The sequence below is a fragment of the Trichocoleus sp. ST-U1 genome, from assembly GCF_039961835.1.
In the GTDB taxonomy this organism is placed as follows: Bacteria; Cyanobacteriota; Cyanobacteriia; order Cyanobacteriales; family FACHB-T130; genus FACHB-T130.
In genome coordinates this window covers 1-57,566 of the sequence record NZ_JAMPJZ010000034.1, presented here as the reverse complement: position 1 = coordinate 57,566, position 57,566 = coordinate 1, and the positions used below count along the sequence as shown (strand labels likewise).

The following is a 57,566-nucleotide window of genomic DNA, read 5'->3' as shown; positions in this document are numbered from 1 at the left end:
CTCGCGCACAGTGCGGGTGTAATCTCTATCTTCAATGATAGAAACCGCTAGCATCTCGGTAATTTCATCGGCTGACTTCAAGGACATTCGCTGTCGTCCCGGTTCTCCGTGAATGCCGATGCCGGATTCTATTTCATCATCCCCCAAACTAAAAGTCGGGCTACCTTTCGCGGGGACGGTGCAAGAAGTCAGCGCCATTCCCATGCTATGCCCGTTGAGGTTAACTTGGCGACAGAGGTTGGCAACCTGCTTGAGATCGTAACCTTGTTGGGCAGCAGCACCGCAGATTTTTTCAGCAAGTACCGTCGCGCCGACACCCCGACGCCCTTGAGTATAAAGGCTATCTTTGACGGCGATATCATCATCGATCAAGATATTGCGTACGGGAATGCCCTCTGAGTGCGCCAGTTCTGCTGCCATCTCGAAGTTCATCACATCGCCGCTGTAATTCTTGACGATATTGAGGACACCCGCATCCCCTGTAACCATCTTGGCAGCTTCTAGCATCTGGTCAGGAGTGGGAGAAGTGAAGACTTCACCCGGACAAGCCGCATCCAGCATCCCCAAACCGACAAAACTGCCATGCATTGGTTCGTGTCCGCTACCCCCCCCGGAAATGAGGGCGACTTTACCAGGAATGGGTGCCTCGACACGATAGATAAAGTGGGGGTCAAAGTGGACTTTAATCAAATCGGGATGCGCTGCTGCCATTCCTGCCAGGCTTTCACGCACTACATTATCGGAGTTGTTGATGAGTTTTTTCATATCGTCTTAATCTGGCTGGGAATCACGTTTTAAGCTTATAAAATTAGCTTTTGTTCAAGATTAGTCAGTCGGAGGATGCCAACCACTGACTACCCAACGCCTCCTAGCGGCAATGATAACTGGGTTATTCATTCGCAGACGAACAATTGTAGCCCGACCAATCACAGTAAGTCCTTCAACCCTTGCGCTGTCGGAACTCCAGGCAAAATGGTCAGACCATATTTGCGTGCGGGGGTTGAAAAGAGTTACAGTTTCGCCCGTCAAAGGATCTATCGCCTCGGTTGCATCACCCTTAAATTCATTGCATGAACGACAAGCTAAACAAATATTCTCAAAGCTTGTCTCTCCACCTTTAGAGACAGGCTGAATATGATCGTGCGTCATGGGAATTCCACTATTAGCTTCACTGGTTAAGCAATAGCAGCAACGCCCGCGATCGCTATCGGCGATTTGATTTCGTAAACTTTCCGGTATGTATGCAGACACGATATCTTAAGGGGTTAGCACGCGATGTCCCCGCCATCGGAGTAATACTGCTGCGTGAGCTTTTTTTAACATGAAAAGGTCAGCCTCGTGCCGCAGCGCCATTAGTTCTAAGCGTTCTCCCTCTATCAGCGTACCGCTAGAATTGCCCTCAAGCAGGGTATTATATCGTTCCATCTCTACTGCTGTTTTGCGGCTATTAACAATCTGCCATAGCGTCTTGTCATCAAGTTTATCCAAGGCAGCAATGTCAGCCTGAAACTCCTCTGGCACATCGTCCCATTCCGGGGGGCTACCTATTTGTAAGGCATGAAGCATGACTTCTTCAACAGGGCGCTGCGTTGCATTAGCAGTATTAACCAAGCGCCGATAGAGTATTTCTGGGATTTGAAGTGTAACAGTTTCAACTGCCATATCCAGTCCTTGATAGTATTACCTGTCTGTTTACCTACTATGTGCCTTCCACTGTAAGATTCGGTCACGCCATGAATCCACGTCTTCAGCAGTATCAAGTTTGCATTCCCCACGGTTATACTTTCTGAGTTTCCCGGCAGCATCAACCATTGATAATTCTTCGGAAAGCTCACGAGAACCTACGGGCGGAAATCTGAATGAACGACATTTTCCTATCCCAAGGACGATACCACTATCTGCTAATTTCACTACTGCAACGCTGACATCGCGATTTTTAGGGTCTATTGCACGGAGAACTTCTATTCCTTTACTGTACTTGTGGAGTAATGCACGAGAAGGTAGAAAAGGGTCATATGGTCTTGTTGTAACTATCTTGTCTTCTCCAAACTTTCCGTATTTTTTTAAAACTTCAATTGTAGCCTCAGAATTATTAAAATCCAACTCGACAAACTTATCTCCCTCTCGATAGCCGCATCCCATAACAAGGCTGTAGTGAAAGTCATAATTGTCGGGAATTCCTCCTCGCTCCTGAGCTTTAACGAACTCCTGATCTAAAAACCATACTTCCATCAGCCAGCCAACAATTGAAAACTGTCCAACTTTTCGCAAGTATTCAGCATCAATCCTTAGCAAAGGCATTCCCAGCTTTTCACAGATAGAATTTTTCTTAGCATCTCGCGAAATTGCTTCTGGATCGCTATCATGTTGTGAACCATCAAATTCAACTGCGAAGGCTACACTTTTATCTTTTTGTTCTACTACAAAATCAAAATGAGCTTTCAGAGCATAACTATACTCATCATTGGAAAGCCCACTTTTTTCAATATCAAGAACATCGGCTATACGCATTTTGGTATGAATGCGTACCCCACACCTTTCAGCGGACTCTTGCAAGGCTTTAAATGTGGCTTCCTCTTTAGGATTTAATAGTGCTCGCTTTCGACGATCCATGTAATCTCCAGATGGTTATTATACTTTCTGACTACCTCAGATGAACTAGCTGCAACACTGCCTTTGCTACCCCGTTTCAACTAAAACTGTAACAGCAGCAACAGCGATGAGTATTTCGTCATTACTTATCATTAAGTTCCGGAACTTGCCTATTTCCGGAAATAGGCTCGATAACGGCGCACCGTCGCTTAGAACATTTAAGTTCCATGTCGTAGCACTAACTACGCACTACACGATCGGAGTTGTTTATTAGCTCTTTGATGAGCGATCGCATGGTATCTTCAGCATCGGTCAGCTATCTTTTTTTCTCAACTCGCCTCAGTTCTAGGCAAGTGGATCTTGCGATTCGGTGATGTCTCAATGTTATGCCAGACTGCAACTTTGACTCACCAGGCAACTGCGGGGTTTGCCGTTGTTGAAATCTGGAATCCTTGTATGACTAGCAATTCAAGGATAATTTTCGCAAAGATATTGATAAATAATTGCAATAAGTCTAAAGTAATTTCTAGTTTCCTGGTTGAGCGCACCAAAGCGGCGGTTTCCCATCGTTCCAAGGCGCTTGACGTTACGACAGCATATTTAGGGTTGCTATAGCAATAAACACAAGGCAAAAGGCATCGATAGATTTGGCACCAATCCAGAAAATAGTAAAAAATCGGTTAATCGGGGAAGTCTTAGGATTTATACAGCCACGACCCTCTCTGCTTGTCGGCTTAATTCTGAGCCTCCTGATTCTCCTAATTTGCCTGGTGGTCAGTATTGGTTATGGTGCAGCCGACATTTCCGCAAGCACCATTTATGCAGCGTTGACAGCGTTTGATGGGTCTGCGGATCACCTGATTATTCGGACGATTAGGCTACCGCGATCGCTCATCGCCATCTTGGTTGGTGCCGCAATGGCGATCGCGGGTGCGATTATGCAAGGCATCACCCGCAACCCCTTGGCTGACCCCGGAATACTGGGAATCAACGCAGGTGCGGCAATGGCAGTGGTCATCGCGGTATTTGCTTTTCAACCACCCGATTCAAGTCTCTATGCTGGGTACGCCTTTCTGGGTGCCGGTGCTGCTGCGATCGCTGTCTATTTCCTCGGTTCCTTGGGTCGCGGTGGACTCACCCCACTCAACCTCACCATCGCCGGTGCAGCGATTAGTACCTTCCTGTCTTCAGTGACAACCGGCATCCTGATTTTCAGCCAACGCACCCTTGATGAAATCCGCTTTTGGATGGCTGGATCGATTGCGGGGCGGGATTTCACGATTGTCTGGCAAGTGCTGCCCTATATCACCCTCGGACTGATATTAGCCTTCGCTTTAGGTAAACAAATCACCACCTTGAATCTCGGTGAAGATATTGCCAAAGGCTTAGGTCAACGAACCGCATGGGTAAAAGTTGCCGCTGCTTTCAGTGTCATATTACTGGCAGGCAGTGCCGTTGCCGCCGCTGGTCCGATTGGATTTATTGGTTTAGTTGTCCCCCACGTTGTCCGCTTGTTGGTTGGCGTCGATTACCGCTGGATTATGCCGTATTCTGCGGTTTTTGGAGCCATTTTACTGTTAACAGCGGATATCGGAGCCAGATTGCTGATTAAACCCCAAGAACTTCCAGTCGGAGTCATGACTGCTTTCGTGGGTGCGCCCTTGTTCGTTTATCTTGCCCGCTTCAAGGTGAAAAAATGAACAACTGGTTGGTCGTTCGTTCTAAGGCGCTTCCGGTATCCTTCCGTATCGATCGGCGTATTCCTAGTATCCTGAGTATTCTGGTCTTCGTTACCCTGGCGGCGATGGTTGTCAGTGTTTCTTACGGGGAATATCCGATTCCCATCATCTCCGTCATCAAAACCTTACTCGGACTGGAAACCGGAAACCCTGACTATCCCTTCATTATCAATACACTGCGACTGCCTAGAACCTTAGTCGCGGCTCTTGTCGGAGTGGCATTGGCGGTTTCCGGTACGATCTTGCAAGGCATTACCCGCAATCCCCTAGCAGACCCAGGCATCATCGGGATTAACGCGGGTGCAAGTCTGGCGGCGGTTAGTCTGATTGTTTTGTTTCCCAGTGTCCCGATTGCAATCTTGCCGGTGTCTGCCTTTGGGGGAGCATTAACTGTCGCTTTTCTGATTTACTTTTTGGCATGGGATAAAGGGAGTTCTCCGGTTCGCCTGATTTTGATTGGGGTCGGGATTGCCGCAGTCATCGGCGCTTTGACTAGCTTGATGGTGACATTCGGTGAGATTAATAGTGTGAGTCAGGCGTTGGTGTGGTTGGCGGGGAGTGTCTACGGTCGCAGTTGGGAGGAGGTATGGTCTGTTGCACCTTGGTTCGCGGTGTTGGTGCCCTTGGCTTTGGGGAAAGCGCGACAGCTGAATGCTTTAAATTTGGGCGATGATGTTGCCAAAGGGCTGGGTAGTTCGGTGGAATGGGAACGCGGCTGGTTACTCGCGATCGCTACCGCGTTGACGGGTGCGGCGGTGGCTACGGCTGGTACGATTAGCTTTGTTGGGTTAATGGCACCGCACATCGCACGTCAATTAGTGGGTTCAACTCATGAGGGGTTAATTCCTGTCTCGGCAACAATTGGGGCAATGATTGTAGTGGTTGCGGATTTGCTAGGGCGATCGCTATTTGCTCCGACTGAACTTCCCTGTGGTGTCATTACAGCCGTGATTGGCGCTCCTTATTTTATCTATCTGTTGGTGCAAAACCGCAAACGATGAACCCAAAGATGAACCGACTCTCCACCCGCAGGCTCACCTTGGCTTATGAAGGTGTGCCAATTATCAAAAATCTTGATTTGGCAATTCCCGAAGGGAAAATCACCGCTTTAGTGGGTGCCAACGGTTGCGGTAAGTCTACACTGCTGAGGGGTTTGGCGAGATTGCTCAAGCCACGGAACGGGACGGTTTATCTGGATGCGGCTGATTTGTTCAAGTTATCCACGAAAGAGGTCGCCAAGCAACTGGGAATTCTTCCCCAAGGGCCAGTGGCACCGGAAGGGTTAACTGTGCGAGATTTAGTAGCGCTGGGGCGTTATCCTTATCAGAACTGGTTGCAGCAGTGGTCAAAAGAAGATGAGCGGTTGGTCGCGTTAGCCTTGGCAACGACTGGGATGACCGAATTGGCAGAGCGATCGCTCGATACGCTTTCCGGTGGACAGCGACAACGTGCTTGGATTGCAATGGCGCTGGCTCAGGATACAGAGATTTTACTTTTAGATGAACCCACAACTTTCTTAGACTTGGCGCACCAAATTGAGGTGTTGGATTTGCTTTTGGAGTTGAACCAGACGCAAGGACGAACGCTGGTAATGGTGTTGCACGATTTAAACCAAGCTTGTCGCTATGCAGATTACCTAGTAGCGGTAAAAGAAGGTTGCGTTTATGCCCACGGAACCCCGATGCAGGTGATGACCGAAGAAATGGTGCGCGAAGTATTTGGGCTGGGTTGTCGCATCGTGGAAGATCCCGTAGCCGGAACACCGATGTGTATTCCGCTGGGGCGGAAGCTGAAGATAAGCCAAGAGGCTGCCTTAAAGGGCGATCGCTTCACTGGAAACTGAGGGCGTAGAAACAAGTCGCGATCGCCCTTGGCGCAAGCGAAGCTATCGCCCTTGGCGCAAGCGAAGCTATCAGGCTTTCACTTCCGCGTGCAACTGCGCCACAACACATTAAACTTTTGCAGTTAACGAGAATAATTTTCAACTATTCGTTAGGAAAATGATGATAAAATTTTTCATCAAGTATTTGCAAATCGCCCGCAGCAAATCGCCAACAGGCTGGAAGTCTGGGGCTGCACAAACAAAGCCTGCTGACCCAGGCTGAATTGAGTCCGCGTAGGCGGACTTGGTTGAATAGAAGTGAAGCAACTTCTGCTCCCTTCTAATCACACTTGTTAATACAAAAATAAAATTTGAAGCCGTATTTTTTTGTTTTTTAAATTATCAATTTGTCAAGAACGTAATGTTAAATTTTCTTTCAAGGTGGTGTTTTATTAAAGAGCGTTTGCGTTCTCTTGATAAGTTCCAAAAAAATAGTAGGCGCTACGCAATCGGAGGTTTTAGAGGAAAATCTTTGCGAATTTTCCCATTAATATTAGGTTTCATCTTTACTCTATTTTTGGGGAGCCAGAGTCTAAGCTTACCAGCAGCCTCGACTGAAATTCTCTGGGACACCTACGGCATCCCGCATATCTACGGCAAGGATGCAGGAAGTGCATTTCGCGCCTTTGGTTGGGCGCAGATGCAAAGTCATGGCAACCTGCTGTTGCGCCTCTACGGTCAGGCACGGGGACGAAGTGCCGAATACTGGGGAGAAGAGTACCTAGAGTCAGATAAATGGGTACAAACAATGGGAATTCCCGAACGTGCCAGCAAGTGGTATGAGTCGCAGAGTCCCGCTTTCCGCAGTTATCTAGATGCCTTTGCCGCAGGAATCAATGCCTATGCTAAGGAACATCCCGACCTGATTGATGATGAAGTGAAGGCGGTGCTGCCAGTCCAGCCAGTAGATATCCTGGCTCACGAACAGCGGGTGATGAATTTCACATTTATTGTGAATCCGCAGATTGTTCAAAGCCTTGCCGATAACAAATCAATGGGTTCTAATGCGTGGGCGATCGCGCCTAAGCATTCTGCAAGCGGGAACGCGATGCTACTAGCGAACCCGCACCTGCCTTGGTCAGATTTATTTGTCTGGTATGAAGCCCAGATTACCGCACCAGGAATTGACGCTTATGGGGCGACACTCGTTGGACTTCCCGTACTCGCGATCGCATTCAACAATAATCTCGGCTGGACTCACACAGTCAATACCCATGACGGGTGGGACGCTTATGAACTGGAACTAAAAGACGGCGGCTATCGCTTCGACGGTAAGGTTCAAGCCTTTGAGACAGAAAAGAAAATCTTGAAGGTGAAGCAGCATGATGGCACACTGCGCTCAGAATCACTGGTCGTACAACGTTCCCTTCACGGCCCTGTTGTCGCAGGCAAGGAGGGAAAAGCCGTGGCATTGCGGGTTGTGGGGCTTGAGCAACCCGGAGCGTTGGAGCAGTGGTACTCGATGGCGCGTGCCACTAAACTGCCTGAATTTGAGGCTGCCCTAAAGCAGTTGCAGATTCCGATGTTCACGGTGATGTATGCAGACCGCGAGGGACATATCATGCACCTATTTAACGGTCAGGTGCCAATTCGCACATCTGGAGACTTTGAATACTGGGAAGGCATGATTCCTGGCGACACCTCTAAAACCTTATGGACGAAAACGCATCCCTACCGCGATTTGCCCCGCGTCATTGACCCACCTAGCGGCTGGTTGCAAAATACCAACGATCCACCGTGGACAACGACTTTCCCAGTAGCGTTAAATCCAGCAGATTTCCCGCCCTACATGGCACCGCAGTTCATGCATTTTCGAGCGCAACGCTCTGCAAGGATGCTGGATGAGGATAAACAAATTTCTTTTGAGGAAATGATTCAGTACAAGCACTCGACACGCATGGAACTGGCAGATCGTTTCCTGGATGACCTAATTCCCGCCGCACGGCAGTATGGAGATAAATTAGCGCGTCGAGCCGCTGATGTGCTGCAAGCTTGGGATCGAAATGCGGATGCAGATAGTCGGGGTGGCGTACTCTTTTACCTTTGGGCGGAAGAGATGGAATTCGATAATGCATTTACTACCCCCTGGAACGAGAATTCCCCGCGCATCACACCCGACGGCTTGGCAGATCCTCAAAGCGCAGTTAAGGTGCTTTCTACCGCAGCAGCAAAGGTAGAGGCAGCTTATAAAGCCATAGATGTACCTTGGGGCGAAGTTTTCCGGCTGCGGTCTAATGGTGTGGATCTGCCTGCCAATGGTGGTTCGGGAGACCTTGGTATCTTCCGCGTTGTCAATTATGCCCCGACGAAAGATGGGCGCTTTCAAGCGGTCGGGGGCGATTCTTACATCGCTGCGGTCGAGTTTTCTAACCCAGTTAAGGCGATGGCACTGATCGGCTACGGTAATGCAACTCAACCGCGATCGCCCCATATTAGCGATCAGTTACCGCTATCCGCCCGCAAACAGTTGCGTCCGGTATGGCGATCGCGTCAGGATATCCTGGCTCATTTGGATGAGCGCAAGGTATTCTGAGGCGCATTCATGAAAATAAAGCCCCTGGCATCAGTGCTAGGGGCTTTGTGCTTCCAGAAGCGATCGCTCCCGATCAAAAGCAAAGTCGTGAGTGTTACTTTCCAAGCGTGCTGATTGAGTCCAGTTCTCTAGAAAGGAATTGAAGCAGCAGGGGTTGAGCGGATTGCACAAAGAAATGGTCGCCGGGAAGCATTTGCAGTGAGAAGTCAGCGCTTGTCTGCTGTTGCCAAGCCTCAAGACGCTCAACGCTGACTTTGATATCTTGCAAACCGCCAAAAACAGTGATGGGACACTGAAGCGGCGCTTCGGTAGCATAAACATAAGTTTCGAGAACGGCAAAATCTGCCCGCAGGATGGGGAGAAGCAGTTCCATCAGTTCCACATTCTCTAGCACTGCTTCGGGAGTCCCGTTAAGACGGCGCAGTTCCTCGATAAAAGCAGGTTCTGGCAGGGCGTGGATGGGCGGTTCTTTTGCCGGAATTTGAGGGGCGCTGCGACCAGATACAAACAGATGGACTGGACTGATCCCATACTTTCTGCGGAGTAGACGAGCCACCTCGAAGCTGACGAGTGCCCCCATGCTGTGACCGAAGAAGGCAAATGGCTTGTCTAAGTATGGCAAAAGGGCGTGCGCGATCGCCTGCACCAGAGGTAAAGTCTGAGTAAATGGCGCTTCCAAAATCCGCTTTCCTCGTCCGGGAAGTTCGACAGCACAAACTTCGACACCCACAGGTAGACCCTGAGACCAGGTGCGAAAATTGAGCGCCCCACCACCAGCATAGGGAAAGCAGAACAGGCGCAGGCTGGAGAGAGGATTTGGCTTAGGACAATACATGATTGTTAAGGGTTGTTGCAGCGAATTCACCCACTGGGGGAGCATCCAGCAAACCGTTATCAATTAGGTAGGAAAAATAGGGTGCAAACAACTCAGTCTCTAAGGGCGGACAAACAATAGAAGAACCGGCAAGCCCGTCTAGGGTATTCTGACAGTCAAACTGTAAAATTGCTGTAGTGGAGGCTGGTTCTTGTGATGTTGGTTGATTCATAAAATCCAATAGGGGAGACAAGGCATTTCCTGAAGATGTTTTAGCCGCCTCCAATAGTTCGCTGTGCCATTGATCGTATGAAACTTCCTGAAGGGGATAGCCAAACGAGCGAACCCAATTGATAACCTGGTTCCAATGGGCGGGATAGGGATTGACGATGTGAAAATCCTTGTTTAAGGATTCTTGCTGCTTGGATAGATAAGCGATCGCTCTACTCGCATAATCTATCGGAACTAAATTCACCATTGCATCACGCTTGGGAACGCTACCGAGTTGGATGCAACCTTTTACCCATCTGAAGGTATTATCGCTTTTGTTGCAAAGCCCGGTTTGGCTATGCCAGGATATCCGTCCGGGTCTGTAAATACAGACCGGAATTCCGCGATCGCGTGCAATCGTTGCTAACTTTTCGGCAACCCATTTACTCTGAGCGTAACCAGTATCTATCACTTCCTCAGAATTGATAGAATCCTGTTCTCGAATGACCCTGACTCCAGAACCGCCCGCCGGAGAAACAGCATTAGTGCTAGAAATAAAATGCACTGGCTTAAGTTTAATTAAACTTGCCAATCTCAAAACTTCCTGAGTTCCCAGTACATTGGCGGCTTTAAGGGCAGAGTATGGGTAAGTAAAATTAACTAAGGCACCATTGTGATAGATGACATCGATTTGACTAGCCATGTCTCGAAATTGTTCATCCGAAAGCCCTAAAAACGGTTTAGACAGCTCTCCCATAATCGGGATAATTCTGGAGCTGAAATTTTCATCCCAAAGTGAGTAGGATTCCAGGCTATTTTGTAGCCGTTCTTTCCCAGACTCTGCATTAGTAGCACGTACCAGACAATAGATATCTGCTTGTGTTTGTTGCAAAAGTTCGGAGAGTAAAAAAGCTCCTAAAAACCCAGTTGCTCCAGTTAAAAAGATGCAACTTGGTTCAGTGACTAACTCAACAGGTATAGAGTCAGGGCGAATTGTCGGATCTAGGACAGCTTCAGCGTCTAGATTTAAATTCGAGGCGGGAGAAACAAAAGGAATGACTCCCTGTTTCATTTCGATGTTTTTCCCTAAATCGGCGATGGTAGGAGCATCAAAAAAATCGCGCAAGGTCAGTTCTATCTGGAAAGTTTCTCGCACCTTGGCAAGTAACTGAGGGATGAGTAAAGAGTGTCCCCCTAGGTCGAAGAAATTGTCATAAATCCCGACCTTTTGAAGTTTGAGAAGGTGAACCCAAATTCCGGCAAGTACCTCCTCAACGCTGTTGCGAGGAGCTACAAACGTATCTGCTACGGGTTTTATTGTCTCCGGTGCTGGCAATGCCGAACGGTCTATTTTGCCATTTGGGGTAAGCGGTAAAGCTTTCAAAACTACGAAAGCAGAAGGCACCATGTATTCGGGTAGCTTCTCTTTGAGGAAGGAACGCAGATCGTTAATGAGTGCTGAATTTGAAACGATATAAGCCACTAAACGTTGTCCCACATCCTCTCGCAGCAAAACAATACTCTGGCGTACCCCAGGAAATTGAGACAGTACCGCCTCAATTTCCCCTAACTCAACCCGGAAACCCCGAATCTTCACCTGGTCGTCAATTCGTCCGAGAAACTCGATGTTTCCGTCGGGTAAATAACGAGCCAAGTCTCCGGTTTTGTAAAGTTTTGAGTTTTGAGTTTTGAGTTTTGAGTTAGGTGGGACGTCTTGTAACTCATTCCTCAAAATAGAGAACTCATCTCTCTCGATGAAGGAGTCGATAATAAATTTTTTGGCTGTCAGTTCCGGCTGATTTAAATAACCTCGCGCCAAACCAGCACCGCCGATGTATAACTCACCCGGTACGCCAATTGGAACTGGCTGAAGATGAGAATCTAAGATATAAATCTGCGTGTTCGGGATTGGACGACCTAGAGGAACTGTTTCAGAAATACGATCCGCTTTCCCATCTGCTACCCGATCTGCTACCTGATAGGTAAGTACGCCTACTGTTGCTTCTGTTGGCCCGTAATGGTTGAAGATTTGGCAGTTGGAAGCTAGTTTTTGAATTGTCTCAATCAAATTCCAAGTTAAAGCTTCACCACCAAGGATTAATCGCTTTCTAGGTAAGATGTGCGCGGGGTTAGAAGCTGTCAGTAAAGCCGATAGGTGAGAAGGAACAATTTTGAGGCAATCAATGGGATGTTTTTGAAAGTAATTTGTCAGTGCTTCTGGGTCAGTTGCGCGTTCTTGGGAGACTATATGGAGACACCCACCCGTACACAAAGCCGGGAAAACAACTGTATGACCTAAATCGGCAGCAAAAGTGGAAATAATTGCATAACTGGCACCTGCTGGCAAATCTAGTCTGTTAATAATACCGTTGACGTAATTCAGCAGTTGTTGATGCTCGACGGCAACTCCTTTAGGTGTGCCAGTGGAACCGGAGGTGTAGATTACATAAGCGAGGTTTGAGGGCTTTTGGATGGAATTTTGGCTTTGGACTGGGATGGTTTCCCAATTTGTATCTAGACAAAGGACTTTGGCACTGTGTTGGGGAATTTCTAAAAACCGTTTCTGAGTTAACAACACTGGCACTTGAGCATCTTGCAACATCAAGGCGAGGCGTTCTTTTGGCATTGCCGGATCTAGCGGTAGATATGCACCGCCTGCCTTGAGAATGCCTAGCATTCCCATCACCATTTCTAGAGAACGTTCAACGCAAATACCAACGACGACCTCTGGTTTAACTCCCAAGTTTTGCAGGTGATGCGCTATTTTGTTGGCACGATCGTTGAGTTCGCGGTAGGTTAATTGTTGATTTTCAAATACAACGGCAATGTTGTCTGGCGTGCGTTCTACTTGTTCTTCAAACAGTTGGTGGATGCACTTGGATTGGTGGTAATCAGTTTGAGTGTTGTTGAATTCAACTAATAATTCGTGTCGAGAGCGATCGCTCAGTATATTTAACTGACCAATTGCGGTTTCTGGGCTGTTAGCAGCACTTTCCACTAAGCTATGAAATTGTTCTGCCAAGGCTTGAATCGCCTCTATACCGATGATGCCAGCATCATAGTCAAACTTGGCACTCAGCGACTCATCCCGACGCACGCAAGAGAGTTTGGCTTTGAAGCGATCGCAGCAGACGTACTGCTGGTAAATCGCAAATGATAAATCGCTAGCAGAATACTTGTTTAGCTGTTCTTCAAACTCGAAACCGAAGGGAAAGCCGGATAAGGTTGCAGTGCTAATATTTTCCTGGCAGAAATACTCTTGCCAGTTATTGGCATCGTTTACAGACTGCTGAACTTGCTGTACAATTTCACTAAATTTCAAGCTGTCTTCTAGATGAGTGCGAAGCGGTAAGAATTTGGCAAACAGTCCTAGTGCTGGCTCCAATTCTTCATATTTTCGACCATTAAAAGCAGTGCTAACGATAATATCTGGTTGTCTAGTTAGTCGCCAAAGTAGAGTCTTCAAGCAAGCGAGTAAGACGGCTGAAATAGAAGCATTGTATTTTTGCCCGATCGCTGTAATTTTGGCAACCAAATCTGGCTCAATCTGACACTCAATAGAGTTGAGTTCAAAGTTAGCAGGTAAGCCAAGCAGTTTCTTCTCTAAAGGCAGCTTCAAATTAGCCAAGTTAGAGAAATCTTGCTGGTTCCAGTATTCTTTGCCAGCTAAATCATCCTCATCCTCAAGCAATTGATTCTGCCATTCGGAAAATTGTACATATTGCACAATTTCTTCCTCGGCTATTTCCTCACCTCGAAGACTGGCAGCATATCCTTGGCTAATTTCTTGTACCAGATTCTTCAATGTCCAACTGTCGGCGCAAAGAGAAGGCAAAGTGACAATTAAAATATGTTTGTCATCCGACAGAGTAATTAAAGATGCACGCAGTAGCGAACCAGTAGGTTCGGAAGTAGAAATTGAGCGTCTTTCTTCTTGAAGAATTGCCTCTATTTTGGTTTTTTGTTCCTGGGAATTACAGCCGCTTAAATTGATAGAACACCAGGAGGCTACATCGATGCGATCGCTAACTACTTGGATCGGAATTTTTATCCCTGGTTCTCGATGGAAAATTGTCCGGAGAATTTCATGACGATTGATGATTTGCTGCACAGCTTCTTTTAAGGCTCTTGTCTTAAGATTGCCTTTTATCAAAATGGCGCATTGGGCGCAATAAGTAGCGCTATCTTGTTGCAATAACCAAAGATATTTTTGCTGAAGAGACAACCGAAATCCATTTATAGTTTGCATTTTTTAATGTTCTCACTACGTATGCTGCTTGCTTAATTTGTAAAAGAAGTTAGACTTGTTACCAAACAATATTTAGTTATAAAACCGCAAAAAATATTTGAGTTTTTTGCTAGATCCTACTTAGGCGTTAAGATAAAAACGCAAAAGTTGCTAACTTTTCTTTGCGGTTTTTTTGCGTTAAAAAGCCTCTCTTTTAATTTCTTGGTCAGTTGTCATTTCCCCCATTGCTACTACAATCTTCCGCGAACCTATAAATGGGTTACGGCTGTGTGAAGCTAACATATTATCTAGCATTAATATGTCTCCCTCCTGCCAAGGGAAACTAACAGATGCCTGTCGATAAATTTCTTGAATTTCTGCTATTACTGAATCTTCAATGGTCGTGCCATCTCCGTAATAGACATTCCGGGGCAAGTTTTCCTCTCCAAATACAGATAATAGAGAGGCGCGGACTGCTGGATCTAAGCAGGAGACATGGTGCAAGAAAAGTTGATTAAAAAATACCGTTTCTCCCGTTTTTGGATGCTTGGATATCGCCGGACGAATTTGGCGAGTTCTCAACCCATTGTCTTCTCTCCACTCAAATTCGATTGCAGCTTTCCGGCAATAATCTTCTACTACACTTTTATCGGTCGTTCTAAAAAACTCTTGCCAGCTAACATCTAATCCATCTGTATAGTTACGGACGTACATAATTTGCTTTTGGGCAAATCTTTCTTTAAGTTGGGAGTCGAGTAGCTGGTAAACTTTGCGACAGTCAATAATCGGAGTTTCTCCGCCTTGCTGTGCCGCTTTGACACAGAAAAACCAAATTTTTAAAGGCCAACGGTGTAAATGCGAACTCTCGTTATGAAACAAGATGGCTTTATCCGCCGGATAAGGAGTCGAACCGTAAACTTGACCGCTCACTCCTTCGCGGGGTAAGTCTCCGTATTCCCCGAATAATTGGGGACAAATGGCTTGGGCAAATTGCTCAAAAATAGAAACTAAAGGTTCGTTAAAGCCTCGGAATAGAATTGCTCCATGTTGTAATAACTTCGTTTGGATTAATTCTTGGTTATTTTTTGCCCAGTCAACGATATCAACCTCATTTACCGCAGGTTTGAGAATTAAGGGGAATGTTGCATCGGTTTGTAAATATTCGGTTTTGACTAATTCGCCTTTGGGCAGAGTAACTGCTTTAGGTTTGATATTCTTGAACTTACTGAAGTTACTCTTTTCGCGTTTGACTTCTTGCATGGCTTGTTGTTTCTTTTCAGCTTCGGTGAGTATTTCTAAACGATTGAGGCGCGTATCCGGCTGGGTGACGATGCTGTTGAGGAGGGTTTCAAAATGAGCTGATAGGCGAGCGATCGCATCCGCATCAAATAAATCGGCGTTGTACTTCCAACTGCCAACAATGCCATTCTTTGTTTCCGACACGAACAGCACTAAATCAAATTTCGCTGTCCCGCCCTCTACCTCAATTGGGGTTAAAGTTAAACCCGAAAGTTCTAAAGTAGGTACGGGTGTATTTTGCATCACGAACAACACTTGAAACAGGGGAGTGCGGCTCAAATTCCTTTCAGGACGCAGTTCCTCAACCAACTTCTCAAAAGGCAAGTCTTGATGGACATAAGCTTTTAAAGTAATGTCGCGCACTCGCTTGAGCAATTCGCGGAAACTGGGGTTGCCACGCAGATCGGTGCGTAAGACCAAAATGTTGACAAAGAAACCAATCAACGATTCAGTTTCAACTTGAGTGCGATTGGCGACATCGGTGCCAACAATGATGTCATCCTGACTGGTGTAGCGGTGCAGCAGTGTCTGAAAGGCTGCCAGCAGCGTCATGAAGAGAGTTACACCTTCTTGGCGGCTGAGTACATTTAGCGCCCCAGACAGCTTTGGAGATAGCTCAAAGGATTGAATGCCAGCTTGAAAAGTAGAAGCAGTGGGTTGTTTGGTAGGTAGTTTCATCTGGGGCGGATTGTGACCTAACTGCTGCTTCCAGTAATCAAGCTTGGCTTCCAAAACTTCCCCTTGCAGCCAATGTCGTTGCCAAACTGCATAGTCTGCGTACTGTATGGGCAATTCGGGCAGTGGCGAGGGTTTCCCGGCACAAAAGGCTTCGTAGAGTGCCGCCACTTCCCGGATCAGTACCCCCATCGACCAGCCATCAGCGATGATGTGGTGCAGGGTCAGCAGTACCGCATTTTCTGCCTCATCCAGTTGTAATAAAGTGACGCGCAGCAACGGCAATTGAGTGAGGTCGAAAGGTCGTTGCGCTTCCTCCGTGGCAAGTCGCAGCACCTCAGCGTCTCGTTCGGATGGTGGCAATCGCAGGTCTATTACTGGCAGTTTGAAAGTCGCAGAGGGGATAATTACCTGAATGGGTTGTCCTGCTTCTGTCGCAAAGATTGTCCGCAAAGCTTCGTGACGCTGGATAATCGCCTGAAAGCTTTGCTCTAGCGCTACGATATTGAGCGCACCGACCAGGCGCACTGCTGCTGGAATGTTATAGGCAGAATCGCCTGGATTTAATTGGTCGAGGAACCACAATCGCTGTTGAGCAAAGGAGAGGGGCAGTTTTCCCTCCCGCGCAACGGGCACCAGAGGCGGAATTTGAAGATTTTCTTGGGCGCGACAAGCTGTTTCGATACGTTCTGCCAAACCCGCTACTGTCGGCGACTCAAACAGAAAACGCAGGGGAATTTCAACTTGAAAGGCTTCCCGGAGGCGAGACATTACCTGAGTTGCCAGCAGCGAGTGTCCGCCTAAGTCAAAGAAGCGATCGCGCATACCGACTTGCTCTAAACCGAGAACTTGAGTCCAAATCCCTGCGACAACTTCCTCAATGGCGGTGCGGGGAGCAATATAGGCGCTTTCTAACTCTGGTCTAGCGGTGTCGGGTTCTGGCAATGCGCGACGGTCAATTTTTCCGTTGGGTGTTAGAGGAATTGCCTCTAGCAGTACAAAGCTAGAAGGCACCATGTAATTAGGTAGCTTCTCCTTGAGAAATGAGCGCAGTTGTACGGGTGTCGTTGCAGCTTCTTGCTTCAGTACGACATAAGCAACCAAACACTTGTCGCTAGAATTGTCTTCTCTAGCAATCACGACAGCTTGCTGCACGCCTGGATGTTGGCTCAGTACCGCTTCAATTTCGCCCAGTTCGATACGGAAGCCGCGTACTTTAACTTGGTGGTCGATGCGTCCCAGATATTCCAATTCACCATTCGGCAGATATCTCGCTAAATCTCCAGTTTTGTACAGTAATTCAGACTTTTCTGACTTCTCTAAAAATGGATTGGGAATGAACTTCTCGGCTGTCAGTTCAGGTCGATTTAGGTAGCCTCTGGATAAACCTTTGCCGCCGATATACAGTTCACCCGTAACACGCACTGGGACAGGCTGTAGATGGGTATCGAGTATGTAAACTTGCGTGTTGGCAATGGGACGCCCGATGGAAACGCTAGCGTCGCTACTTTCAACTGGATGAATAGTAGACCAAATAGTGGTTTCGGTGGGACCGTACAAGTTCCACAAGCGATCGCTTCGCACGAGCAATTCATCGGCGAGTTGTCTCGGTAAGGCTTCGCCACCACAGAGGATTTTCAAATTCTTGTTTCCCTGCCATCCTGCTGCCAAAAGCAGTCGCCAAGTAGCAGGCGTTGCTTGCATGATGGTCGCCCCAGAATTGGTTAATGTTGTTAACAACTGTGCGCCGTCAGAGGCAATTTCACGGGGTACTACGACAACGCGAGATCCTACAGTTATGGGGAGGAATATTTCCAGCGCCGCAATATCAAAAGATAAGGAGGTGACAGCTAGGAAAATATCTGGCTGGCTTATTCCTAGCTGCTGGCGCATAGAAATTAGAAAATTCACTACACAGGCGTGAGAAATTTGTACACCTTTGGGTCGTCCGGTTGAGCCGGAAGTGTAGATAACATAAGCTAAGTTGGAAGGATTTTTAACTGAATTTGGAGTGCCGATTTGTAGACTTTCCCAATCGTCCAAGCATACAACCTCGGCATTATGTGACGGTAGGGTATTTAACAGCCGCTTTTGGGTTAATAACACCGAAACTTGAGCATCATCTAACATGAAAGCAAGACGCTCTGGGGGATAGGCTGGGTCTAGGGGTAGGTAGGCTCCCCCTGCTTTGAGAATGCCCAGCAATCCCACTACCATTTCTAGGGAACGTTCTACACAAATCCCTACCAAAACTTCTGGCTTCACGCCGAGCTTTTGTAGATGATGCGCTAGTTGATTCGCCTTAATATTGAGTTCGGCATAGGTAAGTTGTTGGTTTTCAAAAACAACTGCAACAGCGTCTGGTGTTCGTTCTGCTTGTTCTTCAAACAACTGGTGCAGACACCGATCCGTCGAGTCGTTCGTGTGGGTATTGTTCCACTCCACTAATAACTGATGCCGTTCGGGTTGGGTTAAAAATGGCAATTTGGAGATGGAGCGATCGCTATTTGCAACAATACTTTCTAACAAGGTTTGAAAATGTCCTACCATCCGCTGGATGGTGCTGGCATCAAATAAGTCTTTGTTATACTCAAAGACGCCGATAAGACCTTCTGATTCCTGGGATAAATTGAGTACCAAATCGAACCTTGCCGTCTGGCTCTCCATCTCTTCAAGACTGAGCGTAACTCCCGGCAATTCTAAAGTTTGTGTCGGCACGTTACGCAGAGCAAACAACACTTGAAACAGCGGATTACGGCTCAAATCCCGATCCGGCTGCAACACTTCTACCAGCTTCTCGAAGGGCAAATCCTGGTGACTGTATGCTCCCAGTGCCACCTCGCGCACCCGTCCTAACAACTCCTTAAAAGTAGGATTATTCGATAAATCAGTACGCAAAACTAAAGTATTCGCAAAAAAACCAATAATTCCTTCCAGTTCGGCGCGGTTGCGGTTGGCAATTGGCGAACCAACTAAAATATCCTCCTGTCCGGTGTAGCGGTACAGCAAGGTTTTGAACGCCGCCAACAAAACAATGAATAAAGTCGCTCCTTGCTGCTGACCGGCTTTAGTTAGTCCCTCAGTCAGCGCCTTGGACAAAATAAATTTTTCCTCTGCACCTTGGAAGGTTTGCACCGCAGGTCGCGGTCTATCTGTCGGCAAGTCCAGTACAGGAAGATTGCCTCCTAATTGCTTTTTCCAATAAGCAATCTGGGCTTCTAAAACTTCTCCTTGTAGCCACTGTCGCTGCCAAACTGCAAAGTCTGCATATTGGATACTTAATTCAGGAATTGGCGAGGAATTGCGACTAGAGAAAGCTTTATAAAAGGTGGCTAACTCTTGAATAAATATCCCCATTGACCACCCATCTGAAACAATGTGGTGCATCGTAAATAACACCACATACTCAAATTCGCTCAGATGCAGCAGGCTAACTCGCAGCAAAGGTGCTTGTGTGAGGTCAAAGGGTTTTTGCGCTTCTGCGGTGACGAATTGCCGTACTGCTTGCTCTCGTTCGGTGTTGGGAAGTTTCCGCAAATCGATAACTGGAAGCGTTAATTTCAAATCTGGGGTAATGACTTGGACAGGTTGCCCATTTACTGTTGTGAAGGCAGTCCGTAGGACTTCGTGACGCTCGATAATTGCGTTGAGACTTTGTTCGAGAGCGATCGCATCCAGCGTTCCCTCAACCCGCACAGCCGCAGGGATGTTATAGCTGGTATTTCCTGGCTCTAATTGGTCAAAAAACCACAACCGCTGTTGAGCAAATGACAAGGGAAACAAGTTAGATTCCCGGTTTTGGCGGGGGATTTGGGTTGGTGCTATCGGCTCTTTTTTCTGATTAAGCCGTTTTAGCAGCAAATCGCGTTTTTCTGGAGAAAGTCCGGCGATGCGAACGAGGAAGTCGTCGCGCTTCCCTTCGCTTAAATTACTCATTTGCCTACTCCTTCCTTAGCCAAAACTTCTCGAACTTCTTCCTCCGATATTTCATCTAGCTCTGCTAACATCTGAGCCATCATTTCCTCATCGGTTTGTTCAGCTAGTTTTTGAGCGATCGCGACTGCTAAATCCGCGACAGTGGGAGAGTCGAAAAACTGCCGCAAGGGAAACTCCACATTAAAGGCGTCACGTAATCGGGAAATCACCTGAGTTGCTAGCAGCGAATGTCCTCCTAGCTCGAAAAAATTGTCGTAAATACCCACTTGTTCAATCCCAATCGCTTCAGCCCAAATTCCAGCTATTACCTCCTCAACATTGGTGCGGGGAGCAACAAACGTTCCTGCTAACTCTGGGCGAATTTGCTCAGGTGCTGGCAGTTTTTTTCGATCCACTTTCCCGTTAGCCGTTAAAGGCAGAGTCTTTAAAATCACAAAAGCAGAAGGTATCATGTATTCCGGCAACTTCGCCTTTACAAAAGAACGTAAGTCACCCATTAGATTTGATTGAGTAGATTCTTCTCTACTTCCCCGCTGCTGACTGAAAACCGAATAAGCAACTAAACGCTTGTCCCCAGACACATCCTCCCGAACTACAACTACAGCCTGTTCTACGCCTGGATGCTGCTTTAGCACCGCCTCAATTTCTCCCAGTTCGATACGGAATCCCCGGATTTTTACCTGATGGTCAATTCGGCCTAGAAACTCAATGTTTCCATCCGGTAAATAGCGAGCCAAGTCTCCAGTTTTATAAAGTTTTGAGTTTTGAGTTTTGAGTTTTGAGTTTTCTTCTGACTCCTGACTTTTGATATCAAATCCGTTTACCGCATCAGGAAAGCACCCCACCCCCAACCCCTCCCCGCAGGCAGAGAGGGGAGCCGGAGCCGCAGGCTCTGACGGGGTGGGGTTCAGAGGGAATGCTGGTTCATTCAGCGGGCTGGATCTGACTTTTGAATTCTTTAAAAATGGGTTGGGAATGAATTTTTCAGCTGTTAGTTCCGGCTGATTTAAATAACCTCGGGCTAAACTATCTCCGCCAATGTAAATTTCGCCAGACACACCAATCGGCACGAGTTGAAGATGGCTATCTAGTATATAAATCTGGGTATTTGCTAGGGGACGACCGAGCGGAACTGTCTTTGAAACATTAGCTATATTCCCACTGTCCATCTGATAGGTAAGTACCCCGACAGTTGTTTCTGTTGGTCCGTAGTGATTGAGAATGCGGCATGATGGAGCTAAGTTCTGGATTTTTTCAATCAAACCCCAATTAGATGCTTCTCCACCCAAAATTAATCGCTGACGAGGCAAAATAATTTCTGGTTGAGAAGATGATAGTAAAGCCGATAAATGAGAAGGAACTATTTTGAGGCAATCAACTGGATGCTGTTGAAAATATTGCGATAGCGCTTCAGCATCAGCAGCGCGATCTTGAGAGATGATATGGAGACATCCTCCCGTACACAAAGAGGAAAATAAGACTGTATTTCCCAAATCCGCAGCAAAGGTAGAAACCATTGCAAAACTGGCACCATCGGGAAGATCCAATCTTTCCAAAATGCCATTGAGATAGTTGAGAATTTGTCGATGTTCAATCGCAACACCTTTGGGTGTTCCCGTAGAGCCAGAGGTGTAAATTACATAGGCAAGATTTTCGACTGTTGCAACTGATTCTAAGTTGCGATCCGAAGGCTGCGCGGTAGCGCAATCGCTCTCTTGTTGCATTTCAGACTCGGAATCTAAGCAGAAAACGGTAGCTGTCGAGTCGGGAAGGTTAGTGACTAACTGTTGTTGCGTTAACAGCACCTTTGCCTGAGTATCTTGCAGGATGAACGCTAGACGCTCCGGTGGCAAGGTGGGTTCAAGGGGTACATAAGCTCCCCCAGCTTTCAGCACTCCCAACAGTCCAACAACCATCTCTAGGGAGCGTTCTAGATAAAGACCAACTAAAACTTCTGGTGCGACACCCAGCTTTCGCAAGGAATGAGCGAGTTGGTTAGCGCGTTGATTTAACTGCTGATAAGTGAGATGTTCGTCTTCATAGACAAGCGCGATCGCGTCCGGCGTTTTTTCAACCTGTTGCTCAAATCGTTGATGTATTCCCTGAAGCTGAGGAAAATCAATCTTGGTATTGTTGAACTCAATCAAAAGTTGCTGGCGTTCTACCTTGCTGAGAATTTCCAACTCACTAATCGCAACATTTGGAGTTTCGAGGATACTATCAACCAAAGTGAGAAAATGTCCGGCTAAACGCTGAATATCCGTTTCAGTAAATAAGTTTGCGTCGTAGTGGAACTCGATACTCAAAGAGTCATCCCGCTCAACGCCAGCCAGTTTGATTTTGAAGCGATCAATACAAATATACTGCCGTTCAATTGAAAAGGTAACGCTATTAGCAGAATATTTATCAGCCGCTTGATTAAATTCAAAACAAACTGGGAAAAAGGATGAATCAGCCGAGGCGTTAAAATCCCAGCTAAAGTATTCTTGCCATTGGTAAACTTCTTGTTGCGCTTGATGAACGTTTTGCAATAACTCCCCAAAGGAAAGCTTTGCTTCTAAATTGCTCTGAATCGGTAAATATTTGGCAAACAATCCCAGCGCTGATTCCAATTCCTCGTATTTCCGTCCATCGAAAGCTGTCCCTATTACCAAATCTGGCTGTTTGGTGAGCCGCCAAAGCAAAATTGTCCAGCAAGTTAGAAGGAATGACGACACAGTTCCATTCTTACTCACGAATGCTGTTATTTCGGCTACTCGATCGGGATTAATTGCCTGGGTAATAAATTGCGGTTGAAAATTTGCTGGTTCTGAAACTAATTTTTCCAGCGGAAGGGCGATATTTAACAGTGCAGAAAAATCTTGCTTTTGCCAATAGTTTCGTCCGGCTTCCGTATCTTCTCCTTCTAGCAATTCATTCTGCCATTCGGAGATATCGGCATACTGCATTATCTCATCGTCGAGTTCCGTACCGAGACAGCAAGCAGCGTAGGTACGACTAATTTCTCTTGCTAAATGCTGTAAAGTTGCAGCATCGGCACAAAGAGCCGGTAAATTAATCAGCAAGATATGCTTCTGCTCTGACAGAGTAATTAAGGATAGGTGTAATAGCGAATCTCGCTCAAAATTGCAGTCTTCATCACTTATTTTGTTAAAAAGCGCTTCCAGTTGATTCTTTTGCTCTTGGATATTGCTAGAACTCAAATCAATAGATTGCCAGTTAATACTGTTGCTATCTGAAATAACTTGTAGGGGAATCGTCATTCCCGGTAGACAGCGAAAATGGGTGCGAAGGATTTCATGTTGAGTGACAATTTGTTGCAGGGATGATTCCAACATCTCTACATTAAGAACGCCTTCAAGTAAAAGATAGTACTTCGCTTGATAAGCTTGAAGTGAATTAAGTTTTTGCAAACCCCACAGGCGCTTTTGTTGAGGAGATATTTGAAAGCCTTGAATGATTCCATTTTGCATTTCTAGAACTTTATTATCCATTTTTAAAACTCATCTATTCTGGATTAAATATGTTTACTGCTAAAAGGTTCAGCCATACCTACAACAACTTTGCGCGAACCGACGAAGGGTGTTCTTCCGTGAGCCGTTAACATATTGTCGAGTATCAGAATATCTCCTGTTTGCCAAGGAAACATCACAGTTTCTTGGCGATAAGCAGAACGAATTTCCTCTAAAACTTCGGGTTCAATGGGGGAACCATCTCCGTAATAAGTGTTGTAGGGAAGCTCAATTTCCGAAAACGCTAACAATGCTTGACGAACTTTTGGTTCTAGAGTTGATACGTGAAAGAAAGCTGCATGATTAAACCAAACTGTTTCACCAGTTTTCGGGTGGTTAACTACCGCCGGACGAATTTGGCGAGTTCTCAGCTTGTCGCCTTCTTTCCACTCCATCTCAATACCGTTCTCATGACAGTATGCTTCGACAACGGTTTTATCTGAAGTTTGAAACGCTTTTTGCCAGGGAAGTCCGAGTCCAGCGCCAAAGTTGCGAACGTACATCACTTGTTTTTGGAGAAAGCGATCGCGTATTTGGACAGGAATGCGATCGCATACTTTCCGAATATCCGCTATTGGCGTTTCTCCACCTTGTTCCGCAGGCTTTACGCAGTGGAAATAAACTTTTAAAGGCCATGTATTGGCGTAGGAAAGTTCGCTGTGAAGAAAGATAGTTTGGTCGGCTGGATAGTCGGTGGAAGTATAAACATTGTCCTTCACCAGAGTCCGCGGCGACGAACCATCTTGATACGGTAAAAGTTTACCATCAGAAGTGGCTTTGACGAACTGCTCGAATACTTCAATCCCCTTAATTTTGAAGTTGCGGAAGAGTATTCCCCTGTACTTGAGAAGTTGAGTTTCTAGGAACGAACGATTATTCTGCGCCCAAGTAATTAAATCCAATCCGTCTACCATTGGTTCGATAACGAGCGGTAAAGGTTGGTTAGATTGTAGAGGTGCTGCTTTAATCAATTCATCCTCAGAGACAGTAATTGATTTTCTTTGGGCAGTTCCTACTTTTTTAAGGCTGAGTTTGGGCGATTCTGAGGGTTTCATTAGACTTCTTACAAAAGTGTGCTTTTTCCGTAGTACTGCCAGGAATTTAAATTCCTGGCTCATAGCCAAAGTCGGTTTAAAGCGACTAAATCTTGAATGTATTAGTCCGTTTTAATGGACTTCTGCTATTAGCTCGGAAATTGATTTCCGCGCGTTTCTATCCGTGCATTGCCTTGCGTTTGACTCGCTTTAACTTTTGCAGACTTGTCTGTGCTAGTTCTTTTTCTTGGGCGATTTGCTGTTGTTGTTCAGCTTGCGCGATCGCACTTGCAAGTTGTTCTAATCGAATGTTTGGTTGGGCCACGGCTTGTCGCAGAATAGCTTCTAAATTTCCGACGATTCGAGCAATCGTTGCAGCATCAAATAACTCGGCTTTGTACTCGAATGAGCCTTTCAATCCTGTGGGTGTCTCCGTTAAACCCAGCCTTAAGTCGTATCGCGCGATACCGCTGTAAAAGTCAACTGGACTAAGCGTTAATTTCGGCAGTTTCACATTTGGGATGGGGGCATTTTCCAGCGCAAACCAGACTTTAAATAAGGGAAATTCACTTTGTTTGCGATTGGGCTGTAACGCTTCTACTAGCTTTTCAAACGGCAAATCTTGGTGAACATAAGCGCCTAAAGTGACTTCGCGCACCCGCGCTAATAATTCTCGAAAGCTGGGATTTCCAGATAAATCAGTGCGGAGAACTAAAGTATTGACAAAGAAGCCAATTAGTGATTCTAGTTCAACGCGATCGCGATTAGCAATCGGCGAGCCGATGAGGATATCTTGCTGTCCCGTGTAGGCATAGAGCAAGGTTTTAAACGCCGCCGAAAGCGTCATAAATAAGGTAGCTCCTTCCCTCTGACTGAAAGCTTGAATTGCATCGCTCAAATCTTTGGGGAAAGCCAAATAATGGATAGCACCTCGATTTGACTGAACGGCGGATCTAGAGCGATCGCTCGGTAATTCTAATGGTAAATTACCGCTTAATTGCTGTTTCCAATAACTTAAATGTTTTTCCAGCACCTCTCCTTGGAGATATTGCCGCTGCCAAACCGCAAAATCGGCGTATTGAATCGGTAATTCAGGCAGCAAAGAAATTTCCCCAGTCGTAAAAGCTTTGTAGAGTTCAGTCACTTCTTGCAACATCACTCCAATTGACCACAAATCGAAGATGATATGGTGCAGAACTAAAACTAAAATATGTTCTTCCTCACCGAGTTGCAGCAGTTGAATCCGAAACAGCGGTGCTTGAGTTAAATCGAAGGGTTGTAATGCTTCTTGGGCAATTAATCGTTGAATTTTTACTTCTCGATCCGCCTCTGGAAAAGCTTGCAAGTCGATAATAGGAAATGTCACTTTCATAGCAGGAGCAATTTCTTGAATCGGTTGCCCTTCCATCACAAAACGGGTGCGTAATATTTCGTGTCGCCGCACAATTTCGTTAAAGCTTTGCTCTAGCGCCGCAACATCTAATTGTCCTACCAGGCGAACTGGTGCAGGAATATTATAGTCAGGCGAACCGGGTTCCAGGTTATCGAGAAACCACAGCCGTTGTTGAGCAAAAGATAGCGGTAGTGGCTGATTGCGGGAAATAGGCGCAATAGAACTAGAATCTATTTGTTTTGCTTGCTGAGCTGAGGAAATTACTTCAGCTAATTCCGCAACAGTTGGTGACTCAAATAAAGTCCGTAGCGGTAATTCGACTTGGAATGTTTCTCGCAACCGGGAAGTTACTTGCGTAGCGAGTAGCGAGTGACCGCCTAATTCAAAGAAGTTATCAGAGGAACCTACCGGCTGCAGATTTAGAATTTGGGCATAAATATTGGCAACTGCTTGTTCAATTGGTGTACGTGGCGCAACAAAGGTTTTTTCTAGTTCTGGGCGGAATTGGCTGAGAGTAATAAGCGATCGCCTATCGATTTTACCATTCGGAGTTAGAGGAAATTCTTCCAGCAGGATAAAGTTAGAAGGCACCATATATTCCGGCAGCTTCTCCTGCAAATAATCGCGCAATTGAGGAACCAATTCACGAGTTACTTTTCCTTGCAGCGGATTATTCGCATAGTTTCTCCAAGGTTTTACTTTGACACTTGTTTCCAAGAATGCTGGTAATTTCGCTGGAGATGCCAAGGTTTTATGCACAACTACTGCATCGTAATGATCGCCAGAATAATTAAGCTGAATGCAGTAAGATAAGTCTTGACCTAGAGCTAGAATCTCTTCAGATTCAATCCCATCTTCTGTATTGCTTTCTTGCAGTGATTTTCGCAAATCGGCAACAGTTTCTCCTCCATCATTTTCAGCTAGCAATTCTAAAGTTTTCATCTCAGATAGCAGACGCGCATTAGGAATTCCCGTGATTCCCAAAATCTCTGGGTTGGTTTCTTCCAGTAACTGACGAATACCAAGAGTCGGATTTTGCTTCTGCCAATTTAGCCAAGGGAAATCTTGCAAACAATCGACTTCAGCACTGACTCGAAGAATCACATCGTAGCGAAACTTGGTCAATTCATTCTGGTATTTACCTGGTTTGGGTTGAATTTGGACGTGACTAATTTTGGAAAATTCATGCTTCAGTGCCCTGAAAAATTCCGGATCGATAATTAGTTCCTGCTCTTGTTGTAAGCGTTTTTGGATGCGCTGCCGTAATTCAGTTATAGAAAGGTTAGAGGGAGCTTGATGCAGTTGTACAGAAGTATGGAAAGCTTCTAATAGCGGCAAACTACGCACATCCCCAATGAAGATAGAACCACCTGGTTTCACAGCATTTACAGCGCCTTCCAAGACGCGCAACAGATAGTCAGTGCTGGGGAAATACTGAATCACGGAGTTAATAATCACCACGTCGAAGGCACCCGCTTCTATTCCCTCAAAGTTATCTGCCAGTCGTCTATCTAGCGTTACTTGGGGCAGGTTTTGCGTTGTTAATTGCTGCTGAATATAGTCAAGTGCAGATTGAGAGAAGTCGGTGCCCAAGTAATGGGAACAATGAGGCGCAATGGGGAACAAAAGTAGACCAGAACCACAACCAATTTCAAGAATGCGAGAGGGTTTTAAGGCGAGAATTTGCTCAACAGTGCTGTCAACCAAAATCCGCATTTCTTCGGCGGGAATTGGTAAGCCTGTATAGCTACTATTCCAACCACTAATATTCAAAGTATCTTCCTGAATATTGGAATTTTGGTGATAAGTCTTTTCAAAGACTGTTTTCCATTCCGATACCTGCTCAGAATGCCATTGTGTTTCTGGCAATTTATCTGAATCTTGAGGAAGTTGTTTTGTTGTCAAATAAGCAACGAGGCGGTGAGTATTCAGGTCGTCCTCTTGAGCTAAGACAACGGTTTGCTCAATGGCTGGATGTTTAGCCAATACAGCCTCAATTTCCCCTAATTCGATGCGGAAGCCGCGAATTTTCACTTGATGGTCAATTCGACCTAAAAACTCTAGGTTGCCGTCAGGAAGATAACGAACTAAATCTCCTGTTTTATAGAGGCGGAACCTCTCCCCCAACTCCTCCCCTAGTAGGAGAGGGGCGTCAGGCTCCCCCTTCCCTCGTAGGGAAGGGGGCAGGGGGGTTAGGTTTTGATTAAACGGGTTGACAATAAACTTTTCGGCTGTCAGTTCTGGACGATTGAGATAACCTCGCGCCAGTCCTGCACCGCCAAGATAGAGTTCGCCAGCAACGCCAATGGGGACAGGTTGTAGAGAGTTATCTAATACATAGGTTTGTGTATTGGCAATCGGGCGACCAATCGGCGGATTTGACTGGCTACCGCGTTCGATTAAGGCGTATGTTGAATAGGTGGTATCTTCCGAAGGCCCGTAGAGATTAAATACCTGCTGGATGTGGTTTAGCTGATAGAGTTGCTGCACCAGATTATTTGGCAGGGGTTCGCCTGCGAGATTAATGGTGCGGACTGAAGCGGGGATGGCGTTATCTCGGAGTAAGGAAGCGATCGCACTGGGCACAGTATTGATTAACGTCACCCGATCCGCCACTGGTAAAGTCGGCAAATACAAGGCGTTTTCAGCCAGAATGACCGTACCACCACAGCTTAAGGGCACAAACAATTCAAAAACTGACAAGTCGAAGCAGATAGAAGTAGAAGCCAAAACCCCTGCCATATCCGCTGGTGTAAACACTGTTTTCGCCCAATCAATTAGCGCCACAGTGTTGTAATGTGCGATCGCAACCCCTTTCGGTTTGCCAGTAGAACCAGAAGTATAAATGATGTAGGCGAGGTTATCTGCGCTTACTTGAGTGGCAGGATTTTCCGGGTTTGACTGAGCAATCATGTCCCAGTCAGAGTCTAGAGAAACAACCTTCGCATTGTGTTTAGGAAGACTCTCAATCAGTTGCTGTTGCGTCAACAATACCGATGCTTGCGTATCCTCTAACATGAACGCTAAGCGTTCTTGGGGATACTTGGGATCTAGCGGTACATAAGCACCACCTGCTTTGAGAATCCCCAAAAGTCCAATCACCATTTCCAAAGAGCGTTCCATGCAGACGCCAACCAAAACTTCTGGTTTCACGCCGAGTTTTTGCAGGTAATGCGCTAATTGATTCGCTCGACTATTGAGTTCGGTATAAGTTAGCTGTTGATTATCAAAAATTACCGCAACCGCATCAGGTGTCTTTTGTACCTGTTGTTCAAATAACTGATGAATCGATTGTAGAGATGCGATTAATCGTGTCTCTACATTATCCTGCGCCTGAATATTGTTCCAGTCCAACAACAACTGATACCGTTCTGCGGCGGTCAAAATTGGTAAGTCGCCAAGACGCTGATTAGGATTAGCTGCAATACTTTCCAACAATGTTTGGAAATGCCCCAGCATCCGAGTAATTGTGGCGGCATCAAAACGGCGATCGTCGCATAAAATCCTGATCGACAATTTCGCTCCCGTTCCTGCCATGATGGTTAGGGGATAGTTTGTCTTCTCAAAAATCCGCAAATTGTCTATCTTCAGGTTCCGATTCTCTTCCCATTGCTCAGGCTCGACGGGATAGTTTTCTAAGGTGACAATGCTCTCAAAGAAAGATACGTTGGCAGGAATTTCACTCCATCCCTGAATTTTGACGAGAGGGCTATACTCGTACTGACGCATTTCTGCTTGTTGAGCCTGAAAACGATTTAACCAGGGCAAAAGTTCGGCTTCGGGATTGACATATACCCGCATTGGCAAGGTGTTGACAAACATCCCGACAATCGATTCCACCCCCACTAAATCGGTTGGACGCCCAGAAGAAATCGCCCCAAAAATTACATCCTGTTCGCCACTGTAGCGACTCAGCAGAATCGCCCAGGCTCCTTGCACTAAGGTGTTAATCGTTAAGCGATGCTGACGTGCTAAGGCTTCCAGAGCAGCGCTGACAGCCTGCGATAGCTTCATTTGCTGCTCGTTCTCGTTGTTTTCTAGACTCGCCTGATTGTGCATCCGGTCTAGTCCTAGAAGAGTCGGTGCGGTAAAGCCTTGCAGTGTCTTTCTCCAGAATGCTTCCGCTTTCGACAAATCTTGCTGCTGTAGCCAGGTAATGTATTCCCGGAAGGGACGGGGGCGTTCTAGGTGTAATTCTTGACCTTGGCAGAAGGCTTGATAAAAGGCGTAAACTTCCTGAAATACCAGGGGACCCGACCAACCATCTAAAAGGATGTGGTGATGGCTCCAAACCACTTGATAGGTATCATTTGCCAACCGAATCAAGGCGAGACGCATCAAGGGGGCTTGGGAAAGGTCGAAATCGCGATCGCGATCTGCCTGCAAAAACATTTCTAAGCGTTCTGCTTGCAACTCCTGCGAATGCCGCCAATCTTGTTCCTGCCAAATTAGTTCAGCTTGGCGGTACACCACTTGATAGGGCTTTTCCAAATCTTGCCAAAAGAAGGCAGTCCGCAAAATCGGATGTCTGTCGATTACGCTTTGCCAAGCTTGCTTAAACGCCAAGGCATTAAAATCTCCTTGCACCGTCCAGCTATACTGCTCGAAATACATTCCCGATTCCGGGGCGTACAGCGTATGAAACAGCAACCCCTGCTGCATCGGTGAAAGTTCGTAAATGTCTTCTAGATTTTCAACTTTCATGGCGGCTGCCTTTGGTAGATTGACTAATTTGGGCAAGCAACTTATCGAAGTCGCTGGTACTAGCTTTGGCGGCGATAAAGTCTGAGGGAGTGTAGCCACCTGCTTCTGGAGATTGACAGTGGGTAATAAGCGATCGCAACGCCTCTATATATCCCTCTGCCAGTCGCTGCACTGTTTCCCGGCGATGTACCGATTCGCTAAAACTCCATTCCAGGCGCAGTTGACCGACTGCAACTAATCCATTAATTTCTAATAGATAGGCTCGGCTTCCCCGTGGGCTGTAAAGGTTTCCAGTAGATTCAGAGGCGATTTTAAATAGCGAGGATGGCGGTAAACTTTGGTCGAATTGACCAAGATAGTTGAAAGTTACCTCCGCTTGAGGCAATGCTTTTAGTGCCAAGGCGACTTCTTCGCTGCTGAGGTAGCGCAACACACCATAGCCAAAGCCACGATTGGGAATCCGGCGGAGTTGTTCTTTAACTGCTTTTAAAGCTTCTCCGGGTTTGCAATTTTTACCTACATTCAGCAGCACAGGAAAGACTGAAGTAAACCAGCCTACAGTGCGGGATAAATCGATTGATTCTGAGAACGTCTCTCGTCCGTGTCCTTCCAGATCCACGAGAACCGAATCCATCCCCGTCCATTGTGAAAAAGCTTGTCCCAAAGCGGTTAGTAACACATCGTTTATTTGGGTGTTATAAACCTTGGGAACCTCTTGTAATAGAGCTTGAGTTTCTTCTTGACTCAAGCTAACGGATACAGTTTGAGCCGTATCCATTGTATTGATTCCGTTAGCATCTATTCCGTTAGCATCTATTCCGTTAGCATCTATGGGTAAGCAAGAAATCGGTTTTTGCAATTCTGTTAGCCAATAATTTAGTTCTTGCTTTAATGCGGCTGAATTTGCATATTCTCGTAGTTGTTCAGACCACTGTTTAAACGAAGTTGTTTTAGGCGGAAACTGAATTGATTTGCCTTGACTGATTTGTTCGTAACTTGTCTGTAAATCTTCAAGTAAAACTCGCCAGGAAACACCATCAACCGCTAAGTGATGAATGACAATTAGTAAACGGTTCGGCTGATTGTCGCCAAGCTCAAATAAAGCTACTCGAATCAGCGACCCTTCAGATAAATTTAAGCTAGCTTGAAGTTCATTAGCCGTATCTTCAATCGCTTGTTTTTGCTGAGTTGCTGACAGGTTAGAAAAATCAAGTTTGATGAGTGGTATTACTTCATCAACATCAGCGTGAAACTGTTGCCAACCGGATGCATCCTTAACAAAGCGCAATCGAAGTGCATCGTGATGTCTCAGTAATGCCTGTACTGACTTCTCTAACCAAGTAACATTCAATTTTTGCCTGGTTTCTAGCAAAACTGCCTGGTTCCAGTGGTGAGCATCGAGTAGATTTAGCTCAAAAAACCATTGTTGAATGGGTGTTAAAAATACCGTTCCAGTTACGATGCCTTGTTCCGCTTCAATTGTCGTCTGCGTCGTCCCTGCTACCGCCGCTAACTCTGCGATTGTTTGATATTGAAAAATCTGTTTTGGTGTTAGTTGTAGCCCAACATCACGCGCTTTAGAGATTATCTGAAGACTCAAGATCGAATCTCCACCTAACTCGAAAAAGTTATCGTGAATGCCAATTTTATCAACTCCCAGAACCTGCGACCAAACTCTTGCGAGAACTTCCTCGGTGATGGTTTGAGGTACCGTATAAGCTGCTTCGACTTGGGAACGAGTGGGATCGGGAACTGGAAGCGATCGCCTATCTAATTTGCCATTAGGTGTTAGTGGTAAAGTCTCCAACACCACAAAAGCCGATGGCACCATATAATGCGGTAGCTTTTCCTTCAAAAAACTACGCAATTCTTTAATTAATTCTGAATCTTGTAGGGACGCACAGCCGTGCGTTTGTCCTAATTCAACATTATTAATATTGCTCACTATATAAGCAATCAAGCGTTGGTTTCCTGGTTCATTCTCGCCAGCTAAAACCACAGCCTCACGCACCGCAGGATGTTGACTTAACACCCCCTCAATTTCTCCTAGCTCAATCCGGTAGCCGCGAATTTTTACTTGATAGTCAATTCTGCCAATAAACTCAATATTCCCATCCGGCAGAAACCGCGCTAAATCTCCAGTTTTATAGAGACGGGACTCTGGCTCATTACAAATTTCTTTTCCCCCCACTCTGCTTGCGGAGAGGGGGCTAGGGGATGAGTTTCTTACTCTAAAAGGATTAAAAATAAACTTCTCTTGTGTCAACTCAGGACGGTTGAGATAACCCCGCGCCAAGCCAGCACCCCCAACATACAATTCTCCAGGAACGCCGACAGGTAGTGGCTGTAAATGGGAGTCTAAGATGTAAAGTTGAGTGTTGGTAAAGGGACGCCCAATTGGTACTAACTGCTCACCCGATAAATTAGACGTCCCTTCAAAATAAGAACTATCAATCGTGGCTTCTGTCAAGCCAAAAGAGTTAATCAGTCGCGTCTGACTTCCACAAAATTGGCGGATTATTTCATACTCTCGTACATACCAACTATCAGAACCACAAACTAGCAGCCGCATAAAATCGAGACGTTTGTTGTTCTCCTCTACATATTGAACTAAGCTCCTCAAAACAGCCGGAACAAATTCCGCACAGTTAATTTTTTCCTGGAGCATCAACTCATAAAGCTTTGGCGGCTCTAGTAGGAATTCACGGGGACACAAAACTAACTTTCCACCAGAACATAAGGCGCGAACGAAGTCTCCTGTAAATACATCGAAGGAGAAATTCGCCATCTGAAGGTGACAACTTTGTGCAGCGCGAAGTTGATAAGTTTCTTCCCAAGCTAGATAGATACTAACCAGGCTGCTATGCTGAATCATCACTCCTTTCGCTTTGCCAGTAGAACCGGAGGTATAGATGATATATGCCAGGTTCTCGGCAGTCACTTTGGTAAGTGGATTCTTGGTACTATTTTGTGAAATTACCTCCCAGTCTGCATCGAGACACACAACTTTTGCTTTGTGTTGAGGCAGACTCTTTAACAGCAGATGTTGAGTCAAAAGCACAGGCACTTGGGTATCTGACAACATGAAAGCCAAGCGCTCTGGTGGATAGGCAGGGTCTAGCGGTACATAAGCTCCACCCGCTTTGAGAATGCCTAAAATTCCGACAATCATCTCTAGAGAGCGTTCTACACAGATGCCTACTAAAACTTCTGGTTTTACCCCTAGTTTTTGCAAGTGATGCGCTAGTTGATTCGCCTTGGCATTGAGTTCTGCATAAATTAGTTGTTGGTTCTCAAATACAACAGCAACAGCATCTGGTGTCTTCTCTACCTGCGCTTCAAATAGCTGATGAATACAGTGATTTTGAGGGTAATTCGCTTGGGTGTCATTCCAGTCAACTAGCAACTGATGCTGTTCGGTTTCTGTCAGTAATGGCAAATGTGATAGGGGGCGATCGCAATCAGCAACAATACCTTCCAGCAAGGTTTGGAAATGCCCCACCATGCGAGTAATCGTGGTCGCGTCAAACAGGTCAGTATTGTACTCAAACGAGCCAATCAATTCTTCTCCCCGTTCGACCATATCCAGGCTCAAATCGAACTGTGCCGTCCCGCTATCCACTTCCAAGGGACTCAAAGTTAGTCCCGACGCCAGTTGCATCGCTGGCATGGGAGCGTTGTTCAAGGCAAACCACACCTGAAATAGAGGATTTTGGCTCAAATCCCGTTCTGGTTGGAGTTCTTCTACTAGCTTTTCAAAGGGCAAATCCTGGTGAGCATAAGCACCTAACGTTACTTCCCGAACGCGATTCAGCAACTCTCGGAAAGTGGGATTGCCACTGAGATCGGTTCGCAGCACCAAGGTATTGACAAACAACCCAATTAGTCCCTCAACTTCCTCTCGATTGCGATTAGCGATCGCGCTCCCCACAATCAGGTCATCTTGGTTTGTGTAACGGTGTGCTAGCGTCTTGAACGCCGCCAGCATTGTCATAAATAAAGTCACACCCGTTTGCTGACTTAGAGATTTGAGCGCTGCTGTCAAGGTTTTGGATAGGACAAAAAATTGCTTTTTCCCCGTGTAAGACTGAATAGCAGGTCGAGGGCGATCGCTTGGCAGTTGCAGCACTGGCAAAGAACCGCTCAATTGTTGTTTCCAGTAATTAAGCTGAGTTTCCAAAACTTTCCCCTGAAGCCAGTCGCGCTGCCAAACAGCAAAGTCTGCATACTGAATCGGAAGTTCCGGAAGTGGGAAGGGGTTGCTATTAGAAAAGGCTTCGTAAAGTGCTGCCATTTCTCGTAAAAACACGCCCAAAGACCAACCATCAGAGATGATATGGTGCATGGTCAGGAGCAACACATGATCTGCTTCATCTATTCGTAGCAGCGTGACTCGCCACAGAGGAACTTGCGTTAAGTCAAAAGGTTGTTGGATTTCCGCATTTGCTCTTGCAAAAATCTCAGCTTCTCGCTCAGTTATGGGTAGCGCTGTTAAATCTACAATCGGCAAGTTTAGAGTTAAGCTGGCTCGGATAACTTGCACTGGCTGACCATCTTCAACCGCAAACGTCGTCCGCAAAGCTTCATGGCGTTGCACCATTTCCTTGAGACTTTGCTCTAAAGCAGCAATGTTCAGCTTCCCTGTAAGGCGGACAGCGGCAGGAATGTTGTAGAAAGGACTGCCTGGTTCAAATTGATCCAGAAACCACAATCTCGATTGTGCAAAAGAAGTTGGAAGAACGAAAATATCGTCTTCTTGAATGTCTGTTGTAGCGTCCCAGGAAGAATGCAATGTCATCGTTTACTCTCCCTTTTTTGATTGATTATGGGAACCGCGTCGAGCCGTTCTGAAAATTGGCTGAATCGCCGCTTCCTGAGCATCAGCGTTACTCTCTTTAGTTTGGGCAATGCTTTCAGCAAGTCCAGCAATTGTTGGCAACTCAAATAGATTTCGCAAAGGAATTTCTACTTGAAATGTGCGGCGCACCTTAGAAATCAGTTGGGTTGCTACTAAAGAGTTACCACCTAACTCAAAGAAGTTGTCGTGAATACCTACCCGCTCAAGGTCGAGAACTTCAGTCCAAAGTTGCGCTAGTTTTTCTTCAACTGGATTCCGGGGAGCTATATAAGCAACTTTTGATAAAGATAGATTTTCCGGTGCAGGTAATGCTCGACGCTCGATTTTGCCATTTGCAGTTAAAGGTAACGCCTCTAAAAACATAAATGCAGATGGCACCATATAACTCGGCAGTTTCTGCTTCAAAAAGTCCTGTAGATCGTGAATACTGGGTGCTTGTTCTTTCGGCACAATGTAAGCGACTAAACGCTTGTCACCAGGGTTATCCTCCCGCAACAAAACTACTGTTTCTCGAATAGTTGGGTGCTGCATTAGCGCTGCTTCAATGTCTCCCAGTTCGATGCGGAAACCCCGCAGTTTTACCTGATTGTCAATCCTTCCGAGAAACTCAATGTTGCCATCAGGTAGATAACGCGCCAAATCTCCAGTTTTGTATAAGCGACTCTCCCCCAAAGAGTCCCCTGCTAAGGAAGGGGGCTGAATCGTTAGGTTTTTAAACGGATTAGGAATAAACTTCTGTTGTGTCAAATCAGGACGATTGAGATAGCCTCGCGCTAAGCCAACGCCGCCAATGTGGAGTTCCCCAGCCACACCGACTGGGACAGGTTGCAGGTGCCTATCGAGGATATAAAGTTGAGTATTGGCGATCGCGCGACCAATCGGAACGACAGGGAGTTCGCTTTGCCGTTGACAAGCCCAATAAGTAACATCAATGGCTGCTTCCGTTGGGCCATAAAGATTGTGTAATTCGGCATCCAACCGGGCAAAAAAGCGTTGCTGAAGTTCGGAAGATAAAGTCTCACCACTGCAAATCACTCGTTTGAGACATTGACATTTTTGCACTTCCAATTCTTCTAAAAAAACCTGAAGCATTGGTGGCACAAAATGAATGGTAGTGATTTGCTCAACAGCAATCAGCTCCACTAAATAAGCGCTATCTTGATGCCCTCTTGGTTTAGCGACAACCAGACGAGAACCCGTTATCAAAGGCCAAAAGAATTCCCATACAGAAACATCAAAGCTGAAGGGAGTTTTCTGTAAAACTCGGTCAGTTTGTGTTAGTTGATAAGTATCTTGCATCCACAGTAAGCGATTGCAGATACCGCGATGGGTATTCATTGCTCCTTTGGGAGTTCCTGTGGAACCAGAGGTGTAAATAACGTAAGCTAAATTTCCCGCATTTACACTGCTAGAAGGATTTTCTAAGCTCTCTTGGGCAATGCTTTCCCAATCTGCATCGAGGCATAAAACTTGAGCATTGTGTTTGGGAATATTTTCAACTAAATGCTGTTGAGTTAATAGTACGGTTACTTGAGAATCTGACAGCATGAAAGCTAGGCGCTCTGGAGGATAAGAAGGGTCGAGAGGAACATAAGCTCCACCCGCTTTGAGAATGCCAAGTAGTCCCACCACCATTTCTAGGGAGCGTTCCATACAAATACCAACCAAAACTTCTGGTTCTACGCCTAGCTTTTGCAAGCAATGCGCTACTTGGTTGGCTTGTTGATTTAATTCTTGATAAGTTAATTGTTTGCTTTCAAAAACAACAGCAATATTATCTGGTGTTTTCTCTACTTGAGCGGCAAATAGTTGATGAAAACAGGCATCTTTAGGGTAGTCAACCTGAGTGTCGTTCCATGCTACGAGTAACTGATGTTGTTCTTGCTCAGAAAGCAGAGTGGAGAACTCATAACGTGCCGAAGGTTGGCTTGCCATGACTTCAAGAGTCTTAGCGTAATATCCCCTAATCGCCTCTCTTTCTTGTAGAGGAAATGATGCTTGATATTCCAGCTTGACTTGAACGCGATCGCTTACTGGATTCAAAACAAAATTAGCAATTAAAGCAAAGTTTGTCTCTTCAAAGAAGGCCGCGTCTAATATCTCAATATTTTCCAACCCTAAAACACTTTCATAAACGTGAAAATGCGTAAAGTTAAAAGCTGTTTCAAAAAGCGATTCTCTACTTAGCTCTTTCTGCAACTCTGGCAGGGGATAGCGTCGGAAAGGTAGCAATTCCCGCTCAGAGGCAAAAGTTTCTTTTACCAAGTCTATCCAGGTTCCTCCTGGCAATTCTTGGCAAAATGGTAGTGTGTTCAAGAAAAGTCCTAAAACCTTTTCCCCATCCTTTTTTTCTAGTCTTCCATTGGAGACTAAGCCAGTTAAAATTGCTGATTGACCGCTCAACAAACTTAATACTCTTAGATGTGCTGCAAGTAGAACACTTTTTAGGGGAACGCCTGCGGATTCAGCGAGTTGCTTTAAATTTGCTGAAGTCTCATAAGAAAGGAAAATTTCCGGCACGCAAGGTTTCTTTTGATGCGTTTCTTCACCGCTAGGAAACCAGCGAGGCAGTTTTGTAATGGTACTGTCTTTTAACTTTTCGCTCCAAAAGTTGCGACATTCCTCGGAAGCGATCGCTTCCCGTTCTAAAGATACAAAGTCTCGGAAATGACTAACGGGTGATGGCAAAACTTCCAGCGTTTCTTCCCCTTCCAGCAACGCAGAATACTGTTGAAACAACTCGGAGAATAAAGAAGCTACACTCCAGCCGTCGAGAATAGCATGGTGGAAGCTGAGGGTAAGTTGAAATGTTGCGTCAGTACGGCGATTTACCTGAAATTTCAGCAGAGGAGGACGAGTCCAATCAAAATTTCGGCTTTTTTCAATTTCAAACCAATTCGTGAGTGCGTCTGCTTGTTCCGTGTCAGAAAGATGACGCCAATCTTCTACTTGCAGAGGAATTTTAACTGTGTGATGAACAAGTTGCAGGGGTTCCTTGAAGCTAGTTAAGTCGAAGCAGGTGCGTAACACTGCATGACGACTGATTAAAGGGTGAATCGCTGTTTGCAGTGCTTCCACGTCAAAAGTTGCTTGCACTTGGAAGCTGATAATGTCGTGATAAACTGCTGTTTCTGGGCTGTATTCGCTATGGAACAGCATTCCCGCTTGCAACTTGGTGAAGGGATAGGCGTCCTCTATTTCATTGGGTAATTTTTGACGATCTGCTTCCGAAATGAGGCTAAAAGGTGCAACGGAAGCAGTCTTTTCAATTTCATTCGCTTCTAGATGTGGTGCGAGTTCAGAAATTGTCTGATATTGAAAGAGTTGTTGGAGAGAGAAGTTTAAGCCGCGATTTTGCACAAGCGATCGCACTTGTATACTCCGAATCGAATCACCACCCAAAGCAAAGAAGTTGTCGTGGATGCCAACTTGCTCCAGCTTGAGAACTTCGCGCCAAACTTCCGCCAGCACCTGCTCTGCGGGCGTTCTAGGTGCCACAAACGCATCGTCTAAGTTGGGTCTAGCTACCCCCGGAGATGGCAATCCTTGACGATCTACCTTGCCGTTGGGAGTTAGCGGTAAAGACTCCAAAGTCACAAAGGCAGATGGGATCGAATACTCTGGCAGTTTCTGTTGTAAGTAAGAGCGCAATTCGCTAACTGTGGGAACTGCTGCTGACTTAGGAACAACATAAGCCACCAATTTAGAATTTCCCTCATCTTCCCGAATTAGCACCACCATGTCTCGAATTTGTGGGTGCTGTGCTAACACCGATTCAATTTCTTCTAGTTCAATCCGAAAGCCTCTGAGCTTGATTTGGCGATCGCATCTTCCCAGATACTCAATCGTGCCATCAGCTCGGTAACGCGCCAAATCCCCGGTTTTATACATCCGTGCATTTGGTTCATCGCGAAACGGATTCGGAATAAACTTTGCGGCTGTCAATTCGGGACGATTTAAATACCCTCGCGCCACTCCCGCACCGCCGATATGTAGCTCACCAATTACGCCAATCGGGACAGGTTGCAGATGCCGATCCAAAATATAAAGTTGCGTATTGGCAATTGGACGACCAATGGGAATCGAGCCAGATTGATGCTTGCCTAAAGGAACTTGATAAATACAGCAACCAACAACCGTTTCTGTCGGGCCATATTCATTTACCAACACAGTATCCGGAGCAAATTTTTGCCAAAATGCAGTGCTTTGAGCTAAAAGATTTTCGCCGCCAATAATAAAGGCTTTGGTTCGACCCGCCACTTCTTCTGGTGCTAACTGATGACGCAGCAAATCCAACTGAGCCGGGGTGATTTTAATTAAACTAAAGTCACCACCTTGACGCAGCGCAATACTCAGAGCTTCGATACCCTGCGCTTCAGAAAGCAAGATTACCCGATTCCCCACTAATAAAGGTGAAAATAATCCGGTAATCGTCATATCGAAGCTCAGGGAAGAGTGAACTGGAGCGCCTTTCCCAGCTTCGATGGCGTAAGCTTGCGAACACCAACTTAAGTAGTTCACCAATCCCCGATGGGGAATCAAGGTTCCTTTTGGCTTACCCGTGGAACCGGAAGTATAGATGACGTAAGCGAGGTTATCGGCGTTAACTTCTCTGGCTGGACTGGCTATACTTTCTTGAGCAATGCAATCCCACTCTGCATCTAAACAAATAACTTTAGCGGTGTGGTGAGGTAGCTTTTCGATTAAATGCTGTTGAGTTAACAACACGGGCATCTGAGCGTCAGACAGCATGAAAGATAGGCGCTCTTGGGGATAGGAGGGGTCTAACGGCACATAAGCTCCCCCTGCCTTGAGAATGCCGATGAGTCCGACCATGATCTCCAAAGAGCGTTCTACACAGATGCCAACCAGAGATTCGGTTGTTATCCCCTGTTTTTGCAGATAATTCGCCAGTTGGTTCGCACGTTCATTTAATTGTTTGTAGGTGAGATGTTGCTCTTCAAATGTGAGCGCGTTCGCGGAGCGTGCGGTTAGCGCGATCGCATCTGGTGTTTTCTCGACCTGCTGTTCAAACAACTGATGAAAGCAGCTATCAGCGGGGTAATCAGTCTGAGTCTGATTCCACTCCACCAGCAACTGATATCTTTCTGCCTCGGTCAATAACGGCAAGTCCGACAAACGGCAATCGGGATTCGCCACAATGCTTTCCAGCAGCGTTTGAAAATGCCCCAGCATCCGAGTAATTGTGGCTTCATCAAACAAGTCAGTGTTGTACTCCAACGATCCTGTTAGTCCTTGCTCGGTATCCGTTATCTCTAGCGTCAAATCAAACTTGGCGGTGCCAGTTTCCACCTCCAAAAGGCTCAAACTCAGACCTGGTAACTGCAACGCTGTTTTAGGGGCAGTGTGGAGGGCAAACATCACCTGGAACAGGGGTGTATAACTGCGATCGCGGCTTGGCTGTAGTTCCTCCACCAGCTTTTCAAAGGGCAGATCCTGGTGAGCATAGGCTTGTAGCGCCACTTCGCGCACCCTCGCCAGCAATTCTCGAAAACTGATGTTTTCAGACAGCAGCGTGCGTAAAACCAGCGTGTTGACAAAGAACCCAATCAGAGGCTCGGTTTCCTTTTGAGTACGATTGGTCATGGGAGTGCCAATCAAGATGTCTTCCTGCCCCGTATAGCGGTAAAGCAGCGTGTTAAAAGCCGCTAATAGCGTCATAAACAGCGTGCTTTCTGACTGCTGACTCAACGCCCTCAGCGATAAGGCAAGCGGTTGAGAAATGGTGAAAAATTGCCTCGCACCCCTAAAACTATTAGCAGTTGGTCGCGGTCTATCTGTAGGCAGTTCCAAAATTGGGGAAGCACCCGCTAATTGCTGCTTCCAGTAGTTAAGCTGAGTTTCTAGAACTTCTCCCATAAGTTGCTGTTGTTGCCATGCAGCAAAGTCGGCATACTGAATCGGAAGCTCAGGCAAAGGTGAGGGCTTGCCTTGACAAAAAGCTTCATACAATGCTGCCAATTCTTGAATAATCACACCACGAGACCAACCATCAGAAACGATGTGGTGCATCGTGAACAGCATCAGGTGTTCTGTCTCACTTAGCTGCAACAGCTTCACTCGCAGCAGTGGTTCCTGGGATAGGTCAAAAGGACGTTGCGCTTCCTCTTTTTTCGCATCTTCTAATAACTGCTGCCGTTCGTTTTCAGGCAAATCCCGCAAATCAATTACGGTCAGATTTAACACCAAATCTGAAAATTTTTCCTGCACGGGTTGTCCCCCCACCGCCATAAAACGGGTTTGCAGAACTTCGTGCCGTTGTCGAATTTTATTTAGACTTTTTTTTAGTGCTTTTACATTCAAAAATCCTGTCAATCGTATAGCGATGGGGACGTTGTAAATAGGGCTATCTGGCTCTAGCTGATGAAGAACCCACAGCCGTCGTTGATGAAAAGATAAAGGCAACGAGTTGGAATCTTTACGTTGAGAAATTCCTTGAGTTTTAACAGGACTCAAACCCTTTTGTTTAAGTCGTAGTTCTAGTAGCGCCCGTTGTTCCGGAGATAAAGCAGCAATTCTTTGAGAAATATTATTCATAATTAATCACCTATAAAAGCTTAGTGCTTGAAAAAGAAGTGAGAGTATATAGCATTTCCATTTGATTCGTGAGATTTTTTTAACGAACCGCAGAGGACGCCGAGGGCGCAGAGGAAAGAGAAGAAGAGAGAAGATGAGTTCGCGAATCAAATAGGATTGCTATATAGCACCATAAACAATTTGTAAGATTTTCCATTTCTCTTCCTCTCTTCCTTGGCGCTTTTTGCGTCTTGGCGGTTCGTTCACAAAGATAATGTTCGCAAATCAGATATAACCGATCTAATTTTTATGCTTGCTAACGAAAGCTTGCTTGGGATTCTTTAGCAACCAGCGCTTGTATTTCATCCAAAGAGAGATTTTCCACCTCCGCTAACATCTGCTCTATCTCAGCTATTTGTTCTGGATTAGGCTGTTTTTCAGCAATGACAGTAGCAAGTTCAGCGACTGTAGAAGCTTCAAAAAGAAGAGTACGCAACGGTAATTCCACTTGGAAAGTTTCACGCAGTCGGGAAATCGTTTGTACAGCCAGTAAAGAATGTCCGCCCAACTCAAAGAAGTTGTCGTAAATTCCCACCTTTTCAATTCCTATCAGTTCTTGCCAGATATTAGCGATACCTTGCTCAATGTCATTGCGAGGAGCAACATAGGCATTTGCTTGGAGAGGTCGAGGATGTCTAGTTGCTGATAATTGACTAGAATCATCTGATGTTTGAGCGTCATAACTTGATAAAAAAAAGTTAGAAGCTTGCTCAATGACATCGGATAAATCTTGCGTTGAAATGATAACTTGAGAAAGTGAGTTTTCCAAAATTCGGCTCAAGATATCCACAGCTTCTGCGGATAAAATTCCATTTTTCAGACTTTCTTCGCGCCACTGTTTGAGCTTTTCAGGAACAGCAGTATTCACCGCCATGCCAACTTCTTGCCACGCCTCCCAGTTAATTGAGATTGTATGAGCGGATTTAAAAGGATTGCAGTGAGCAAAGGCATCCAAAAAGGCATTGGCAGCACTATAGTCTACCTGTCCAAATCCGCCTTGGATTGAGCTAAGAGATGAGCAGAGAACCACGAAGTCTAAATTGACATCCTTGAGGACATTATTTAGTACCAAAGTTCCCATCACTTTCGGAGCAAAAACGCTTTCTACAATTTCTGGTGTTTTGAGTTGAATCATGCCACCACCCGCAACTCCAGCGGCGTGGATAACTCCGTGAATCTCACCAAAACGTTCTAGGGATTGCGCGATCGCATTCTGCATTTGTTCATCATTCGCAACATCGGCAGCGACTACCAGAACATCAGCGCCTAATGCTTCCAATTCCTGCAATTTCTGAATCTTGCGGCTGGTAGGATCGAGCGCATCATGGGTTGCTAGCCATTCCTGCCATTGCTCTTTTGCAGGCAGTGCAGAACGTCCGGTTAGAATCAGCTTGGCTTGTACTGTCTTGGCAAGGTATTCGGCGAAGACAAAGCCCATCCCTCCCATGCCACCTGTAATCAGGTATACTCCCCCTTGTCGTAACCGGGTTTGGCTGGCTTTTTCTAGCGGGACTGGCTCAAATGTCTGAACCCAGCGATGATTGCCACGGTAGGCAATCATGGAGTCTTTTGAATCTGCTCCTAATTCTGCTATCAGTTGCTCTACTAAGTTGTTGGTTCCTGATTCCGAGATTGCCACATCCACTTGACGACAACTGATGTGAGGATACTCTTGAGGAATGACTTTGCATGAACCGATGATGGTTGCTTTTTCAGGACACAATAGCTCGTCGCCAATAATGTCATAAAGATTGTTACTTGCAACTAGAAGTTGAATGGAATTGCTAACGGGTTGTTGCCCTAAGGCTGGCGCTAAATAAATCAGACTGTAGAAACCAAGATTTTGGCTGGTTTCCAAGGACTGAGGCGGTGATTGGGTGATACTCCAGAGATGCGCGATCGCATTCGGGGCTTTCCCTTGTTCCCGCACGGCTTGAATCAAGGCGTAATAATCATCCTGGCAAGCGGGATTAATCGTGTAAGCGTTGCTATCAAGTTGCTTAAATTGCTCTCCAACCCGGACAGAAATCGCATCTTGTCCAGCTTGTTGCAATCGTTGGACGATTTGAGAACCGATCCCACACTCATCAACAAAAACCAGGTAGCAAGCAGATGAAATCTCTCCCGTTTTGACCAGGGGGATTTTCTTCCAAGAAGGAACATAAAACCAGTCAGTAATATCCGATTTCCCTAGCTTGCTTTCACCTGGACTAATTGCTGGGACTTCGGTTTGGGGTTCAATCCAGTAACGCTGACGCTCAAACGGATAAGTCGGTAAAGGTACGCGGTGACGTTGTTCACCAGCATAAAAAGCAGACCAATTCACCGAAACTCCTGCTAGCCAAAGCCGCCCTAAGATATTGAGTAAAAAGGCAATATCTGAGTTTTGCTCCTGGGGATGGCGTAGCGAAGGTAACACCACTTGCCCAATTGCTTCATGGGAATGCTGTTTGGTAAAGGTACATAAACTACGCCCCGCACCAACTTCTAAGAGGATGCGATTTGGCTGTTGCAGTAATGTAGAAATTCCCTCAGAAAAACGTACTGTCTGCCGTAGATGCGTCGCCCAGTAATTAGGATCTGTGGCTTCTGCTGCTGTAATCCAAGTTCCCGTAACGTTGGAGATAAAGGGAATTTGAGGAGGATTCAGTTTAATTTTTTTCACTTCCGCAATGAATGGCTCCAATATAGAATCCATCATCTGGGAATGAAAGGCATGAGAAGTATGCAAACGCCGACACTCGACCCCTTTAGCCGTGAGTTGCGCTTCAATTGCGTCTACAGCGTCAAGGGTTCCCGAAACGACGCACAAAGAAGGTGCGTTAGTGGCGGCTAAAGATAACTTCTCATTCAGTAGGCTGTTAATTTCCGCTTCTGGCAAGGAAACGGCAAGCATCGCCCCGGCTGGCATTTGCTGCATCAGTCGCCCACGAATCGCCACCAAAGCTAAAGCGTCTTCAACAGACATGACACCTGCAAGGCAAGCCGCTACATATTCGCCAATACTGTGACCCAGCATCGCTTGGGGAGAAATGCCCCAAGACATCCACAACTGAGCTAAGGCATACTCAATCACAAATAACGCAGGTTGGGCAAAGCAAGTTTGTTTGAGTTTTTCTGCGGCTGCTTCCGGATTCGGCTGGTTGGGATAAAGTAGCGATCGCAAATCCATCCCGATATGAGGTTGAAGAAGGACAGCGCAACGGTCTACTTGCTCTCGAAATATCGGCTCACTCTGGTACAGTTCCCTCCCCATATCCACATACTGCGCTCCCTGTCCGGGAAACATGAAGGCGATGGAGCGTTCAGTAGGCTCTTGGAAGTGAGTTAAAACACTTTGAGGATGAGGGGTTTCCAATTGGTTTACTAACTCCTCAACCGTCTGGCAAACCAAGATCCGGCGATGTTCAAAAGCCCGACGACCTACTTGCAGGGTGTAAGCAACATCCGCCAAATTGAGATCGGGGTGCTGCTTGAGGTGAGCCACCAAATTTGCCGTAGCCGTCTCCAGTGCCGATTCCGTTTTGGCGGAAAGTACCAATAATTGCCACGGACGAGAAGAACCCGATGCTTTTACCGTTGGCGCTTCTTCGAGAACCACATGGGCGTTGGTGCCACCAATCCCCAAAGAACTGACTCCGGCGCGGCGCGGGGTCGAATTTGCCTTCCATTCTGTCAGCTGGGTATTGACGTAAAAGGGACTATTGGCAAAATCAATCTCAGGATTTGGCTGTTTAAAATTTAAGCTGGGTGGAATCAACTTGTGTTTTAGTGCCAAAACCGTCTTCATGAGTCCCGTGACACCCGCTGCTGCATCCAGATGACCGATATTGGTTTTGACGGAACCGATGGCGCAGAAATTCTTTTTCTCGGTATTGGCACCAAAAACATTAGAAAGCGCAGTAATTTCAATCGGATCGCCTAAGACGGTTCCAGTCCCGTGAGTTTCGATATAGGTGACAGTTTCCGGATCGACTCCCGCGAGGGCAAGTGCTTCTGCGATCGCGTCTGCTTGTCCGTTGACGCTGGGTGCTGTATACCCGACTTTCTCAGAACCATCGTTATTGATGGCAGAACCTTTGATTACCGCCTGAATGCGATCGCCATCTGCGATCGCATCCTCTAATCTTTTTAAAACGACCACTCCCACACCATTCCCAATAATGGTTCCCTGTGCATCAGCATCAAAGGCGCGGCAATGACCATCCGGAGATAAAATTCCCCCTTCTTGATATAAATACCCTGTCTTTTGCGGCACCCGAATCGAAACTCCACCTGCCAATGCCATATCGCATTGGTAATTTAATAAACTTTGGTAAGCCAGAGTTGTCGCCACTAATGAAGTGGAACAAGCTGTTTGAACAGTCAGGCTTGGCCCTTTAAGATTTAATTTGTAAGAAACGCGAGTCGTGAGAAAACCTTTATCGTTGCCTATTAACTTTTGGAAACTATTGGCTGACCCGATTTGGTCGCCATTTAAATCAAAGGATAAATAGTTATTTAAGCTAGCCCCCGCATAAACGCCAATGCGACTTTCACATCTTTGGGTGTCGTAACCAGCATTTTCCAGCGCTTCCCAAGCACACTCTAAAAATATCCGGTGTTGCGGGTCGGTCATTTCCGCTTCTTTGGGGTTAAAACCAAAGAAAGAAGCATCAAAAAACTCAACATCTTCTAATACGGCACCAGCTTTTACATGATTGGGATTATCGAATAAACCTGGAGCGATTCCAGCATCTATTAATTCTTCATTGGTGAAGACCGAAATTGATTCGACTCCATCGCGTAAATTTTGCCAAAATTCTTCGACATTCTTCGCACCGGGAAAGCGTCCGCTCATGCCGATAATGGCGATGCCTTCCAGAGAATCGTAATTTGTAGCGCTATCCATGAATCTTTCTACCTTGCTTGCTCAATAGTTCTTTTTGGCGATTGATAGCCTCTATTTGCTTTCGAGCGCGCAGGACACTATCGCGTCCAACTTCGCGATCGCGCATCTCTTCAAAAGAAGGCTTTTGTTGGCTTAAATATTGCGCCAGCGAATAAATGGTTGGGTTTTGAAATAAAGTAACGACTGATATCTCTTGGTTAAAAACTGTCCGCAGTTTGTGATTCACCTGAAGCATCAGTAATGAATGTCCCCCGATATCAAAGAAATTATCGTGAATCCCGACTTTCTCTAAGTTCAGTACCATTTGCCAAACAGTCGCAATTGTTTTTTCAATCTCCGATTGAGGAGGTTGATAAACGGCTAACTCTAAACGCTGATTTTCTGGAACAGGTAAGGCGCGACGATTGACTTTTCCATTGGGTGTCAGCGGTAGAGTATCTAGAAATACAAAAGCCGAAGGCACCATGTATTCAGGAAGCGTTTGTTTTAAGCGATCGCGCAATTCATTAATCGAAAGTTCAGCATCGTGATTCGGAACTACATAAGCGACTAAGCGGCGGTCGTTGGGCATATCTTCTCTGGCAAGCACCACCGTTTCTCGCACCTGGGGATGTTGTAACAACACCGCCTCAATTTCTCCCAATTCGATACGGAAACCCCGAATTTTTACTTGGTGGTCAATTCTCCCCAGAAACTCAATATTTCCATCTGGCAAATAGCGGGCTAAATCTCCGGTTTTGTAAAGGCGGCTCTCCCCCAACCCCTCCCCTAGCAGGGGAGGGGAGCAATTCTCCCCCTGCCCTTGTAGGGAAGGGGGCTGGGGGGTTAGGTCTTTAAAAGGATTCTGAATAAACTTCTCTTGGGTTAACTCTGGTCGATTCAGATAACCTCTAGCCAAACCAAAACCGCCAATGTGTAACTCGCCCGGAACGCCAATCGGGACAGGTTGTAAATGCGAATCTAAGAGATATATCTGTGTATTGGCAATCGGACGACCGATGGGAACAATTCGCCGTTGGCTGTTACGCTGGCAATCCCAAAAAGTAACATCAATTGCCGCTTCTGTCGGCCCGTAAAGATTATGTAATTCTACTGCGCCTAGACGGATAAAAAAGCGCTTTTGTAAATCAAAAGGCAGAGCTTCACCGCTACAAAATACCCGCTTAAGGCTGTTACATTTTACTACCCCCAACTCCTCTAAAAATACTTGCAGCATTGAGGGAACGAAGTGCAATGTCGTGATTTTTTGCTTGGCAATCAGTCGGACTAAATAACCGCTATCTTGATGACCACCTGGTTTAGCTAAAACGAGGCTAGCACCCGTTAAGAAAGGCAAGAAAAATTCCCAAACTGACACATCAAAGCCGAAGGGAGTTTTTTGCAAAACTCGGTCGGTTGTTGTTAATTGGTAAGTGTCTTGCATCCACCGCAAGCGATTGTTTAACCCCAGGTGGGTATTCATCGCTCCCTTGGGCTTTCCTGTGGAACCAGAGGTATAAATTACATAAGCCAGGTTCTCTGGTGTAGCAGATGAAATAGGATTTTCTGTACCCTCTTGGGTAATCGTTTCCCATTGGGGATCTAAACAGATAATCGCTTGATGTTGCGGTAATTGATTAACCAAATATTGTTGAGTTAGCAGCAGTGACACTTGGGCATCTGCCAACATGAACGCTAAGCGATCTTTCGGATACGTGGGGTCTAAAGGTACGTAAGCGCCACCTGCTTTTAAAATGCCTAAAAGAGCGACTACCATTTCCAGCGATCGCTCCATGCAGATGCCAACCAAAACATCTGGCTGCACGCCCATCTGTTGCAGGTGGTGCGCTAACTGGTTCGCTCGGTTGTTTAACTCGCAGTAAGTTAGAGACTCACTGAATCCTGTCTCTACATTGTTGAAGATTAATGCAATCGCATCTGGTGTCTTTTCTACTTGCTGCTCAAATAATTGATGGATACACTGTTGGGGGTAATCAACTTGAGTGTCATTCCATTCCACCAGCAAAGTATAACGCTCAGATGCAGTTAATAGCGGCAAATCTGATAAACACTGCTCTGGATCGGCAACAATTCCTTCCAGTAAGGTTTGGAAATGCCCTAACATTCGGGTGATGGTGTCCGCGTTGAACAAATCGGTGTTGTATTCCAGCGTCCCGCTCAATCCCTGTTCCGTATCTATCATTGATAGGAATAAATCGAACTTTGCGGTTCCACTCTCAACTTCCGAAGTTTTGAAAGTTAACTCTGGTAACGAAACCGTCGAAAATGCGGGATTCTGGAGGACGAACATTACCTGAAATATCGGGTTATAGCTCAGATCTCGACTCGACTGTAATTCCACCAGCTTCTCGAAAGGCAAATCTTGGTGAACGTAAGCATCAATTGCCACCTTTCGCACCCGTCCCAGCAATTCTTTAAAGCTGGGATTTCCTGCCAAATCGGTACGCAACACCAAAGTATTGACAAAGCACCCAATTAAGGATTCCAGCTCAGCGCGATCGCGGTTGGCAATCGGCGAACCGACTAAAATGTCCTCCTGTCCTGAATAACGGTAAAGCAACGTCTGAAACGCCGCCAGCAAGGTCATAAATAAGGTGACACCCTCCTGCTGACCTAGCATTTTGATTGCCTCAGTCAAGGCTTTGGGCAGCACTAACGTTTGCTGCGCCCCCCGAAAAGTCTGTATTGGCGATCGCGCTCGGTCAGTCGGCAACTCTAATACGGGAAGTTCTCCCCCTAACTGCTGCTTCCAATAATTCAGATGAATTTCTAGCCTCTCACCGGAGAACCACCGTCGTTGCCAATCGACATAATCAACATATTGGATGGGAAGTTCAGCGAGTGGCGAAGGCTTTCCGGTCGAGAAAGCTTCGTAAAGTGCTGTCAATTCTCGGACTAAAACTTTAACCGACCAACCATCGGCAACAATGTGGTGCAGTGTGAGCAGCAGCATCGACTCTTCTGCGGTTAGATGCAGCAGTTTTGCCCGGAATAACGGGGGTTGTGCCAAGTCGAAGGGCGTTTGAGCCTCTGCGATCGCAAATTGTTGCGCTTGCGCTTGTCTCTCAGCATCGGGCAATTGCCGCAGATCCACCTCTGGTAAATTTAAGGTGACGCAGCTTTCCCCAGAAATCGCTTGCACGGGTTCGCCCTCCACTAGGGCAAAGCTTGTCCGCAAGATTTCGTGTCGCCGGATAATTTCGTGAATACTGCGAACCAGCACTGGCACATCCAACCGTCCTGTCAGGCGAACCGCGATGGGAATGTTATAAGCCGGAGTTCCCGGTTGCAGTTGATTGACAAACCACAATCTAGCTTGAGAAAAAGAAAGCGGATACTCGTCAGTAGTTTTCTCAACTCTGCACAAAGGTATCGATGCAGACGGAACCGCCTGAGTAAGTTGGTCGAGTATCTGCGTTGCCAGTTGGGTAATGCTAACTCCCTCGAACAAATCCGCAATCGATACAGCTACCCCCAAATCAACCTCGATCCGATTCTTCAACTCGAAAACCATCAACGAGTCGAGACCAAAACGGCTCAAAGGCTGCTCAATACTAATATTTCCTCGATGATTCTTCCTCTGCTTTCTCTGCGTACTCTGCGGTTCGTTCCGAAAATCTAATTCAAACGACGCAACACCCAGCACCCGCGCCACTTGCCTTTGCAGATAAGCCTCTAATCGCTGCTGACGCTCTTCCGACTCAACAGCCAGCAACTCCTCGCGGGTGAGAGCATCTTCATTTTCGACAGGATAGGAATTCTCTAAAATACTGCTACCAATAACATCCAATTCGCCTGCAAGATACTCCGCACGAGTAGCGCGGCGTTGAATCTTCCCGCTAGAAGTCTTGGGAATGCTGCCACCTTTAATCAGAACTACCGCATAAACTTGTATCTCATGTTCTTCTGCAACTGCCTGACGAATGGCGGCGGTGACTTCCTCAACATTCGGTTTCGAGCGAAATTCTACCTCTTGCACTACGACAAGCCGTTCTTCATTGCCGACTTCTACCGCAAAAGCTGCACCACTGCCTGAACGTAATCCTGGATGGCTGCATTCTGCCGTTCGTTCAATGTCTTGGGGATAAAGGTTGCGACCCCGGATGATAATTAAATCTTTGGCTCGACCTGTGATGAACAGTTCCCCATTGTGCAAAAAGCCCAAGTCGCCTGTTCTTAAAAAAGGCTTTCCGTCCGTATCTGCGAGGTAGGCGCGGAAGGTTTGCGCCGTTTCCTCTGGTCGATTCCAATAACCGTGACCTACACTAGGGCCTGAAACCCAAATTTCACCAATTTCATCTGGCGCACATCGGGTTAAAGTTTCAGGATTAGCAATAACAATCTCCTGTTCTGGTAAGGTGTTCCCGCAACCGACCAGAGGCTGGGAATTGTCGTCGTCATCAGCATCAATGACTTGGTTGCGTTCTAATGCCGTTTTTTGAACAGTTTTCGCGACCGGAACCGCTGCCTTGATACCACCAGAAACGATTAGGGTTGCCTCCGCCATCCCGTAACAGGGATAAAAAGCGGTTTTTAAAAAGCCGCAGGAAGCAAAGGCATCTGCAAACCGCTCTAAAGTATCTTGGCGGATGGGTTCTGCACCGTTAAAAGCGACACTCCATCTGCTTAAATCAAGGGTTTCTTTTTGCTCAGGTGTAATTTTCTGAACGCACAGTTCATAAGCGAAATTCGGGCCACCGCTGGTAGTCCCTTGGTAGTCAGAAATCGCTTTCAGCCAGCGATACGGACTCAACAGAAAAGACGCGGGGGACATTAAGTAGCAAGGGAACCCGCCATATAAGGGTTGCAGTACGCCGCCGATAAGTCCCATGTCATGATAGATCGGCAGCCAGGAGACAAATTTGCTACTGGGCGAATGTTCCATGAGTCGGTAAGTCATGGCGGCATTGTGCAGTAGATTGCCATGACTGAGCATGACTCCTTTCGGTATCCCTGTAGAACCGGAGGTGTATTGCAGAAAAGCTAATGTGTCTTGATGAATGCTTGGCGGTTCCCAATTAGCTTCGATGCCGTTGGCAATGTTGTCTGTGGTGAGCCAATTTAAAGCATCTGAGTCAGTTTTTTGAGCGAGAAGCGATCGCACTTTCGCAAAAATCGCTGTTGTGGTGAGCGCGATTTTCGCCTGTGCATCTTGCAAAATTGCTTGAATTCTGGGCGTGTTGCGTTGGTTGCGAGGCGGATACGCGGGAACGGCGATCGCGCCTGCATACAAACAACCGAAAAATGCCGCAAGATAATCCAAACCCGGTGGATAAAGCAATAAGGCACGTTCGCCACTTAAACCCATCCCTTGCAGCTGGGATGCGATCGCTCTACTGCGCCGATCCAACTCTCGATAAGTCAGGTTCTCGCCTGGTGTTTCCCCGTCCTGCAAGAAGGTAAACGCCAGTTTTTCTGGTTCGTTTACAGCTCGATAGCGCAGAATGTCTGCTAAAGTGGCAATTTTCTTAGGCGGGTTTTCTAGAAAATCTTGGCAAAAATCGACCATGTTACTTTTTCTGCTTTTTCAAGCCTGACTTTTTTAACCCTGAACGATTGAATCCGACCACAAAGTTCAAACTATCTCGTCAAACTCTCTCGTCAAAGATTCGCGTTGCCGAACCGAAACCGCCCATCTCTAGCTCCAATCCGGGTGGTTGGATTAAAAACTGAGCGCTTCATCTGTATTTGCTGTTAAATCGACGTTTTTGGGAGTTTTAGGAACCCTCGGCAGGGCAAAAAACCTCACAAATCCTGGTGTTGGCGTTAGGGTCAACGCTCCTCTTCAAGAGGGTTCTTAGCGGTAACTTTTCACTGCTATTGACATTCATTTTTAATAAGCTTGGATAACCTTAGTACAAAGCTTGCAAGTTTGGCAAGTAGCAATCGCAAAATTTTTTCAGAAATAAAATTCCGGCTTTTGCTCTTCTATGGGTTGGGGGAAGCATGACTTAAACTAGCCGGAAAGCTTCCCCCGACGTTTGTGCAGTAGAGTCTGACATAACCCCAGCCCTTCTCCTACAAGGAACGAGATTTGCTCCGCTTCCCTATTACGGAATGCGGCTGGGGGTTAGGCTTTGTATATGAGCGAACGGAAAACCGTTATAGTTTCATGCTCTCCCGGTCAAGGCGTGCAAATTTTTCTGGACGCTGAACTGGGTATTTTCAGAAAAAACTGACATGAGTTCTCAATAGACTAATTTTTTTTATACCCTTGACATTGGCAGATAAGACGTTATATGTTGCTGACCTAGTGATAATAACTTTCAATAACCAACTAGGTCGTAGTGAGCGCATCGATTGGGCGTGAGGAAATTTGAAGCAAACAAATTGTTACACCGCAAGTAATCAAGCGATGAATGGATTCTTTTGCGCCGAAGAGTCACGCCAAGCTGGAGAACAGATTATCGGGTGTGCAACGAATCACAAAATCTATGTACTGATTGAGTGTCCACCGCCTTGGACACCCGATCCACTTGATTCAAAATTCCTCCCGGCTAATTTAAAAGCCTTGAAGGAGGAAATTGATACAGAGGAGCTTTCTGTTCGGGTTGTATTGATTCATCGCGACCAAACTAAGCGCGATCGCAACAAGCGACTGATAATTTTCCGAGCAAACACCGGACTTTCAGTAGGTTACACCAAGCAAGAATTTCTGATTTCAGATATCAATGATGTAGCTTCTTTACTGAAAGACTGTTTAACAGGTAACGCTCCAAAACATGAAGCTATAGATATTCAAACCAGAGATATTTTAGTCTGTACCCACGGTAGCCACGATAAATGTTGTGCTAAGTATGGCAATCCTTTTTACAAAGCTGCCTTAGCCACTGTCTCTGACTTATCACTCGATCGTGTCCGCGTTTGGCAAGCCAGCCACATTGGCGGTCATCGCTTTGCCCCTACTGCAATTGATTTTCCAGAGGGAAGATATTATGGCAGGCTCAACCAAAAATCATTTGCTGCCATTCTGACCCGAACGGGTGACATTCAGTGCTTGAAAAATGTCTATCGTGGTTGGGGACTTTTACCTTGGGCAGCTCAAATCTTAGAAAAAGAACTCATCCTCAAATATGGCTGGGATTGGTTTAACTATCAGGTTGCCTATCAGATAATTGAGCGAAGCGAAGATGAAAGTTTTAATCAAGTTGAAATAACTTTTAAAACTCCGAATGGAGTTCTGAGTGTCTATAGAGCCGACATTATTGAAGATAAACATAAAACTCTTCATTTAAAAGGAGAATGTGACAGCAATGAATTGTATGAATTCAACCAATATATTACGAAAAACCTGGTAAGCATTTCGTAGTAATAAGTGAATTCCTAAAGATATGCTTTTAAGGCATAGAGATTCTACTTGGATTTGCAAATTATTTCTATATCTTATTGTTTGGTGTTTTTAGCGTCTTTGTGGTTAAAAAATTTTTTCAAATTATTATGTTTTCAATCAAAAAAATAGCTTATTTTTTAAGTAAAATTGCTATTTATTTTTATTCTTTTATTCTCCACCGTTATCCAATTTGGAATTTAACGAATAACTATATTCAGCGTAATATCCGACTGTTGTTAATAACACTTTTAACAATTTGTATCGTTTCTGCGTGTGGGAATAATGCCAAAAAGAATGGGACGAATAACAGTATTAATGTTTCTCTAAACTTGCCTTCTCAAGCTGTACGAGTAGTCAAGCACGCAATGGGAGAAACAAAGGTTCCCGTTAATCCGCAGCGGGTAATTGTGCTGGGAAACTTGGAGAACGTCTTAGCTTTAGGTATCAAACCTGTAGGTGCCACAACCTTAGGAGATGGGGAGTTTCTCTCCTATCTCCGAAATCAAACCGAAGGAATTACAAAACTTGGCATAAATGGGCAACCAAGCCTGGAGAAAATTTTGTTCTTGAAGCCAGACTTGATTTTGGGTTGGTCTTGGGATGAAGGAATCTATGAGAAGCTATCACAAATTGCCCCGACAGTTTTTGCTGAAGGGAGTATTACGTGGAAAGAGTGGCTGAGAACATTTGCCGAAGCGTTGGGTAAGACGCCAGAAGCCGAAAAGCTTTTAAGGAATTATAATCAGCGCGTCGAAACATTTAAAGAGCAAATGGGCGATCGCTTCTCGCAAATTCAGGTATCTGTGGTTAATTTTTGGGCAGATAAAGTCCGAATCTACATGAAGCGCTCCTTCAGTGGACTCATTCTCAATGATATCGGTATGCTCCGTCCATCAGCGCAGAATAAAGATAAAAACTCGGAAAATCTCTCATTAGAACTAATTCCCAAAATGGAAGGTGATGCGATTTTCTTAGTACTCGGAGAAGGTAAGGAATCTAAGTTAAACCAATTTACAAATCATCCGCTTTGGTTCCAATTGAATGCGGTTAAACAAGGTAAGGTATACCAAGTCAATAGCGATGCGTGGATTAGCAGTTGGGGGATTATCGGAGCCAATCGAGTTCTCGATGACTTGTTTAAATATTTGGTAATAGAGAAATCAAGCAAGGGCAAGGAATTCCCTAAAGTTGCAGCTTTGACTCAATAGTTTAATCCCTAATCAAGATTCATCCAAAACCGCCCACAATCGATAAAACACTACATTCACCAATGGGAGGGATATTCTACTCGGATGGAAACCGCCTTAACAAAACTAATATGCGAACCTTCTTCATCATTTGGATCGGTCAGCTAGTCTCAACGATCGGTAGCTATATGACCAGTTTTGCCATCCAAATCTGGATGTGGGAACTGACTGGTCAGGCGACAGCACTCGCTTTAGTGGGTTTCTTTACCCTCGTGCCGAGCATCTTAATTACACCCATTGCTGGGCTAATTGTAGACCGCTGGAACCGCAAATTCCTGATGATGATTGGCGACACAGTCACAGCTTTGTGTACCTTGGTAATCCTTTGGCTGTACCTGACCAACCATTTGCAAATCTGGCATCTTTATTTGAGTGGCGCGGTTAGCGGTGCTTTTAGTGAAATTCAAGCGCTGGCGTATTCAGTATCGATTGCGATGCTAGTGCCTAAACAGCATTACACTCGTGCTACCAGTCTGGATTCTGCGATTCATTACAGTTCGATTATTATTGCTCCAGCGCTGGCGGGTGTACTTTACTACACGATTGGATTTGCCGGGATCTCGCTCATCGATATCGTCACATTTGCGATCGCGATCGGCACCGTTCTCAAGATACATATCCCCCAACCCACAAGTAGCGAGACATCCTCTCACGATAAAGGGATCTTCCAGCCGATTATCTTCGGCTTCCAGTATATTCTGGTGCGTCCCGGTCTGCTCGCCATTGTAGTCGCGGCGTCCTTGTTCTGGTTTGCTCACGATCTGGGCGCTGCCTTGTATGCACCGATGATTTTGGCACGCACGGGAAATGATGCCAGGGTCTTAGGCAGCATCGGTTCAGCAGCCGGATTCGGTGGGGTAACGGGAGCGTTTCTCTTGAGTGCCTGGGGCGGCTCTAAGCGCCGCATCCACGGCTTTTTAATGGCAATGGTAGGGGCGGGCCTGAGTAAAACCGTTTTTGGGTTGGGTCAGATGCCAATGATTTGGCTTCCTGCTCAGTTCTGCTCATCGCTGAATTTTCCCTTATTGAGCAGTTCCAACACAGCAATCTTGCTCAGCAAGGTAAGACCGGATGTGCAAGGACGGGTTTTCGCTGCCCGATCGGCAATTAAGCAAGTCGTTAGCGCGATCGCTCTATTAATCGCTGGGCCACTTGCCGACCACGTTTTTGAACCAGCGATGATGCCAGGAGGTGTTCTTGTACCCATCCTCGGCAGGCTATTCGGCACGGGATCGGGTGCAGGGATGGCGCTTTTGTATGTCATCACTTCCATCAGCTTATTGCTGATTGGTTTGGGTGGGTATGGCTTCCGCGTGTTGCGCGACGTGGAAATCAGCTTACCTGACCATGATGTTGAGCCAGAAGTTGAGGACTCCAGATGCGGAGGCTGAGGGTGAGGTTTTTTAGGTGCAAGCCAGGTAAGCGGAAGCGTTCATTAACCGCTTCCGCTCTCAGTATTGCTGCATTATTAGAACTTGTGGCGCTAGTCGCTAGCTGTTTACCTCAGCGCTACCCAGCGATCGGCGCTACTGGTCGCTCTTCCGGTTCTATCGAATTCAGCAACGTCTTCTTCGCTAAATATTTTTTACTTTCTTCAGGATCGAAAAACCACGGAGACAGATTGGGTGGATTGTTGATACCGTTCAAGTAATCCTTGGCAACTTCTGGATTTTGAGCCATTGCGATCGCAATCTCTTGCAGATGAGCCGGAGGCGTCAACAAGCAATCCGTTAAGGCGTGCCCATGCTGACAATATTGCCAGAATTCATCGAAGACTCCCTGCATCCATGACTCATCAAAGCGTTGGTTGCCATGTTCGACAATCCGTTGCGCGACCAGATGTGCCATCTTCGTCGCGTTATTCGCTCCCTGCGCTCCAACGGGATCGTGCAAAATCACTGTATCGCCAATCCCCATCACCGTTGCACCTGATGGCAAACGACCAATCGGCTTACGCACAGTCGGTGTAATTGCCCCACGAACCCATGCTTGCTCGTCGGTTAATTCCATATCCTTGACTGTTTCGTAGTTCCACGGGGTCAATTCTTGGATGACTTGTTTGCTGAGTTCCACTAATTCTTGACCGGATTGG

General features: G+C 46.2%; 21 protein-coding genes and 1 pseudogene. 7 read left to right on the top strand and 15 right to left on the bottom strand.

Features of this window, described 5'->3' with window-relative positions; all coding sequences use genetic code 11:
- The 4 genes from NDA06_RS14045 to NDA06_RS14030 form a co-directional block, all read right to left on the bottom strand.
- Positions 1 to 765 (bottom strand): dihydroxyacetone kinase subunit DhaK (locus tag NDA06_RS14045; RefSeq protein WP_348251754.1); only part of this gene is annotated, 765 nt, incomplete at its 3' end.
- Between the two features lie 60 nt (positions 766 to 825).
- The gene (locus tag NDA06_RS14040; protein ID WP_190985762.1) at positions 826 to 1,251 is read right to left on the bottom strand and encodes an HNH endonuclease; all 426 of its coding nucleotides are present in this window, start codon (positions 1,249 to 1,251) and stop codon (positions 826 to 828) included.
- A gap of 6 nt (positions 1,252 to 1,257) precedes the next feature.
- A complete protein-coding gene (locus tag NDA06_RS14035) occupies positions 1,258 to 1,662 on the bottom strand; it encodes a hypothetical protein (protein ID WP_190985761.1) in 405 nt (134 codons plus the stop codon).
- 30 nt (positions 1,663 to 1,692) lie between these two features.
- Positions 1,693 to 2,613, bottom strand: coding sequence for a DUF2726 domain-containing protein (locus tag NDA06_RS14030; protein WP_190985760.1), 921 nt, complete (start codon positions 2,611 to 2,613; stop codon positions 1,693 to 1,695).
- Between the two features lie 683 nt (positions 2,614 to 3,296).
- Between NDA06_RS14030 and NDA06_RS14025 the strand changes: the two genes are divergently transcribed.
- From NDA06_RS14025 to NDA06_RS14010, 4 genes are all read left to right on the top strand, one after another.
- On the top strand, positions 3,297 to 4,292 hold the full coding sequence (locus NDA06_RS14025; protein ID WP_347277026.1) for an iron ABC transporter permease: 996 nt from the start codon (positions 3,297 to 3,299) through the stop codon (positions 4,290 to 4,292).
- Positions 4,289 to 5,332 carry an iron ABC transporter permease gene (locus NDA06_RS14020; protein WP_190985759.1) on the top strand — a complete coding sequence of 348 codons (1,044 nt, stop codon included), beginning with the start codon at positions 4,289 to 4,291 and terminating at the stop codon, positions 5,330 to 5,332. The genes NDA06_RS14025 and NDA06_RS14020 overlap by 4 nt, the downstream gene beginning before the upstream one ends.
- A gap of 8 nt (positions 5,333 to 5,340) precedes the next feature.
- Positions 5,341 to 6,174, top strand: a complete 834-nt coding sequence (locus NDA06_RS14015; protein WP_190985789.1) for an ABC transporter ATP-binding protein — start codon at positions 5,341 to 5,343, stop codon at positions 6,172 to 6,174.
- Between the two features lie 400 nt (positions 6,175 to 6,574).
- A complete protein-coding gene (locus tag NDA06_RS14010) occupies positions 6,575 to 8,746 on the top strand; it encodes an acylase (RefSeq protein WP_190985758.1) in 2,172 nt (723 codons plus the stop codon).
- 94 nt (positions 8,747 to 8,840) lie between these two features.
- On the opposite strand, the gene NDA06_RS14005 is transcribed toward NDA06_RS14010, so the two are convergent.
- From NDA06_RS14005 to NDA06_RS13960, 10 genes are all read right to left on the bottom strand, one after another.
- The gene (locus tag NDA06_RS14005; protein WP_190985757.1) at positions 8,841 to 9,581 is read right to left on the bottom strand and encodes a thioesterase II family protein; all 741 of its coding nucleotides are present in this window, start codon (positions 9,579 to 9,581) and stop codon (positions 8,841 to 8,843) included.
- Entirely contained in the window at positions 9,568 to 14,019 is a 4,452-nt protein-coding gene (locus NDA06_RS14000; protein ID WP_348251753.1) for an amino acid adenylation domain-containing protein, read from the bottom strand. The genes NDA06_RS14005 and NDA06_RS14000 overlap by 14 nt, the downstream gene beginning before the upstream one ends.
- A 177-nt stretch (positions 14,020 to 14,196) precedes the next feature.
- On the bottom strand, positions 14,197 to 19,908 hold the full coding sequence (locus NDA06_RS13995; protein WP_190986433.1) for a non-ribosomal peptide synthetase: 5,712 nt from the start codon (positions 19,906 to 19,908) through the stop codon (positions 14,197 to 14,199).
- Positions 19,905 to 23,402 (bottom strand): non-ribosomal peptide synthetase, encoded by a 3,498-nt coding sequence (locus tag NDA06_RS13990; RefSeq protein WP_190986432.1) that lies wholly within the window; start codon positions 23,400 to 23,402, stop codon positions 19,905 to 19,907. The genes NDA06_RS13995 and NDA06_RS13990 overlap by 4 nt, the downstream gene beginning before the upstream one ends.
- A gap of 23 nt (positions 23,403 to 23,425) precedes the next feature.
- Positions 23,426 to 24,475, bottom strand: coding sequence for a TauD/TfdA family dioxygenase (locus NDA06_RS13985; RefSeq protein WP_190986431.1), 1,050 nt, complete (start codon positions 24,473 to 24,475; stop codon positions 23,426 to 23,428).
- Positions 24,476 to 24,632: 157 nt separating this feature from the next.
- Positions 24,633 to 30,551 carry a non-ribosomal peptide synthetase gene (locus NDA06_RS13980; RefSeq protein ID WP_190986430.1) on the bottom strand — a complete coding sequence of 1,973 codons (5,919 nt, stop codon included), beginning with the start codon at positions 30,549 to 30,551 and terminating at the stop codon, positions 24,633 to 24,635.
- Complete coding sequence (locus tag NDA06_RS13975; RefSeq protein ID WP_190986429.1) at positions 30,541 to 35,349, bottom strand: non-ribosomal peptide synthetase; 4,809 nt, start codon at positions 35,347 to 35,349, stop codon at positions 30,541 to 30,543. The genes NDA06_RS13980 and NDA06_RS13975 overlap by 11 nt, the downstream gene beginning before the upstream one ends.
- Before the next feature lie 3 nt (positions 35,350 to 35,352).
- Entirely contained in the window at positions 35,353 to 41,967 is a 6,615-nt protein-coding gene (locus NDA06_RS13970) for a non-ribosomal peptide synthetase (protein ID WP_190986428.1), read from the bottom strand.
- A gap of 295 nt (positions 41,968 to 42,262) precedes the next feature.
- Positions 42,263 to 46,897, bottom strand: coding sequence for an SDR family NAD(P)-dependent oxidoreductase (locus NDA06_RS13965; protein ID WP_348251752.1), 4,635 nt, complete (start codon positions 46,895 to 46,897; stop codon positions 42,263 to 42,265).
- Positions 46,890 to 52,406, bottom strand: a complete 5,517-nt coding sequence (locus NDA06_RS13960) for a non-ribosomal peptide synthetase (protein ID WP_190986827.1) — start codon at positions 52,404 to 52,406, stop codon at positions 46,890 to 46,892. The genes NDA06_RS13965 and NDA06_RS13960 overlap by 8 nt, the downstream gene beginning before the upstream one ends.
- Before the next feature lie 846 nt (positions 52,407 to 53,252).
- On the opposite strand from NDA06_RS13960, the gene NDA06_RS13955 reads away from it, so the two are divergent.
- The 3 genes from NDA06_RS13955 to NDA06_RS13945 all read left to right on the top strand — a co-directional run bounded on the left by NDA06_RS13955 (position 53,253) and on the right by NDA06_RS13945 (position 56,865).
- Entirely contained in the window at positions 53,253 to 54,206 is a 954-nt protein-coding gene (locus NDA06_RS13955) for a sucrase ferredoxin (protein ID WP_190986826.1), read from the top strand.
- 77 nt (positions 54,207 to 54,283) lie between these two features.
- On the top strand, positions 54,284 to 55,435 hold the full coding sequence (locus NDA06_RS13950; protein WP_348251751.1) for an iron-siderophore ABC transporter substrate-binding protein: 1,152 nt from the start codon (positions 54,284 to 54,286) through the stop codon (positions 55,433 to 55,435).
- Between the two features lie 110 nt (positions 55,436 to 55,545).
- Positions 55,546 to 56,865 (top strand): MFS transporter, encoded by a 1,320-nt coding sequence (locus NDA06_RS13945; RefSeq protein WP_190986825.1) that lies wholly within the window; start codon positions 55,546 to 55,548, stop codon positions 56,863 to 56,865.
- 118 nt (positions 56,866 to 56,983) lie between these two features.
- On the opposite strand, the pseudogene NDA06_RS13940 reads toward NDA06_RS13945, so the two are convergent.
- Positions 56,984 to 57,566: pseudogene (locus NDA06_RS13940) on the bottom strand (oxygenase); the annotation flags it as partial.

Coding starts and splice junctions, on each gene's coding strand:
- NDA06_RS14005 (WP_190985757.1), bottom strand. CDS start 9,581: ATGTATTGTCCTAAGCCAAATCCTCTCTCCAGCCTGCGCCTGTTCTGC.
- NDA06_RS14015 (WP_190985789.1), top strand. CDS start 5,341: ATGAACCGACTCTCCACCCGCAGGCTCACCTTGGCTTATGAAGGTGTG.
- NDA06_RS13960 (WP_190986827.1), bottom strand. CDS start 52,406: ATGGTCGATTTTTGCCAAGATTTTCTAGAAAACCCGCCTAAGAAAATT.
- NDA06_RS14030 (WP_190985760.1), bottom strand. CDS start 2,613: ATGGATCGTCGAAAGCGAGCACTATTAAATCCTAAAGAGGAAGCCACA.
- NDA06_RS13970 (WP_190986428.1), bottom strand. CDS start 41,967: ATGAATAATATTTCTCAAAGAATTGCTGCTTTATCTCCGGAACAACGG.
- NDA06_RS14020 (WP_190985759.1), top strand. CDS start 4,289: ATGAACAACTGGTTGGTCGTTCGTTCTAAGGCGCTTCCGGTATCCTTC.
- NDA06_RS13990 (WP_190986432.1), bottom strand. CDS start 23,402: ATGGATAATAAAGTTCTAGAAATGCAAAATGGAATCATTCAAGGCTTT.
- NDA06_RS13975 (WP_190986429.1), bottom strand. CDS start 35,349: ATGACATTGCATTCTTCCTGGGACGCTACAACAGACATTCAAGAAGAC.
- NDA06_RS13945 (WP_190986825.1), top strand. CDS start 55,546: ATGCGAACCTTCTTCATCATTTGGATCGGTCAGCTAGTCTCAACGATC.
- NDA06_RS14000 (WP_348251753.1), bottom strand. CDS start 14,019: ATGCAAACTATAAATGGATTTCGGTTGTCTCTTCAGCAAAAATATCTT.
- NDA06_RS14010 (WP_190985758.1), top strand. CDS start 6,575: ATGTTAAATTTTCTTTCAAGGTGGTGTTTTATTAAAGAGCGTTTGCGT.
- NDA06_RS13955 (WP_190986826.1), top strand. CDS start 53,253: ATGAATGGATTCTTTTGCGCCGAAGAGTCACGCCAAGCTGGAGAACAG.
- NDA06_RS13980 (WP_190986430.1), bottom strand. CDS start 30,551: ATGAAAGTTGAAAATCTAGAAGACATTTACGAACTTTCACCGATGCAG.
- NDA06_RS13995 (WP_190986433.1), bottom strand. CDS start 19,908: ATGAGTAATTTAAGCGAAGGGAAGCGCGACGACTTCCTCGTTCGCATC.
- NDA06_RS13965 (WP_348251752.1), bottom strand. CDS start 46,897: ATGGATAGCGCTACAAATTACGATTCTCTGGAAGGCATCGCCATTATC.
- NDA06_RS14035 (WP_190985761.1), bottom strand. CDS start 1,662: ATGGCAGTTGAAACTGTTACACTTCAAATCCCAGAAATACTCTATCGG.
- NDA06_RS13985 (WP_190986431.1), bottom strand. CDS start 24,475: ATGAAACCCTCAGAATCGCCCAAACTCAGCCTTAAAAAAGTAGGAACT.